A 52,105-nucleotide genomic window follows, 5' to 3' on the forward strand; every position below is an offset into this window, starting at 1 on the left:
GAGCGCCATGCGGCTACCGCCGTCCGTTCACGGCGAGGGCGATCACGGCTTTGTCCCCAGACTGATCAGCATCGCGCGCGAGAAGGGTGTGTCGGCCTACGTGGGCGACGGCATCAACCGCTGGCCCGCCGTGCATCGCTTCGATGCGGCCCGCGCCTACCGGCTCGCGCTTGAGCGCGGCGCCATCGATGGTCCCTATCATGCGGTCGCCGAGGAAGGCGTGCCGTTCAAGGCTATTGCCGAGGTGATCGGCCGCCGGCTCGGCATACCCGTTGTCGCCAAGTCCCACGACGACGCGGCGGCACATTTCGGATGGTTCGGCATGTTTATCGGCGCAGACCTGCCGACATCAAGCGCACGGACCCGCGCCATGCTGGACTGGGCGCCAACCGGCCCAGACCTTCTCACCGACATCGACCAGCCGGGCTACTACGCGCATCCCTGACGTTCGACGAAAGAGCGCCGCCAAGGATCAGCGTGGCGGCGGCTCTCCCGGCATTCGCAACAAAGACCTCAGCTGCATAGGAGAACCAGGATGACCGACACAGCGATGTCACTGGACGGAAAGCGCGTGGTTGTCATTGGCGGCGCGTCGGGAATCGGCTTCGCCGTTGCCGAACTCGCGCGCGCTCAGGGCGCCGCAGTTGTCATCGGATCGAGCGCCGAGGCGAACGTCAGTGCGGCCGTTGAGCGCCTGCCAGGTGCGACCGGTCGTACCGTCGATCTGCGCGACGAGGCCAGCGTTGCCGGCTTCTTCGGAGCGCTCGGCGCGTTCGATCATCTGGCAATAACGGCAGGTGACTGGGGCGGATCGATGTTCTTCGCTTCCTCGCGAGACCTCGATCTGGCGCAGGCGCGAGAGCTCCTGGACGTACGCTTCTGGGGCGTGCTCGCGGCGGTCAAGCGCGGCTGCCGGACGATCGCCCAGGACGGCTCGATCACGCTGACGAGCGGCATGCTCACGCATCGGCCGAGGAAAGGCGCGCCAATGCCGACCGCCCTTGGGGGAGCTCTCGAATACCTGACCCGCGGCCTGGCGATGGATCTCATCCCGGTGCGGGTCAACGCCGTGTGTCCGGGCATCGTCCTCACCGAGCATGTGAAGCAGATGCCGGAGGCAATGCTGCAGCCGATGGTAGCGCCCCTGCCCGTGCCCCGCGGCGCGGCGCCGGCGGAGGCCGCGAAGGCCTATGTGTACCTGATGCTCAACGGCTACGCGACGGGACAAATCCTGCCCGTCGACGGCGGCGGCTTGCTGGTCTGACAAGCCGCGTCAGAACGGCATCGGTATGGCGGAGGATCGGATCCCGGCGTGATTGCGGGCGGTTGCGATACCGGACCTTGAAGGCGTCACGTGGGACCCGACCGAGCAGCGCTCGGGGCGCCAAACACTCGACAGAAATCGTCTTCAACCTCGCGCCGATCTCCAGAATTTACTAACCTTGTTAAAACAGAACCCCCAACGGAGTCCTGCCTTCCCTAAAGCACCCGACCCACTGGTGCCGGGATCCTTAACAAGTGGAGCATATTCATCCGATGCCTAACGACATCCCAGAACCGCAAGCTGTTTGCAATTCCCTCACCCGCAGCGCCATTTTCATTGTCGCCACGCTCAATCCCGGCCTCGAAAATGCAAGCACGGTGCGCGCGTTGTGCGGCGACATCGACGCTCTGGTTCGCGCGGTCGGCACGCGCGCTCCCACGGGCGAACTATCGTGCGTGTGCGGTTTCGGCTCCGACAGTTGGGACACGCTTTTCGGCGCGCCGCGCCCCGCGAACCTTCATACGTTCCGGGAGTTTGGCGAAGGCAAACGTCGCGCCATTGGCACGCCGGGCGATCTCCTGCTGCACATTCGCGCAGACCATATGGATCTCTGCTTTGAACTCGCCGCCCAATTGATGGCGCGGTTAGGCGACGCGGTCTCAGTGGTCGATGAAGTACAAGGCTTTCGCTATTTCGACCTGCGCGACGTGTTGGGTTTCGTCGATGGCACGGAAAACCCGAGGGGCCGCGAGGCGGCCGACTTCACTGCGATTGGCGATCAGGATCCAGCATTTGGGGGTGGCAGTTATGTGATGGTGCAGAAATACCTGCATGACATGGCTGGCTGGGACTCACTTTCAGTCGAGGCACAGGAACGCATTATCGGCCGCAAGAAATTGTCCGATGTCGAACTCGCCGAAGGGGTCAAGCCTTCGTCTTCGCACAGCTCACTGACGACGATCGAAAAGGACGGCCAGGAAGTGAAAATTCTGCGTCACAACATGGCATTCGGCCGCCCGGGCGCGGGCGAGTTCGGAACCTACTTCATCGGCTATGCCAGTTCGCCCGAGCCAATCGAGCAGATGCTCGAGAACATGTTTGTCGGACGCCCCCCCGGCAACTACGACCGGCTTCTCGATTACAGCCGCGCGGTCACCGGGGGCCTGTTTTTTGTTCCATCGGCCTCCTTGCTTGAGGCGCTCGCGGATCGCAACCCGCAGCTTTCGAGTAATGAATCGGCGAGGTGAAACGGTCATTCGCGCGGGCAGCTATGTATTTGCTACCAGCAGTTCCTCTGCATTGTTGGGCGGGCGCAGATCATCTGTCCTGCCCGCGAAGTAGCGCCGGGTAAGATCGGCGGCCGAGACGTGCTGTGCTTCTCTAAAGCCGGCTTCGTGGGCCAGCGCCAGGATTTCCGGCGGGGTGAAGAAGCTGAGGAAAGGTGTCCCGCTGGCTCGCGCGCCCTTCTCCGCCATCTCAAGCCCGGGACGTACCTCGGGGTCCGCCAGTTCCAGCGGGAGTAGGAACGTCATGGCGAGCGTCGACCCCGGAGCGAGAGCCGCGACTTGGCGCAGCGTGGCCGCGTTCGCCTCCTTGGTGAGATACATGCTGACGCCCGTGGAGACCACGATTGCCGGCTTGCTGTCATCGAAGCCGGCAGTCACGAGCCCGTCTCGCCAGCTCCCCCCTGCCTCGAAATCCACCGGCACGAAGTGCAGCCAGTCCGGGACGCCGAAGCCGAGCTCGATCAGGCGCTGACGCTTCCATGCCTGAGGACCTGGCTGGTCGATCTCGAACACCCTGAGGCGGGACGCGATCTCCGGCCTGCGCTGTGCGAAGCTGTCAAGGCCGGCGCCGAGGATGACATACTGACCAAGCCCGCGGCCGGCCTGTTCCACGACCAGGTCCTCAATGAAGCGAGCACGAGCCACGATCGATGCGCGGAACGGACGCGTGAACTGCGGGTCCATGTCCCCGCGGCTACGCCAGCCCTCGTCCGGGGCCAGCAGCTTAAGGCCGATTTCGTCCTCCAGCACATGCGGCGGGGGGTCTGCCTCGACATGCAAAGCGCGCCACAAGGCGACTCGCGCTGCAGTGCTGTCTGGCGCTACATCTCGCTTGCCGTTCATGACTTTCAATCCTGTTTGTTCGTCTTCGCCTCGGCCTTGCCCGGGATCAGCTTTACACCGTTGACTGACTGGCTCATCTGTTTATATCCCTTCTACATCCCGTTTATGTCCGCGTTTTCGGGCCGGCGAAATGTGGGCCGTCGGCCCTTTCCGGTTGGCTTCAAAAATTGATCGATCTGCGCGGACGTCTCTTCATGGTGGCAGAGTTTGTCTTTCGCGATCGGCCGAAGGTGATCCTGAACAGACCTTCAGATTTACCCAAAGCGGGCGTTCGACGCTAGAGGTCTAAGTTTGATCGGATTATTTGCCACCGGCTTCGTCCGTTTCATTGATCATCGTCATTTCCATCATGTTGCCGGCCTCCTCTCGACCGGACCGCGATCCCGCCCTGGGTGACTGGACCGGAGGTGGAGTCCTCGATGACCTGAGACGGCGCCACATTGCCCCTTGCCCCCGGCGCGAACGCGAGAATGCGCAGGTTCGGCTCGGCAACAAGGAGCCGCCCGTCCGAGGAGATGGCGATCTTGTTTCCCGGCAAGTCAGAGCCAGTGATTCCCGTGGCTGGACCGCTGATTGTCCGTACCGGCGGCACGTCGCCGTTCGCCTCGGTGGCGAAAACGCTCACCTGGATCTGCGTCTGGTCCGAGGTCTGGTTGTAGACGAATAACTCGTCCGTACGCGGATCGACAGCGATCGTGATGTTGTTCCTTGCGAAAAGTCCGGCCCCCGGCAGCAGGCCGGTTTTGCTACCCGTGAGGCTGCGCAGAAGCGGCGGCGAGGTAATGCTCCGACTCGTGCCAAGCGAGTCGATGATCGTCGCCCCCCGTATGTCATAACCCGCAATCAGCAGATTGTCGTCGCTGTCAATCGCAATGCTCACGTACTGGACGATATTCGGATCGGTAATGTGAATCGGATTGGGTAAAGGCCCAGAGCTGTTGGCGGGAGCGACCAGCACCCCCGCCTCCGAGGGGCGAACGGTCAGGACGAAGTCGTTGAGGTGGGAATCCACCGCGATGCTGAGCAGGTCATTTGTCATCGTCAACATGAACGACCGACTGGGCGCCTCATTGCCCTCGGCCTTCCGCGGAAAGATGTCGACCGTGCTGCTGGTAAGAAACTGCGCGACGTGAAAGGAGTCCTTCTTGTCGATCACCGTCGCTCCAGCGGTCATGAGCGTGGTGAGCGGCCCTTGCAGCACCTGGCAGGGCTCGGTCGCTCCGTTGGCGCGCAAGGAGTAACCGCGAATCTGATCAACGAAAACGTGGAAGACGGCGTCGTTGGGGCAGGCGGCGTGCGCCAGTGGGACCCCGAACAGCATACTGACGACGGCGACACATAGCGCGGGTTTCATGACACGCCTCCTAGGTCATATTGTGCGAATGCGCCAATTAAGCATAGACCCCGGGCGGAGGCCGAACGGAGTTCCGGCAGTTGTAACCTGTGTTTTGGCGGGCGATGCGAGGGAACACCCATCGATATCGAACGGTAGTCCGGTGTGCTAACGTGTTATGGCCGTATGTCGCATATGAATGACCGGTTTTTTAACGCATGATTGGCTCGTTCAGGCCAGCAACGAACGGTCGGAACGCCTGTCTGAGCGGCTCGAATTGGCCGATTCCAGAAGTTCCTTTTCGCACGCAAGGAAGCTGGCGAGCAGGTCGCCCGCCCTGCAACTTGCAATGAGGCTGTCTGCGTTTTGCCGCCGCGACAAAGAAACTATTAATTCACAGCGGAAAAACGGTCCGGCAGCGCCCGTGGTGCGTGTCAAAACGATTCGCCAACCATCTCTTCACTCTTGCGCCAGAGCGCGTCGGCGGCTGCAGCGTCAAGCGCATAGCGTCGAACGCCTTCGCTGACGGGTGTAATGACAACATCGTCGGCAACGACTTCGCTCACATGGCAGTTCTCGCAATATCTACCTCCAATGTCTTCGGCCGACGCCACCACGGCGGCCCATACCGAAGTCGCGGCACCCTGCGGGACAGTCTTGAACTGGAAGGGCCCTTTCCCTTCTGACGCAAGCTGACTGTTGATCCTTTCCAGAAGCACCGTCATTTGGCCTTCGTCCATGTGACGGCCCAGTTCTGTTCGAATCCCGCCGGGATGAACTGCGGCTGTCCGAACGCCGCGCCCCCGATGTCGCTGATCGAATGCAACCGCAAAAAGGATATTCGCCGTCTTGGCGCGCCCATATGCAAGGAACGGGTCGTAAGGCGTACGCTCAAAGCCGGGGTCGTCGAGGTCCACGTTCGCGAAACGGTGCCCTGACGATGCCAGTACAATCACTCGACCGTCGGACGGGATCAGCGAGGCCAGGCGATTCACGAGCACAAAATGTCCCAGATGATTCGTACCGAACTGCGTTTCGAATCCGTCTGCTGTTTTGCCAAAGGGCGTCGCCATCACGCCCGCATTCGCAATAATGACGTCAAGGGGTTTGCCTTCCTCTTGCAACTTGTCGGCGCAAGCCCGGACGCTCCCAAGGCTGGCGAGATCCAATGACAGCAGGTCGATGCTACCTCCCGCCGTGGCCGCTTCGCGCCGCGCTTCAGCAATCGCCTGCTTTGCTTTTTCCAGATCTCTGGCTGCCCCGATAACATTCGCCCCGCGCGCTGCGAGTGCCCGCGCCGTCTCCACGCCCAGCCCCGCGGAAACACCCGATACAAGAATTCGCTTGCCATGAAGATCGACGCCTGAGAGCACGTCGTCTGTCGTCGAAGTTGCACTAAATTTCTCAGCCATGTTTGCCGCTCCATCACAATAAAATTGACGCCATTCCCGGCCCGGGATAAAACGGAGCTTCCCTCCGCTTTATCAGATACTAAACGGAGCCGACCTCCGCTTGCAAGCATTCAAGGTGTAAATGAACGATTCGACGCCAAAAGAACGGAAACCCAGAGCCGATGCGCTCCGCAATCGCGAGCGCATCCTCGAAGAAGCGAAAAGGGCGTTCACACGGGCGGGGGGCGACATCAGCCTCGAGGATGTCGCGCGCCAAGCGGGCGTCGGTCCCGGCACGCTCTACCGGCACTTTCCCACTCGCGAGGCGCTACTTGAGAGTGTCTATCGCGCCGAGGTGGCGAAGCTGGCGGAGGAAGAGCAAAGGCTGTCCGATTCGCTGTCCGCGCTTGATGCGTTGCGGTCCTGGATGTTGCTTTTCATCGACTACATCGCTACGAAGAAGATCATCGCGCCCGCATTGAATTCAATCGTCGGAGGTCCGACGAAACTCTTCGAATCGTCCGGCGCCCAGATCAAGGACGCGATCCAGTCGCTCGTTGCGCGCGCGATCGCCAGCGGCGACATCCGCTCCGATCTTGAACCACTGGATCTCCTTCGCGCTCTCGTAGGCGTTTCAAATGTCGCGTCGGCCCCCGACTGGCAGCAAAGTGCAAAAAGGCTAGTGGATATCCTGTTGCTCGGATCGCGCCCGCCGGAGTAATTTCCGTAGCCGACCCTTTATAGATAGTCCGTCCCGCTTTCATCGACACTGGTGGGACTGGCAGCGAGCTGCCAGTCCCATAGCGACCCGTTTAGGGCAGCGTGTCGAAGAAGAGATAAACGGCGGCTATACGGCCTTCCCGGGCAACGATGAAGTCAGTTCCAGCGTAAGCTGGAGCCTCACCTGGACGGCCGGATACCCATCGGATCCGCCCGCCATCGCCCGACACATCGGGCTCGGCGATTGGCTGGTACTGGAAGTCAGGGTGAGTTGCCTTGATCACGCCCGCGATCCGATCGATCTCGTCACGGCCGCGGTAGGTGCCCGTGTTGGGGTCATGGAACACGCAATCCTCGGTGAAAATTTCGTCGATGACCGCGCGCCGGCGCACGGGATCGTTCTCACCGAAGACGTCGAGATTGCGTCTCAGTAGGGTCGAAATACTGTTGGACATTGGCTGCCTCCTTAAGGCAAGTAGTTGTCTCTCAAGCGCCTACCACTTGAAATCGATGCTATGGATCACTCAGCAAGCGCCAAGGTCTTTGCGATGCCTCTGGCGACCGCAGGTCGAGCCGAGATCTCGGCGTACCACCGAGCGACGAATGGGAACTTGTCGAGGGTTGCACCGACCGCCTGATGGCGCCACGCCCACCCGAAATGGGCGATGTCCGCAATACTGTAGGCGTCACCTGCAACGTACCGTTGATGCTTAAGGCCGTGATTGAGCACGCCCAGCGCCCGGTCAACCTCCGATAGCGCGCGCGCTTGGGCCTCGGGTTGGGGCGGCAACTGAATCGCGATCAGAAACGCCTGGAGGAACGCCGGGCTGAGGCCGGACGCGTGGAAGAAGAGTTGCTCGAAGACCTTGCCCCGTTGGGGGCCATTCTTCGGAAGAAGTTGTCCGGTCTTCTCAGCAAGGTAGACCAAGATCGCGGCGGATTCGCTGAGGACCACATCGCCATCTCCGAGAACGGAACGGTCGATGAGAACGGGGACTTTCGCGTTGGGATTCATCGCCTTGAAGGCGTCGGTCTTCTGCTCGCCCTCGCGCAGGTTGACGGGAACGAGCCGATAGTCGAGCTCCATCTCTTCCAATGCAATCGGGACTTTGACGCTGTTGGGCGTGGAGAATGCGAGAACTTCAATCATTGTCGTATTTTTTCCTAGTGGCGGACTGGAGCGGCCCACGGCCCGATCACGGCAACGGCCGCATCGAGCTCGGCTTGACGGCAGCCGGTAACAAAGACCTGCGCGCCTTCAGTTGCGAAACGCCTGGCGGTGGCTAGGCCAATGCCGGTTGTGCCGGCGACGACGACGACGACGACGACGGCAATTTTTCCTTCGAGTCTGCGTACCACGATCTATCTCCTAAGTGGGGTGAGACAAATCTATGGCGGGATGCTATTTTTCGAAATAGAAATGAATGAAAACCATCGTTGCAGGATTGTCGATGTCAAAGCTCCCGGATTTCGAAGGGCTCGCGATGTTCGCGAAGGTCGCCGAAGAAGGTTCGTTCGCTGCGGCGGCCACGGCCATGGGCGTCTCGGTCGCCACGGTCTCTCGGGCCGTTACCCGCCTTGAAGAGCGGCTGGGAGGCCGACTGTTCAACCGTACCTCCCGACGACTTGCACTCACGGACTATGGCCACACACTCGCCGAACGAGCGGCCAAAATCTATGCCGACGCCGAAGAGGCCGAGGATGTCGCCCGTGAGACCTCAAGCCGACCGCGTGGTCTCGTCAAGCTCGCTGCGCCGCTCACTTTTGGCGCTCGGTGGGTTGCCCCGCAGCTGCCCGAATTTTTCCGGACCTACCCGGACATTTCCGTGGATCTTCATCTCACGGATGTCCATGCCGATCTGATTGGGGAAGGCTTCGATGCCGCCCTGCGCATCGCCATCATGGAAGACTCATCTCTCGTCGCGCGTCACATTGCACACGTGCGCCGGTTTGTCGTGGCATCCCCTGCCTACCTGGATCGCTATGGTCGTCCGCAGCACCCACAAGATCTAGGCACCCACCAGTGTCTTACCTACACGAACAGGAATAAGCGCGACGTTTGGCGCTTTACCCACAAAAGTGGCGAGGAATGCGCGGTTACACCAACCGGGGCGTTGCGAGGAACGAGCGTGGAAGCTTTGCTGCCCACGGTCCTCGCGGGACTTGCCATCACTGAACTTCCTGAATTTGTTGCGACGCAGTACTTTTCCGACAATCGGCTTGAACCGATTTTGACTGACTGGCGCTTGCCCGAAGGCGGCCTTTATTTCGTCACACCCACTGCCCGCGCACGACCAGCAAAGGTTAGCGCCCTGGCCGACTTCTTCATCACCAAGCTGACCACGGCAGATTGGAGCGCAAAGTGATGGCGTCCGCAGGGTACATCTCGAAATAGTGCAGGCTAGCAGAGCAGATAGCGTCGCAAGAACACGCTTAACCATCTGCATCATGGACGAAACGCACGATCAGGGCGTCCAGCGATAAACGGTGATGCTGGAGCCCTTGACGTTGTTCTTCGTGACCACGTACTCGCCGGTTGATCGAAGGTATGCCCTGATGCCGTACATCGAATCGATGGCGCTGCTGGCGTCCACGGTACCTTTACTGGTGTTGACCAGCGTGGCGTCGAGGTTGCCTGTAGCGAGATTGAAGGCGTCGATGTTCGGCAAAGCTTGCCCGGTGCCGAACCAGTAGCCAACGAATAGATAGCTGCCGGCCGCGTCAATCGACTTGGCGTTGGCGTGGGTGAGGTTGATCACCGGATTGGGTGCCGTGGTGTTGCCCGCGCTCCAGCCGTGATACACCTCGATCCGCGTGCCTATCGACGTCCAGTCCGTACTCTCGACAATGCCCTGTCCGAGAATCATGGTGTCGCTGTCCGCGAGGTAGACGACGCGCGTCAACGGCTTGATGCTCTCGGGAATGCGGATGGGGATACCGGGTCCCCATGTTGGCTTGCCGCTGGCGTCGAAGCCGGTCAGCGGGTAGTGGTAGATGTAACCGGTCTTGTCCAGGCCGGCCCACACGCCCCCCTTGCTGTCGATGCAGAATCCGTCCCTGACCGATGCGGTCGTCTTGAACGCCGTACCGGGAAGCGTGGCGTCCGGTATGGCGATGTAGCCATTCGCAGCATTGAAGTGGAAGAAGTAGTAGGTATCGGGATTCTGGCCGGACGCCACGAGGATCCGGTTGGCGCCGACGGCGGCGAGTTGACCGAAGTGCTCATCCCGTGAGCGATCGTTGATGTTGATGCGTGGATCGGATGGATAGTCGATCGGATCGACAGTGTTCGCGACGAAGGTTCCCCCCGCGGTGCCGGTGTAGATGTTGGTGCCTCCATAGAAGTAGGCGCCGTTGGTACCCGGGTCCGGAGCGGCGATCCCCTCAAAGTTGAGAGACTGAAGCTTCCATTGCAGGTGACCAGAACTGTTGTAGGAGTGAATGTCGGTGCCGCCGTCGCGGCCGAGGTCCCAGCTTCCGCCCCACGGGTTGTTAAGCACATAGAGGTTGCCTGCGGTGTCCTTGCCGATGCCAGCGACGCGAGTAAAGCGCTTGTCGCCAACCTGGCCTTTGATTCCCGTCGTGGTGTCTAGATAACCGCCCTGAATGCCGAATGTACCGGCCAGCGTCGGCGTGCCCGAGAGCTTGTAGCGCTTGATGTTCATGTCAGGGCCTTCGTCCCCGGCCATGAGCTGCCCCAACGACGCATCGAAATAGAGCGCCGATGGCTGCGACCCGCTGGGCATCCGGATGGTGTTCAACAGGGCGCCGGTTGGACTGAACCCGACGATCGAGCCCTCACTCTTCTGTGCGACCCAGACGTTGCCTGCTCCATCCAGTGCGAGAGCGCCCGGGCCCGAGACGTTGATGTCCCGCTTCCAGACACCGTCGGTAGTGAAGATCCGGACGCGATTGCCATAGAAGTCGCTCGCGTAGAGGAGCAAGCCCGCCGTGGCGAGTCCGGTGATGACGTCGACCCGAGGCTGGTTGTTCAACGCACTGACCTGAATCAAAAGATCGCGAATCCTGGTGGTGCGGTTGTATCGTCCCACCGCACCGCTTCCGTACGACCCACTGGGCTGCAGTGCCACGAAGATCGACGTCGCGTTGCCCGTGATCGCGCTGCCCTGAAACTCGCCGTGCGTGCCGATCGAGCCGAGGCTCTTGCCGGCCTGGTAGATAGCGACGCCACCCTCGTACTCGTCCCACATGGAGGCCGTATAGATGACGCCGTCGGGCGCGACCCACATGGAACGCGCGGTGTTACCCACGTGGGCGGCGAGGGTGCCATAGGTGTTCGCCAGCCACTCGGTGGTGTTTTGCGCCTGACAGGCCGGCGCAATCGTGGCGATCGCCGCGGCGAGGAGCGCAGCATGAATTCGTTTTTTTTCGACCATGACTGATGCTCTCCGGATTGTAGCGATCATTCACGTGAATGGTCGGCCAGCCAGATTTCTTGAAATCCGTGATCGGTAAAATCTTTCCCGAGACCATCTAGCGCAGTCTGTATTACATCCAGCGTACCGTCGACAAGTGGCAGGACGAAAATGACTTCTTTAACACGAGACGAATAGCGGGCAACTCGCGCCTCCTCATTTTTAGATCAAATTGCGGATGTACTCAAGAGCTTCGTGCAGTTCAATGTGTTCCTTACGGTCAAGTACCTTTTCCCAGAATACATCGCTTGGGTCACGAGAAATTTTGTCAGTTCGACACCAACCTCATTGCCAGTGAGACGCTCGCAAATAAAATCAGGGTTCTCGCAAGATGACACGACCGTAAGCGGCTCGCTCGCTACAAATTGATAAGCTTCCCAGAAATGGATCAAGTTCAATTCGTTCAACTTCGTTCTTGCCAAGAAAGAGCAATGCTCTCAACAATAACTGTTCGGTCTTCGACCCTTACCATACGGACTCAGAACACAAACGATGTATACGGACGAAGCAGCGAATCGTCCGGCAACATAATCCGAGCACGTCTTGCTGCTGGAGATGAAGCGATCCGCCACATTGACGACGCCACCGTGCATCCCGGCCTTGTACCCCAGCTGCCGCAGGAACTCGAAGAAGCTTATGTCGGCAACCTGATCAGGTGTTTTTGTCTCCGTTGGCGCCGTGTGGGATTCGCTACATACCGCCACGTGCTGCCGTCCTTCGCGCATTGGGCGTAAGAGGTCCAGCGGGTCGAGCGCTCAAACCCGAGCTATCGTTTAACCCACTATCGAGCAAAGGTAAGTCGTCGCAATTTTGCATTGTCATTAATCTGCCTCACTGTTTAATAAGTTGAAAAAAGCACTCCATAGACTAGACTGGTCAATAACTTCTATCTGTACACATTTCTAATTTCCAACACGGGAAGCGGATAATGGGCGATCTCGTCATTGACCACGCTGATCCATGGTGGATCAGCTCTAATGTCCAGGTTGTGCCGGCCAGCAATCCGAACTAGCCATGTGCGCTTTCTGATGCAAGCCAGCGCAATCTATCCCGATACAGATGCGAGAACGGCATATATACCGGATTTTATTATTTACAAAAAACTCGACTTTCTATCGCCCTTCGCCTAGATCGAGACGCAAGGTGTACCCCGTTGTGCCTCACATAAATCGAAGTCGTGCCGACGTCCATGTCGATGTTGGTGCATATGCCCCTGACTGTCCGGTAGTGAGTTGTCGGAAGTTCAGCTAGCTTTAGCAGGCATCTGGCGCCTGCCTGCCCTTGGTCTCTCTTTGCTTGTGAGAGCCCGCTTTGGTTGAAACGGCAATAGGCCATGCTCCAGGATGGTTAAGATCGCTTTGCGTGGTCATCCAGCAATGTATGCCGCAATGCTCTCTGTCCAAGATTCATATGGAGTCCGAAATGGCACTGCAAATCCGCAGAACGCACTTGGAGCTGAACAAACGCTTGCCGACCCTCGGCTTCACCGACACCCAATAGTCTTTCAGCTAAATGGAGCCGTGAACATGATTACACGCCCACTCTTGGCTTCTCGCCGTTGCTTGCCCAAGGTCGTAGGTGGGACCGTGAGGACTGCCTCCCTCTTATTGGCCGCATCTTTGTCAAAAAGCATTCGGCGCGCTTACGGCCAGGTGGCCGGTCGCGATCCAGGTTATGTCCCAGGAAAGGGGATTAGCAGTGTGCACTATGTCCGCCGCGCCCTGATTGCTTTCACCCTGCTCGCGGTCGCCGCATTCCAGCCTGCCGCAGGCCAAAGTTTCATCATCAAGGATCTCGGCGCGCTCCCCGGTAGCTTTAACTACAGCAACGCTCTCGGGATCAACGAGCGCGGCCAGGTGGTCGGTTACTCACTCACTGCGAGCGGGAACACGCACGCTACCCTGTTTGAAAACGGGGTGGTGACCGACCTGGGCACGCTCCCCGGTGGCAACTACAGCGGAGCTCCCGCGGTCAACAATCGCGGCCAGGTGGTCGGTTACTCGACCACCGCGCGCGGGAACACGCACGCCTTTCTGTTCAAACACGGGGTGATGACCGACCTGGGTACGCTCCCCGGTGGCAACTTCAGCGTAGCTGCCGGGATCAACGAGCGCGGCCAGGTGGTCGGTTACTCGTCCAACCTGCGCGGGTACGTGCACGCTTCTCTGTTTGAAAACGGGGTGGTGACCGACCTGGGCACGCTCCCCGGTGGCGACGAGAGCGAAGCTTTTGGGATCAACAATCGCGGCCAGGTGGTTGGTTACTCGACCACCGCAAGCGGGTACGCGCACGCCTTTCTGTTTGAAAACGGGGTGATGACCGACCTGGGCACGCTTTCCGGTGGCGGCCTCAGCCATGCTCAGGCGATCAACAATCGCGGCCAGGTGGTCGGCGTGTCGTCTACCGCAAGCGGGTACGTGCACGCCTTTCTGTTTGAAAACGGGGTGATGACTGACCTGGGCACGCTCCCCGGTCGCAACTACAGTAACGCTTTTGGGATCAACAATCGCGGCCAGGTGGTCGGCGAGTCGGATACCGGAACCAACCCGTACTCCCCGCACGCCTTTCTGTTTGAACACGGGGTGATGACCGACCTAGGCACGCTCCCCGGGGACAACTTCAGCGAAGCTGTCGGGATCACCGAGAGCGGCCAGATCGCGGGTAACTCCACGTCGCACGCTATCCTTTGGACACGAGAAAGATGACTGCCGATCTCTAGTGGTTCACAAAAATTGTTGAAACTGCGGGACCAGCATAGCGCGTGGTCTCGCGGCCCTTTTCGTCCTGACGTGCCGTGTACGGTGCGGTTACTGGCCGCCACTTACTTTCCGCGCCCGGGCGGCTTGCTTTGGCCGACGACGTGGCAGCTGCCGTGGAAGTGCGACGGTCCGTTTTCCGGGGCGAAGCCACTGTTCGCATGTCCACGCGGACGTTCGTGCCAGCGACCGTAGTGGCTGGGCCCGGTCCGATGCCAAACAGCCGAAGACCCATCGCGGACAATTGACTGTCTCGTTAGCGGACGCTTGGCGGGCACATGTCAACCCTACAAAGTGGACTCTGCTTGTAGCTGAAAGGGAAACTTTCGCCTACGGCTCGCCTCGGTCGACCTTCCAAACATAGACTTTGCCGCTCAAACCAATCGTGTAGTCGACTTTCACCGGCTGGCCCGGTTCAGCATGAAATGGTGCAGGATATTCGACCTCCTGCCCCTGAACCCGGAAGACGAATTCCTCCACCGCGCGGAATCCCTGCTTCGGTCCAGGCCGATACATGTCAATGCGCTCAATGGTGGAATAAGCGTGATGCATCGAACGATCCGCAAATTCTGTCTCGAAGTGATGAGCCATATAAAGATAGCCAGCAATGCCAAGCGCAATCAAGCCAATGACGATTGCAAACGGCACGCCCCACTCGCGCAGATAGATACGCGCATCGATTAAAAAATGTCTTCCTTTCATTCTTTTGGTCAGCGCCCCGAACTTAATACTTGATCTACCCGCCCCCCATCGCGTGCAGCTATGCGGAAGATCTAAAGTGGATGCCTTGCTGATTGTCGACGATTCGAGCGTACCTGTCCAAAGGCCGTTCCTGGCCGGACCCGGAAATACGAGGTCAGCGCTGCCAAGCGCGGCTGCCAGCCTAGGCCGAGAGCGAAATCAGAGAGCCAGCTTTCACTAACTGCGGCACTGGACAACACCTCGGCTGTCTGAACTCTCGACGATGGTCAAATGTGGCGTATGAATCAGCGCTCGATTCAGCGTTCGTGGTAGATCGCAAGCCAGACGGTTTGCTCTTTGGCATGCGTCCACGCAACGCGATGCCGGCAATGCGGCTCGATCAGCACATAGTCGCCGGGACGCATGTCGTGCAGCGTCGAGTCCTCTTCGAACTCGAGCACGGCCGCGCCCGACAGCAGTACAACCCATTCGGCGCGCGAGTCGTCGTACCAGAACCCTTCGGGACTCGTGTGTCCCATGGATACGATCCGCTCCACGTTCAGGCGCTGCCCCGTGATGAGCATGTCGATGCGCTCTTCGCCGCCGCGCTTCGCTTCGAAGCTGAACAGGTTACCCGATTGAAGTTGCATGGCTCGACCTCACGTCAACTTTCACTTCACACGCGCAAGACCGTCGAGCAGCGTCGGGAGCCGCTCGCTGATCGCCGGATGGATACGCATTGCAACTGTAGCGCATAAGAATCAGTAAAGGCGACTGGCCGATGTTAGAAGCAAATGAGCGATCGCCAAAATGCCAAGCGAGTTCAGTTCGCTCGCCTCGCCCGAGGATAATATCGGCGATCTGCATGAGGGTAAGCTGCTTGAACTACATCTTGTTGTCCTCTTCTGGCTGGCTGCGCCGCTATTTGTTTGTGTCCGGGATGGAAGAATTATCGGGCAAGTGGCGTCTCGCACCCCGGGGGCCCGTCCGCCGGCGCTGGGTCCTGCATTCGCCAGAATATGACAATATCGCGTTGGCCTCATCGCGAGTGTCCGCAGGTGGACCTCTGCCTAAAGGGGATCGGAAACACGCGACCCTGAGCGGCCTGACTAAATGCTCCGAAGCTGACGTTCAACGTTCGCAGTGAGATGCGCATGGCTTTATGCCTCAACCTTTCGCACACGTGCCTGGTTGCACGCCGCAACGCACCCGGCTCGACTACCACACGAATGGGACAAGGCGATGCCGGACCCGTTTCTGGTATGCGGTATAACCGGGTAGGTTCCTGGCAAGGAAACGTTCTTCGTCAATGAGCCGCCATATCAGACATGGCATCATCGCGGCGATTGGCACAAATCCCCAACACGAGGCTAGCGCTAGCGGTGTGCCGAGAAGGTACAGGGATGCACTCGCGTACATCGGGTGGCGAACGACTGCATATGGCCCGGTCGAAATAACCTCCTGATTCTCAGCGACCTCGATGATTGCCGACGTGAACGGGTTTTCTCGATACACGAGGAAAATGAGATAAAAACCAATCGCAACGAGCGCATCCCCGGCCAGAACACCTTCGAGTGGCATGGTGGACCAACCAAAGCGGTGGTCAAACGCTGGCACGACAAGAAGGGCTATGAAGGCGATTGAAGTGCACAGCATGATGAACTTCTGAGCGGGTTGCTTCTCCGCCGTCGGACCGCCCCTCATCCGACGCTCAAGAAGCGCCGGGTCCTTTCGCATGAGATAGAGCGTAATGAGGACCGACGTGCCTGTGAAGATCGACAAGTACGCCCATGCTTCCCAATAATGAACGGTCCCGGCGGGGACGAACAGCAGAAGACCCATCACACCAGCGAGGACGGCAAGTGCGAGCCATGCTCTTGCATTGAGATTCTTCATAGCACAATTTTCCGGTACTCGGTAGTCGTCGCCATGGCTTCGACAAGCTTCACCTTTTCGTCTTCAATGATGTCAGCGTTCGTACGCCTCCAAAAAAACTAGATAAGACGTCCTGCCACTATGCGCATGGGAAGGCGGCGCGGAATGGTCGCACCTGTAAGGCTACTGTCGTCGATCGGCGGTACACGACCCGTGTGGTGCCCTACAAGCATGCACAAAGTCAACGGCAGCTAACGAATGGGCAACGGCCGTTCGACGAGGCACGCGATACGACAAGTCGTCGGCCATCGGCTCACGCTTGAGCTTCGGGGCATAATGCTCCTGCAGAAAACCAATATGAATCCAGCGAGGAGGGTCCATGCAATCACGGGCTAACCAAGCGATCCAGAGAGTATTTGGGGAATGAAGCGAATTCATTTTTTTGCGTCAAAAAACGACATTCAATCGATAACTGATCTCGTGGAGAGCACCGATGCGGTGAAGTACATTCTTGCGCACCATCACTTTCATCCTATGTCGGGACCTGACGCGCCAATTTACGAGACGGCACGGGATATCCCCGATCTTGGGGTCGCGGCTGCAAACCAAACGGTGAATTGCGCAAGGTATCTCGTAGTAGAGCACTCAACCGGGGTAACGCCGATGACCAGACATATCGGCAAGAATTTGCCTGATGGTGGCAAATGGTATACCGCATATGAGGCGGGTAACTGCCGCGAGTGCGTTGAATTCAATGCTGGCGGCTTCTGGTCGGACGGCACACTTATCAATGGCCTCGTTCAAACTTGGTCGGACGATCCTGCCGCTCAAAGATTGATGAGAAGGTTTGCGGCGGGCCTAAAGAAAAATTTTGTGGCAAAAATCAACGTCTACTGGATCGGCCGGGAAGCAAACGAGTTCTTGAAGAATGGTGGGCGTCTGACGTTTAATTCGAGTGCGCCTCCCGAGTTCAACATAAAGATCCCCGAATAACAGGTCCGTTGCTTGTGACGGAGCAGACGTACGAATGGCCTGACGACGGCACGAACCAGCGGCCGAGACTGGCCGAACCCGGGCCGACGCGGGCCTCGATCAATCGCCGATCTCAGCGAACATGCGAAACGCATAAGTCGACCCACTATAGATGGTCGCAATTCCCGACAGCGGACATTTACAACGTCGCAATCGATGGAAACCGTTTGTGCACGTTTAGCAGTCGGAGGCGTAAGGCAGCAACGCAAATGGCTTCCCGATGGCCCTTGCTATCGTCGCAGTGAGTTCACTCAGATCGTCAGGCCCTTCCGCCTCGCAGATCGTGAGATTTTTTAGTTCATTCTGCGACGTTTTACTTCGGCACTGCACCTGCAGCCATGAACCACCAGGTCCCTTTGCGGGGCGTACTCGCACAACTTCAAATTGAATTACATCTTCCATCGGCACCACGTAGAGTTCCGAACCGAAAGAAATCAGCGCAGAACAGTCGTCTGAGCGACCGATCCATCCATACTTGGTGCCGACATCCCCATCAAGTAACCTGATGAACTCCAGTTCACTCTGCGATGCGGGGCGGCACTGGGCGCGCCTCATCGTTGACAAGTCACCAGGGATAGGGGCCACCGGCACAAAGCTTTCGATCGCGACTTTATCCTTCGCACTGCACGGACGACGATAGCCGGTTTTGACGCCTATATGGCACGCTACCTTTAGCCTCGGTTCCCTTAAGTGGGCCGGATTAGTAGCGGGAAACTGCTGCATCTCGGGCGGCCAGACATACAGTTCCACCGAAGCGGGACCAAACCTCCACTCATGTCCGACGGTGTTCGATGTCCGTGTTTTTTTGCCTTCTCCAAGGATTGGCACCAGTTGTTCTACGGTACGTTGGAGGTTGTCACGAGCATCGTTCACGAAATAGGCATTGCCTGAAAACTCGGTCGCAGGCATCGCCGCAGAAAACTGAGGAAAAACCTGGGCTGAAAGTGGCCAAAGCAAGCCACGCACAAACGGGAGGTGCGTGACAATCTCAATTACCTCCCAACTGTAAGCGGCGTGTTGTCGTGTTCCGAATTTCTCCTCCAGCGAACCACGTGAGCAATTCCAAGGAAGGCCTATCGCAGTTAGATAGCCATGCAACGCAGTTTGAATCGGAAATGCGCAATCAGCTTGCATGTTCTCCTCGGTATACATCTATGGCGATAGTGGACCGGCCCATTCGGTTGTCGGCGATCTGACCCTCTCCGTCGAACGCCCCGTATGGCTGTCCGGCGCTCTGGTTAATAACAGGGATTTGCCGCAGTTTGGCCCATGTTGATCTTCGATTGTCGACTATCTACACCATGATGTCGACTGACCGCTCCTGGCCGAACAGCGACGGATGGCGATCGGTCCATCGACCCGTTGCGGCCCGACGATTTCCCGAAAAGTAGCCATTCGCTGGCACGATAGTTCGTCCGGTTTCCGGTCGTTAGAATATGTTCGTCACGAAAATGCGAGGCGACCCATGCTGCGGGGAAAGCGAATTTCAATGGTGGCCGCCATGGCCACGAATCGGGTGATCGGGTCGGCCAACGACATTCCATGGAGGGTGCCCGGGGAGCAGCAGCGCTTTCGTCTGCTGACCGAGAGGCATCTGGTAGTGATGGGCCGGCGCACCTACGAGTCGATAGGCCGTCCGTTGCCGAATCGGGACGTGCTCGTCTTGGGGAGTCAAGTGCCCGTCGCCGAACGAGTGTCGACGTGCCGAACTTTGCAGGACGCGATGGAGGTCATCGCTCACGATTCACGGGAAGAAATCTTCATCGCTGGCGGCGCACAGATTTACCGCCTGTTTTTGCCGTACGCGGACGCGATCTATCTCACGGAGGTCGATCTGGAACCGGCAGGGGACACAAGGTTCCCTGAACTGCCCAGCGACTTCCACTGCGTAGAAAAGGTCGACGTAAGTGCCCCTATTCGCTACACGTTCTTTACCTATCACCGAGTGCTCAACCCGGAGACAAGCGGCATTGAGCGGTAGCTGCCACGTATTTTCAACCAGGTGCCGAAGGCCTCTTCCTGGCCGAACCCGGAAGTACACGGTCAGTCCGAACATCACGGGTCTCGCCGGATGACGAACTTCCGTACCCGACCGACCTCTGCTGCTAGCAGTCGACTGCGCTAGAAGAATCCACTGAGAAACGCCGCCGCTTCTTCCGAGATACCAACGATCTTGTTCGTTGCCTGACGATAGAATTTGAAATTGAGTTCAGTCCCGGGACGGCCGTCATTCCAGTCGGTGAATTGCTTGAGGTCGCTTCGTCCCAACGTTCGCTCCGCGAGCGCAGTACGTCTGACGGAAATACTCACACGAGGCGTTTGCCGGGTTACGCCATGCTTCTTCGCGATCGCTTCGACGGAAGTAACGATGCCACGCGCGATAAGACCTTGCCCGCCTTCATTTTCGCTCGCAAACACGAAAACCGTGTCTCCTTTGGCAATATGCTTACCTCCGTACATTGTTTTCTGCGCGGTAAACGTGAACGCGTTCACACGTGGATCGGAAATCTCTGCCTTGATCGCAAACACCGTGCTTCTCCTCTAGTGCTCCTAAGTGTCCTGGTCACATCCATTTCAATCAAATTTCGCGATGGCCGCTATCGGCTCGTGTCGCCGGGTGATTGTCGACGATCTGGATGGCGACGTCGCATGTCGTTTGTTGGCCGAAGGAGCCTGCGATACGGAGCCGTCTCGACTCTCCCAGGCAAGAAGAGCCATGTCTTGTCGGCTCAATGGGTGACTAGCTTCGGATCCTCCTAAGTCGAGACTCAGTGCGCATTAGAGGAACGGCGAAATGTTCGCCATCGCGCGCGTCACGTAGACCTCCTTCTCCCCAACTGGCGCCACATAGTGAATCGCGCTACGTGCAGCCTCGACGCCTTCCAGTCGTGCGATGAACCAGGCCGCCAGATACTGCGACGACAGGCACCCGCCGGCGGTCGCGACGTTTCCCTTGGCCACGAACGGCTGATTGAGTACAGCCACACCTGCCTCCTCGACCCACGGCCTGGTGGTCAGATCAGTGCAGGCCGGAACGTCGTCCAGCAGGCCCAGCTTCGCAAGTATGAGCGTTCCCGAGCACTGCGCGCCCAGCAACTGGCGCGCCGGGTCGAACCTCAGTTGCGACATCAACGCAGCATCGGCGACGACGTCCCGGGTCCGTATCCCACTACCCACCAGCACGGCGTCCGCGTCGCATGCGTCCTTTAGCGACGCTTGCGCCTCCATCACCACGCCGTTCATTGAGCGCACCTTCTCCGCCGGACTGGCGATCGAAACCCGCCAGCCGGGCCGCTTGACCCGGTTGAGAATGCCGAGCGCGATCAGCGAGTCGAGTTCGTTGAAACCTTCAAAGGTCAGGATGGCGATGTGCATGGGGGGCCTCGTGCGAGTGGAGACGTTGTATTGCGCCATCGTAAAACCGATAATCAATACATTCAAATAATTGTCATGGATACGTTCAGGCATGCCTCAGCCTCGTTACAAGCAACTGGTCGACCGTCTCGCGGCCGATATCCGTGAGGGGCGGCTGCGTTCCGGGACGCGGCTGCCAACGCACCGCGATCTCGCGGCTCGCGAAGGACTGGCGCTGGTCACGGCCACGCGCGTCTACGCGGAGCTGCAAGCGATGGGCCTGGTGAGCGGAGAAACCGGTCGCGGCACGTTCGTCAAGGAGGCGCTCCCTCGCGGTCAAGGCATTGATCTGCATGCCTGGAGCGCTGACACGGTGGACCTGAGCTTCAACTATCCCTCGTTGCCGGATCAGGCAGACCTTTTCCGGGCAGCACTGCGCCAGCTCGCAGCCGCAGGCGACCTGGAGGCCCTGCTTCGATACCAGCCCCACGGCGGGCGCGAGCACGAGCGGGCGACCGTGGCGCGCCACCTGACCAGCCGAGGACTGGCGGCATCGGCTGAAACCGTATTGCTCGTGAGCGGTGCGCAGCACGGGCTGACGACAACCGCCATGGCCTTGCTCGAGCCCGGCGACGTGGTGGCCGTGGATGCCCTGACGTACCCGGGATTCAAGCTTGCCGCCGAGGCCAATCGGCTGGAACTCGCCCCAATTCCGGCCGCTGGGCACGGCCCGGATCTGGACGCATTGGCGGCGCTGTGCAGGCGACGGCGAGTACGCGCCGTGTACGCGATGCCAACGCTCCATAACCCGCTCGGCTGGGTGATGAGCGCAAGGCGACGTCGGGAGCTGGTCGCCATCGCCCGGCAGCATGGACTGATGCTCATCGAGGACGCAGCCTACGCGTTCCTGGCGGAAGGCGCCCCACCTCCTTTGGCATCGCTTGCTCCGGAGACGACGGTCTATGTGTCGAGCTTGTCGAAGAGTGTCGCGACCGGACTGCGCGTCGGCTTCGTCTGCGCCCCGCGCGAATGGGCTCCCAGGCTTGAACGGGCCATCCGGGCAACTACCTGGAACACCCCGGCGACCATGACGGCTATCGCCTGCGGCTGGATCGAGGACGGCACCGTGGCCAGGCTTGAAGCCGACAAACGGCGGGATGCCACGCTGCGCCAGTGCCTTGCCGCTGAAGTGCTGGGCGGGCTGAAACGGATCAGTCATCCCGCGTCGTACTTTGTCTGGCTTCCTCTGCCACAGGAGGTTCGGGCAGACGCGATTGCGATGGCGTTGATACGCGAGCACATTTCCGTGTCGACGGCCCATCCATTCGCAACGTCAGCGCATGTGCCTCATGCCATCCGGTTGGCGCTCGGCTCCGTCAGCCTGCCCACGCTAAAACAGTCCCTGGAAACGGTGGCCCGCGTTGTTGCCGACCAGACCTACTGACCCATGGATACGGCGGCGCAATCCGACAGGCAGGATTCGCTGGCCAAATCTTTTCCGGGGGCTGCTTGGCAGGTTCCGTTCCAGGCGGCCGGGAGCGGACGGGGTGTGAGGATTGGCCGAGGACGGCACGCGACCCTCAAGCAACAGTCGGAATTCTACATAGCAGCCATTCACAGATGTCTAAAGAATTGATCCAACGCGCGTTCAAACGGCATATCGCGGGACTAGCGGTTCGGCTCGGCGGTGAAATAAGAAGGCGACTTGCGGATTGCCGCGATAAAGGCGCCCAACACCGGTGGCACTTGTTTTCTAGATGGGTAGTAGAGATAGTAGCCAGGGAAAGCAGGCGTCCAGTCTTGAAGCAGATGGACAAGCTGGCCGGACGCAATATAAGGCCTTGCCTGCGCTTCAAAAATATAAGCGATGCCGAGTCCGTCCAGCGCAGCATCGCGCATCAGCTCGGGCTCATTGAAGGCCAGCGGGCCATTCACTTTTATTTCGAGCGCGCGCCCGTCCTTTTCGAACTCCCAAGCGTAGATGCCGCCTGAACTCATCATCCGATAGTTAATGCAGCGATGCTGCATCAGGTCCCGCGGCGTTTCCGGCGATGGGTGCCGTGCCAGGTAGGAAGGCGCCGCGACGACCACCATCCGCAATTCGGGGCCGACCGGCACGCCAATCATGTCCTGCTCGACTTTCTCGCCGATGCGAATGCCCGCGTCGAACCGTTCTGCAATGATGTCGCGCAACCCATAGTCGATGATGACTTCAACGGTGGCCTCCGGGTAGTCGGTGCAAAAGCCGGTCAATACCGGGCGGATTACGCTTTCATACGCATGGCGAGTCGCGGTGAGGCGAACCGTGCCTGACACGATATGCCGTGCCCGCCCGAGGTCCTCCAGCGCTGCGCCGATCTCGGCAAGCGCCGGCGCAAGCGTGCTCAGCAGTTGCTCCCCCGCTTCGGTCGGACGGACGCTGCGGCTGTTGCGCTCGAGCAGGCGTACGCCAAGGCGAGCCTCGAGTTGTTTGATCGCATAGCTGAGCGCCGAGGTCGACAGCCTCAGTCCGGCAGCGGCGCGCGTAAAGCTGCGCTCGCGTGCAACGGCCGCGAAAGCCGCGAGGTCGTCCAGTTCGCCTCTTTTCATCATCCTATGGCATTCAACGCCGCGTCAAATGCTTGCTACTTTATCTCATGATCGCGCGTCGGTACATTGGCGCCGTGGATCACGGATTCGGCGGCACGCGGTGGTGGCGCGCCGTTCCTCATCGCATACCAACGGAGGTTGTAAATGGCATCACTGGCAAACAAGGTTGTGCTGATCACCGGCGCATCGAGTGGCATCGGCGAGAGCACGGCCCGGGTACTGGCCGCAAGCGGCGCGCGTGTAGTCATCGGCGCACGCCGTACGGATCGACTGGAAACCCTCGCGGAAGAAATTGAAAGCGCCGGTGGCAGCGTGCGTTATCGCAAGCTCGATGTCGTCGATCCGGATGATATGGAAGCGTTCGTTGCATTCGCCTGTGCCGAGTTCGGGCAAGTTGACGTGCTTGTCAACAATGCGGGCGTCATGCCGCTTTCTCCGCTGTCAGCGCTGAAGATCGACGAATGGAACTGGATGATCGACGTCAACATTCGTGGGACGCTGCACGGCATTGCTGCGGCACTCCCGCGAATGGAGGCGCAAGGTCATGGGCACATCATCAATGTGTCTTCGGTGGGCGGGTTCGTGGTGCAACCCACTGCGGCGGTCTATGCGGCGACCAAGTTCGCGGTGCGCGCGATCTCGGAAGGCTTGCGCAAAGAGTCCGACAAGATTCGCTGCACCTGCGTGTATCCCGGCGTAGTGGAATCGGAACTCGCCGACACCATCAGCGACGAGACGGCGCGGGAAAGGATGAAGGCATACCGCAAACTTTCGATCCAGCCGGACGCCATCGGCCGCGCGATCCAGTTCGCGATCGAGCAGCCGAATGATGTAGACGTCAACGAGATCGTCGTGCGTCCTCTTATGACGCAGGTCTGAGTGCGAACGAAAACTCCCTGCCTAGTCGTTCTCAGCCCGCTTTGGCTGCCCAGCGGCGCCTACCGCCCGGCGAACCTTCGCAACCTGTTCGGCGCTCACCGCCGGAGCGTGATTACCCCAGCTCGAACGCACGAAGGTCAGCACGTCGGCCACGTCCCGATCGGTCAGACGATCGTCGAAGCCAGGCATGCCGTAGTGCGTCGGCGCCGTCCGGGTCGATGGCATCTGCCCGCCAAGCAGGACGAGGTGGATCAACGACGTAGGGTCTGCCGTATTGATCGTCGTGCTTTGCGCAAGCTTCGGGAACGTTCCGCCATACCCATTGCCGGTTGTGCGATGACAGGCGGCACAATTGTCGAGGAAGGTCAGTGCACCGTTACCCCTGCCGGAACCGGTACGCAGCGCCTTGGCGGCCGAATCGTCGTAGACCATTGCCTTCTGGCCCGCGGCGACCGGCGCCAGCGTCTTCAGATAGCGCGCAATAGCGGTGAGGTCGGCATCGCTCATGTGCTGCGTGCTGTCCTCGACCACCTCCGCCATACCCCCGAACGCGGCCGAATGAGCGGTGCGCCCGCTCTTCAGGAGCTCAACAATCTCCGCCTCGCTCCAGCTTCCCAGACCGTCGTTTGCATCGCCACGCAGGCTCTTCGCGAGGTATCCGTCAATCACGCCGCCCGACAAAAACCATTTGCCGTCGTCCGTCAGCGACCTCTCCTGCAGCGTGACAGCACGAGGCGTGTGGCAGGCGCTGCAGTGCGCGAGACCTTCCACCAGATACTTGCCGCGCAGGACCGGATCGTTCGAAGCGGACAACTCGTCCGTCACGACAGGTGGCGCGTACATCATGCGCCAGAACGACAGCGGCCAGCGCGTCGACAGCGGCCACGGAATGTCCGCCGCCTTGTTCGCCTGCGGGGCCGGTTGCACGCCGTACATGAAATAGGCGTACAGCGCCTTCACGTCGGACGGCTTGACCTTGGCGTACGACACGTAGGGCATGGCCGGATACAGCGTCACGCCGTTCTTCGCGATGCCGCGGCGCAGCGCCTTGTCGAAGTCCTCGAGCGTGTAGTTGCCGATACCCGTGTCCTTGTCTGGCGTGATGTTCGTCGAATAGATCTTGCCGATTGGCGAAGCGATTCCCAGACCGCCGGCAAAGGGCTTGCCACCTTTGGCCGTGTGACAGGCGATACAGTCGCCTGCGCTCGCGAGATACTGGCCTTGCTGAACCAGTTGCCGCTGGTCTGCCGGAATGCCGGCGACGACAGTGACCGCAGCACCGGCGACCGGGGTCGAAGCGAGGTTGTCCGCGAACGCATAACCCGCCCATGCGGCGCCGGCGATCATCGACGACACCAACGCCACCTGGAGATGTTTTTTCGTTGTCATGGTCGTCCCCTTACGCCTGCACCAGCGGACCCGCGTTCTTCAGGTATTGCTCGCGGATTGCCTTGGCGGAGTGGTAAGCAAGAGCGGCGACCAGCCCGGTCGGGTTGTAACCCATGTTCTGCGGGAAGGCGGAGGCCCCCATCACGAAGACATTCGAAACGTCCCAGCTCTGCAGATACTTGTTGACCACGCTGTTTTGCGGCGACGAGCCCATGACCGCGCCGCCCGTCGTGTGAGTGGATTGGTAGAGGCGCGTGTCGTAATGCTGGCCCTTCTTGCGAACGCCCACGAAATACTTTTCCGGATTCATTGCCTTCGCGACTTCTTCCATTCGCTTGCCCATGTATCCGAGCATGTCGTATTCGTTGTCGTGCCAGTCGAAGGTCATGCGCAGCAGCGGCAGGCCGTAGGCGTCCCGGTAGGTCGGATCGAGGTCCAGGCAAGCGTCCCGATACGACATCACGGAACCTGCAATACCGATGGTCATATAACGCTGATAGGCATCCGTCACGCCCTCTTTCCACTTGCTGCCCCAGTTCGGCGTGCCCGGAACGGTCGGCGTGGTCTTGATGGGGCGGCCGCCGTAGCGTATGTGGCGGATGCTCGCGCCACCCACGAAGCCCAGCGGACCGTGGTCGAACTGGTCGCCATTGAGGTCGTCCATGCCCACACCGCCCGCGCCCGTACCGATGAACGGATTGAGCTGCGTACCCTTGGGCAGCAGCACGTTGACCCCGCCGTTCATCTGATACGCGTAGTTCCTGCCGACCACACCCTCCCCGGTCTTCGGGTCATACGGCTTGCCGATGCCCGAGAGCAGCAGCAGGCGAACGTTATGCATCTGGAACGCGGCGATGATCACCAGATCGGCCGGTTGTTCGACTTCGCGGCCTTGCGCATCGATATACGTCACGCCGGTCGCCTTCTTCTTGTCGGCGTCGAGCAGGACCTTCGTCACATACGAATGGGGACGCAGTTCGAAATTCGGCTTCTTGAGCAGGACCGGCAAAATGGTGGTCTGCGGAGAAGCCTTTGAATACATGTAGCAGCCATAGCCTTCGCAGAAGCCGCAGAAGTTGCACGGGCCGAGACGCACGCCATAGGGGTTCGTATAAGGCGCCGAGGTGTTTGCCGCCGGCGCCGGATACGGATGGAAACCGGCTTCCTTCGCTGCCTTCCCGAATAGCTGGGCGCCGTATGAATTCTGCAGCGCGGGAGTCGGGAATTCGCTCGTGCGTTTGCCCTCGAGCGGGTTGCCGCCCGGCTGGATCGCGCCGTTCAGGTTGCCGGCTGTGCCCGAGGTGCCGAACACCTTTTCGGCGAAGTCGAAGTGCGGCTCGAGTTCGTCATAGGTGACGCCGAAGTCCTGGATATTCATGCCTTCCGGGATGAACTTCTTGCCATAACGCTCTTCATAGCGGGTACGCAACTGCAGTTCCTCGGGCAGAACGCGGTAGTGCATGCCGTTCCAGTGAAAGCCCGCGCCGCCCACGCCATTCCCCAGCAAGAAAGAGCCTTGTTGACGGTACGGCACGGCCAGGTCGTCGACGCCGTGACGGATCGTGACCGTCTCGCGCGCGAGGTCCTGGAATAGTTTTCCGCGCACCGAATACGTGAGTTCGTCGATCACTTTCGGGTACTCGGCGTCCGTCGGCGTATCGCGCATCGCACCCCGTTCAAGCGCGACGACGTTCAGGCCCGCCTCGGTCAACTCTTGCCCGAGGATGGCCCCGGTCCAGCCGAAGCCTACGATGACACAGTCGACCTTGTTCTTCTTGATTGCCATTCATCAACCCCGCTTACCATCGATCGAAACCGGCCCATACGGGTACTTGACGCCTGGCTGATCGATCCAGTCCATGAAGTCCGCGCGTGCACCCGGGAAGCCGACCATCTTCCAACCCACCATGCCTTTGTTGCCGCCATGAATCGGGTCAGCGAAAAAACCTTCCTTGGTGTTGGAAAGTAGATAGCCGAAGAAGGTGCGGGCCGGGACGGTATCGAATTCGATCTTCGCGTGCTCCAGGTCACCGAGCACCTTCTCCTGGGCGGACTTGTCTAGCTGAGCGAAGGTCTTGCCGGCGTAGTTCTTCGTGCACCAGTCGTCGCAGGCCTTGATGCCGTGACGATAGATATCGCGCGGCGCAAGGCTCAACTGGTAGCCCAGCTCGGGCGGCTGGTCTGGATGGAAAGGCCCCTGCATGTACCAGAGCTTGCCATGACCGAACGGGGTTTCCATCTGACGGTCGATGAACTCGGGCACGCCGGCCTTGATCGCGCCGGGACCGAATGCATCTTCCGGAATGAGCAGGTCGACCGCGGCGTTGATAAAGGTCCACTCGGAGCCAGTGAAGTAAGTGGGCTGATAGGCTGCGTCGGCCGTTCCGGCTGCGCCTGCGGCCGGCCCAGACTGGCTGCTGCATGCGGATTGCGTAAGCGTCGCCCCGGACGCGACAGTTGCGGCGGGCACGATGGCGAGCACCTGCCTCAAAAAACGACGACGCGGCACCTTGTCATCGGACATGAAGGCTTTCTCCTTGGTTGAGGTAATCGGGCCGCGCGAACGGGAGGGCTCGTGATGCTCACGCGCAGGGGTGCGGTCTGGAATAGCGTGCGGGACGGGAAGCCGTGAGCAGGCGTCCGGCTATGACGCGATGAAAGCGTCACGGCCGGATCGACCCGGTGCTCCGGCGCGACAACTCGTCAAGCGCGCAACTTGAACGAGCCGGCGGTTTCCGCCAACGCTTGTGCCTGGTCCTCCAGCGAGCGCGCAGCGGCCGCAGCCTGCTCGACAAGGGCGGCATTCTGCTGGGTGGCTTGGTCCATGTTGTTGACCGCGACGCTGACCTGGCTCAGGCCGTGACTTTGCTCCTTCGACGCTGCCGTGATCTCGGCCATGATGACGTTCACATGACCCACGGCCTCGATGATTTCGTTCATGGTGTCGCCGGCCTGGTTCACCAGCGTCGCACCTGCATCGATGCGCGAAGTCGAGTTGACGATCAGCTCCTTGATCTCCTTGGCCGCAGCGGAAGAGCGTTGCGCGAGTGTGCGGACCTCGCCCGCCACGACGGCGAAGCCGCGTCCCTGCTCACCCGCTCGTGCAGCTTCGACCGCCGCGTTGAGCGCAAGAATATTGGTCTGGAAGGCGATGCCTTCGATCATCGCCGTGATCTCGGAAATAGCTGACGAGCTCTGGCTGATCTCGGTCATCGTCGTCACGGCACTCGATACGACCTGGTGCCCCTTGCGCGCGATTTCCGAAGCTGACGACGACAACGCGCTGGCACGTTCAGCGTTCTCGGCATTCTGGCTCACCGTGCTCGACAATTGCTCGGCGCTCGAAGCCGTTTCTTCGAGCGAGGCGGCCTGCGCCTCGGTGCGGGCCGAAAGATCCGCGTTGCCCGCCGCGATCTCGCGCGTTGCCGTAGCAATCGCACCGCTGCCCTCACGCAGCGAGACCACGATGCGGGTAAGACTCTGTTGCATGCTCACCAGCCCTTGCAGCATGCGCCCCATCTCATCATGCGAACGGACCTCGATTTGACCGCTGAGGTCGCCTTCCGCGATCTGCTCGAAATGCGCCACCGCTTCGTTCACCGGGCCAAGAATCGCGCGGCGCAGCATGTACCAGCTTCCAAGCGCTGCGAGCATGCCGACCACGATCGCAAGGATACTGCCCGTGAGAAACAGGCGGTATGCGGACTCGGATGCCTCATACGCGGCTTTGGTCTGGTTGAACTGGTAGGTCTTGAGCGCATTGGCCGCGACCTGCATGCTCGTATAGACCTTCCCGACGTTGAACAAGCGCTTCAGGATCTCATCCCGATCGCCACGCACGGTGGCCTCGCGCAATTGGTCCAGTTCCTGTTCGGTCGTGTCATATTCCTTGGCGACAGTGGCTACGAGCTGGTCCTCGCCGGCATCGCGCGGCAATGCGAGGTATTGCTTCCACGCTTGATCCGCAGCAGCCTTGACCTCCTTTTCCTTCCCGTACATGTTGATTGCGTCTTCCGAGCCGGGATTGATTGCAGCCCTATCCAACGAAGTACGCTGCCGGCCGACCATGATCGTCATTTCGCCTACCGCGATCGACTTGGGCAGTTGTTCCGAGTAGGTCCGGCGGTTCGCGTCATTGCTCGCAGTCATACCGGCGATGCCAAATCCTCCGGTACCAAGCAGTAGAACGCCAAGAAAAGCCATCGCAAGGCCAATGCGGCCGTTAATGGACAAACGGTGAGAGAGCATCGTGATTTCCTGGAATGAAGCGGGGACCCTGAGGCGCCCCATTGACGGAGGCAGCGCGTCGCGCGCACGTAAGCACTTACGGCAGTTCGCGGGGATTCTTGAGTTTTTCGAAACAATTCGAGCGATTCTGGTTGGACAGTCCGTTACACGGCATTACGGAAACTACCGGCAGCAGCCGTCACCTGTCGTCTCAGATCGGAATCCCAATGGCATGCGCAAACTGCGCTTCGCCCCGCACACGGCTTGACGCACAGCCAATCCCGTTCAGGCACATTTCGATGATCCACGGAGCGCTTCCACGTACCGGGCGCACCGGGTTTTGTGACAAAAATATTAACGCCGCAACATCCTGGATCGTGGCGATCGGCAAGATCAGTTGCGGCGCGAAACCGAATACCTCCCAGGCTGAAGGGGACGCTTCACTCGCCCCCGCAGTGTTGCGACCTTACACTCGCTTCCTCCTGGTCTTATTCGGGGGCTGGAGCACGACCGTGTCTTCGGGTCCCAACGCGCGCCCGTCTTGGGAGCGAAGCTCCAGCTTTCGGACTGGAAGGCCCTTCTTCCTGTCCACAAGAAGCACGTGGGCCTCGTCCGGTTCGAAAAAGAAATCCTCTCCCCATTGCCTGAGCGCAACGAGCAGCGGGAACAGACCGCGTCCCTTCGCCGTGAGCACGTACTCCTGATAGGCGCTACCGTCGGAAGCAGGAACGGTGTCCATGATGCCGTGAGCCACAAGGTTGCGCAGGCGGACTGACAAGATGTTTTTCGCAAGCCCCAGATTCTTCTGAAACTCCCCGAACCGGCTCAGGCCGTCGAAGGCGTCGCGGACAATCAGCAATGACCACCAGTCGCCGATCGCGTCCAGCGGTCTGGCAACACCGCAAAGAGAGTCTTGGTGGGTAGTTCGTTTGACCATCGCTATTTCCTGTTTGCTCTTTGCTCGCCTGTTAGTCGCACCGGGGCATGCGTCGTAGTCACCGTTTCGGCGTGTGGTTGCAATATAAAACCTGCTCTGCTATAAATCAACTGGTTGCAAGTTGCAACAAGTCGCTATGGCTAAGCGCTGCTTCTTCTTTAAAAGGAGACATTTCATGACCCAATCCACCGACACGTTTGACGAAACTTTCCCCTACGCGCCGCGGTTCACCGACGCTCCAGGTTTTCGCATGCATTACGTCGATGAAGGGCCATCAGACGGGCAAGTCGTACTGTGTCTTCACGGCGAGCCGACATGGGGTTATCTGTTCAGGAATTTGATTGCCGCGCTAGGCGAAACATATCGAGTCGTCGCTCCCGACCATATGGGTTTTGGCAAGAGCGACACACCGCAAGACCGCAGTTACTGGTTGCAAGACCACATCGATAATCTCGAGCGCTTCGTGCTGGCGCTGGACCTGCGGGGTATCACGCTTGTTATGCACGATTTCGGCGGACCGGTTGGCATGGGCCTGGCGTCGCGACATCCGGACCGTATCCGGCGAGTCATCACCACCAACGGACCCACGCCATTTGGGCAGCCCACGCTAATCGACCGGGTGACCGAGAATGCCCGGATTTCGCCTTGGTTTCAGTGGATACAGAAAGCTGAGTCCGACGGGCGTCTCGATGCCGTGCTTGGCGAACTCGGCTTCAACATTCTGAGCACATTGAAGCTCAACGGTTTCCAGGATCACGCGCTGATCAGCGACACCTGGTTGCGTGCCTATGGATCGCGTTTCGCGAGACCGGCCGACTGCGCCGGTGCAATAGGCTGGGCGAGGGGCTTCGCCATTGACGCGCACCGTTTTGAAGTGCCTGACGCGGCAGCCATGCGCGCGATTCGGTCCAGGCCTGCTCTGGCGATCTGGGGGATGGCCGATCGCACCCTGCATGCCGAGCATTTCCTGCCGCTCTTCAGCGAGTTGTTTCCTCAGGCCCCGATACACAGGTTGGCCGGGGTTGGCCACTACAGCCTCGAAGACGCGCCTAAAACAATCGCCGCACAGATCACGCCATTCCTGCAGCAAACCTGACACGAGGATCTTGCGTCCAGCGCCCGGTCAGCTTTCGAGGTATCGCTCCACCAGGGTCAGGATTGCCTTCGACTGGTACCCCTTGGCCAGCAAGCGTAGTTGGTCGGCGAACGGACGATAGCGTTCATCGAGCTCAGCTACCCTTCCCGCCCACTGCACGATGTCGCGCATGTTTCCCGATCGAGCCAGGTGACGCAGGCGTTCCATATCTTGCTGCGGCGGCACAACCAGTGGCCTGACCTCCTTGTCTTCCTCAGAGAGCGCTGCTTGCGGCTCATAAGTCCAACTGAGTTTCAAGAGAGCTGCGATCTGAGTCAGGAGCTGGTCCAAATCGATCGGTTTAGGGACGAAGGCATTCGCTCCGGCTGCCAGACTCTTCTGTTCGTCGCTGCCGGACACGCTGGCGGACATCACAATGATCGGCACTTCACCGAGGCCCGGTAGTTGCCGCAGGCGGCGCGTAGCTTCGAGCCCGTCCAACCCGGGCATCACGAGGTCCATCAAAATCCAGTCGGGCCGCGTGGTCCGGGCCTTAACCAGCGCGTCAAAGCCGTTGACCGCCTCGACGACGGCAAAGCCGAGCTGGCTCACCATGTCGACCGCCATGGCGCGATTCTCCGCGACATCGTCGACCACCAGGACCTTCTTGCGCGGACCCGCGTAGCCGGTCACGAACCGTTCGGGCAGCGCCGTCATCCCGGTCTCGATCACCGGTACCTCCAGCTCGAACCAGAAGGTGCTGCCCACGCCGATCTGGCTCGTGACGTGGATGTCGCTGCTCATCAGCCGCACGAACTGCCGGCTGATGGCAAGGCCCAAGCCGGCTCCGCCCAGCCGCCGCTGCGGGTCGTTCACCTGTTCGAAGGGCTGGAAGATCGTTTCCAGCTGGTCAGCACCGACACCGATCCCCGTGTCGTGCACCTCGAAGCGCAACCGCCCGGGTGGCGAAAAGCACACGCGCAGGCTCACCCAGCCCTGATCGGTGAACTTGACCGCATTGGCTAGCAGGTTCAAAAGGACCTGGCGCAACCGGCTCTCGTCGGCGCGGATTCCCTGGGGCAGTGTCGGCGCGAAGTCACAGACGAAATCAAGGCCCTTCTGCCGCGCTCTAACGTCGATGATCTCCGCAATGATGCGCAGGAATTTGGCCAGCGCGATGTCGGTAAGGCTGAGCTCCAGCTTGCCCGCTTCGATCTTGGCGAAATCAAGGATATCGTCGATCAGCGTCAACAACTGCTCGCCGCTATGCTGGATCACGTTCAGACCTTCGCTTCGGCGTTGGTCCAGCGTCGCATCCCGCCGCAGTATTTGCGCGTAGCCGAGGATACCGTTTAGCGGCGTGCGCAACTCGTGACTGATGTTGGCCAGGAACACATTCTTGGCCTGATTGGCCGCTTCGGCTACCCGTCGCGCGGCGCGTTCCGCCTCGGCCTCCCTGCGTTCAGTCAGGTCGAGCACGAAGGCGACGCCATTTTCCTGCGAGCCTTCCAATAAGGCGCCGCCGACCAGAACCGGGATGCGACGGCCATCCTTGCGGATATATTCCTTCTCATAGGGCTGGCAAGTCCCGGCCCGCCTAAGTACTTCCATCGCCCGGGCATCCGCGGCACGATATTCCGGTGGCGTCATGCGCGGCCATTGGATCAGGCCGGACAACAGATCCTGGCGGGAGTAACCGACGATCTGCAGAAATGCGTCGTTCGCCTCGGTGGCGGTACCGGCAAAGTCCCAGAAGAACAGCCCGATGATGTTGGAGTCGACGATCCGCCGGATGCGTGCATCCCGCTCACGCAGCGCCTCCTCGGCCCGCTTGCGCTCGCTATTCTCCTGCTGCAGATCGGCATAGAGCAGTGCGTTCTCCAGCGAGATCGCCGCCTGGGACGCCAACAGTTCCAGCACGGTCACGCGCTCCGGCGTGAACGCGTGAGTGGCCAGATTGTTCTCCAGATACAACAGGCCGATCAACGCGGAACGTCGCATGAGCGGCAGGCACAACACCGACTTCGGCTGTCGGCGGGCCACATAGTCGTCTGCCGAAAAGGGGTTCGCCTGCGTCGCATCGGCCAACAGCACCCGCTCCTGGCAGCGCCGCACGTAATTGACGATCGAGGTCGGCCACGCCGGCCCGGGCAACGCCGGTCCGGGCAACACCGGTTCGCGTAAAACCGGTTCCGGTAGCGTCGGTTCGGCCAGCGCCCGATCCAGGTGCCGGCGCACGCGAATCGTCTGTTGCTCCACGCTCGCTTCGGCCGCGAGGACCAGGCTCCCATTGCGTGCGAGCAGCAGCTGGCCGGTCTGCGCGCCGGCATTTTCGAGCAGAATGTGCATCAGCGTGTCGACCAGGTCCTCCAGCACGATTTGGCCCGAGATTGCCTGCGAGGCCTTGGCCACTGACAGCAGATCCAGTTGCTCCACGTTGCCGGGCGACGTGGCGGATCGTGAAGCCGACGATGAAGCCGATGGTGCGCGCAGTGGCGGCGTGCGCTCATCGATCTGCCGGACCTTGCCGTGCGCGCCCCAGCGTGCAAAGCAACCGCGCGCTTCGTCAAGATGGGCACGGGCGGCAGTCGTGGACCCGCGGGCGACATAAAATCCCGCGGCCAACTCATGCGCGATGCCTTCGTTCTGGACGAAGCCATGCTCGCGGGCCGCTTGAATCGCCTCTTCGTACAGACGCATGGCGTCGGCGTCTCGACCTTCGACGCGCGCGATCTCAGCCGACACCAGGGCGTGCTTGTCGCCGAACGTCGGCGGATAGTTTTCAGCCCACTCGCGCAGTTGTTCGCAGTGCACTGTCAGCAGATCGCGCCATCCGGCTTGTTCGTCGACGGACGCGTTCTCATAGAGCGCGGCCACCGTCAGCGCGGTGTAGTAAAAATAGTCGAGGCACGGAATGTGGCCAACTAAGGACGGCAGCATCGGTTCCGCTTGTTGGAAGGCAGCAAACGCTGCTGTGTAGTCGCCCGCCAGGAACCGCGCTTGCAGTTTGAGGATCCAGTACCCGCAGACCACCGCCCTTATTCGCTCTCCCGTCCATTGCGCCTCGAACGCCGCCTCGTCGAACTGCGCATCGCTGAAGGTGGAGAAGGTCGCGGTCCGGCCTTGCATCGTCGCGATGAAGCGTTGCTGGGTCACGATAAGGTCCGCGACATCGCGGTACCGGGCCTTGCGCACAAAGTCCAGGCCCTGCTCCGACTCGCCCCACACCCTGTCGAGCGGATCATTGCGCACCAGGCTTTCTGCAATGATGTGCAGCATGCTGTAGCAAGCGAAGGTCAGATCCCCCGTCTCGATCGCGCTGCGAAAGGCCGCCCGATTGCAATCGATGGCGTTCGCGATCGGCTGCGTCCAGACGGCAACTTGTCCCATTGCATAGTGAACCTTGGCCTGATAGGCAAGGAAGCCATGCTTCTCGACCAGGTCGCATCCGAGCTTGGCAAAAAGATACCCCTCGCTGTAACGGTGAAACACCGGACCGAGGACGAAACCGAGAAAGCCACAGGCGTGCGCGGACGCGCCGGTCATGCCGTGCTGCAGGCTGACGTTCACCATTCTGCACAGGTGCAGGCAAAACAAATGGAAATCGGTAAAGTAGGCGGCGTCGAACAGGGCCGAGAGCAGACGCATCGCGGCCTGCAGTTCCGGATCGCTCATCAGCGGCAGGTCGATCAGACTCTCGATCGGGCGCCCCGCCAGGTTGCGCCAGACCGTTTCGTATTCGGCCTGAACCTGCTCCCGGGTCGGGTGTGCCGGGAAGTCGATGCCGAACAGCCGAAGGCACGCAAGCACGCTGTCGACGGCCTGCGGGTTCTCGGACCTCACGATATGTAACTGGACCTTCAGGTGGTAGACGGCCGCCTGGTCGACTTTCGACGCAGCGCGCCGCAATAGCTCCTCGATCAGTGACTCGGCCAGGTCGATGCGCCCGTTGAGGAACTCGCACTCCGCGCGTTCGAGCCACAGGCTGAACACGAGTCCATACTGGCCGCTCCAGTCGCTGTCATCGAGCAAGGCCATGCCCGCCGCCAGATACACGCACGCCGACGCATAGGCCGCCGAGGCCTTGGCCCGGTGCCCGGCACGCAGGTTGAGCGCCGCCACTTGCGCTTTCTCGTCGCGCTCGATGAGCAGTGCCGCGCCCCGATTGAACTGGTTCGCGAGATCGAACACATGCTCGGCGAGTTCGTCCGCCGTCATACTCGCCAACAGCGCACGGCCGATGCGCAGGTGGACTTCGACACGCGACGCTTGCGGAATCAGGGAATAAGCGGCCTGCTGAATCCGGTCGTGCAGGAACTTGCCGCGGCCGTCGGTGTGCACGATCAAACGTTCGCGCACCGCCGCCGCGAGCCCTTGCTCAACCTCAGCCTCGCTGAGGCGCTGCCGCGCCGGGGCCTCTGAATGCGCGCTGACCAGCCCGAGATGGCGCAGGTCGAATGTGTTGCCCAGGCAAGCGGCCAACTGCAGCGCGTGCTGCGCCGGCACCGGCAGTTGACGTAACTTTCCCACCATCAGGTCGACGACGTTGTCGGCGAAGTCCTTCGCCTTGATCTGATCCAGGTCCCACTGCCAGGCCCGGTGTTGCGCGTCATGCCGCAACAAGCCCTCCTTGTGCAGCGCATCCAGGAATTGGATAAAGAAGAACGGGTTACCCTCGGTGCGCTCACAGACCAGTTGCGAAAGCGACTCGCAGGATGCGGGTGGTGCATGGAGCGCGTCGGCCACGAGCTGGTTCAGATGCACGGCCGATGGCGGCATGAGCGGGAGGTCCATCACCGGTGCGCCACTGCGGCGGATCGTCTGGAGGCTGGTTATCAGCGGATGCGCCGCGCTCACTTCGTTATCGCGGTAAGCACCGATCAGCAGCAGATAGCGCGTCTCCGGGTGAGTGAGCAGATGCTCGATCAGCGCGAGGCTGGCCGCATCTATCCACTGCAGGTCGTCCAGGAAAAGGACTAGCGGATGGTCCTCGCTCGTGAACGCCGTCACGAATTGGCGGAAGACCATGCGGAACCGATTTTGCGTCTCCGTCGGCGGCAGCGCCGGGACGAGCGATTGCGGGCCGATGATGATCTCGACCTGGGGCAGCACATCGACAATGAGCTGACCATTGATGCCGACCGCGGCCTGGATCTGTTGCCGCCAGCCGGCGATGCGCGCCTCGCTTTCGGCCAGCAGTTGCCGCACCAGTTCGCGAAACGCTTGCGTCATGGTGGCGTACGGAATATCGCGCTGGTACTGATCGAACTTGCCGGCCGCGAAATAGCCATGCTTCACGACAATCGGCTTGCGCAACGCGTCGACCAGTGACGACTTGCCGATGCCCGAGTACCCGGAGACGGTCGCCAGCGCCGCCTGGCCGGTTGCCGCCGTGCGCTCGAAGGCGTCGAGCAGCTGCTCTACTTCAGGGCCGCGCCCGTAAAGTTTGTGCGGGACATGAAAGCGTTCCGGGACATCTTCCGTACCGAGCGGGAACGGCTCGATCCGGCCCAAGGCCTGCCATTGCGCCAGACACCGGTCGAGATCGGCCTGCAGCCCACACGCACTTTGGTAGCGGTCTTCCGGCAGCTTGGCCAATAACTTCATCACGATATCCGACACCGGTTGCGGCACTTCGGGCGCGAACTCACCCGGCGGTGCCGGCGTGCGGGCAATATGGCAATGCGTCCATTCCAGCGGATCGTTCGCCTGAAAAGGCAGTTGGCCAGTCAGCATCCGATAGAGCAACACGCCCATCGAATAGCAATCGGTCCGGTAATCCACCGGACGATTCATGCGGCCCGTTTGCTCGGGGGACACATAAGCCCAATCGCCCACGGGTACGGCGGTGCCCTCCGGCGAGAAGGTGCTGGATTGCTGGGCCGTCGCCATACTGAAGTCCACCAGCAGAACCTCCCCGGTCGCTGGCGCGACCAGGATATTGGCAGGCCGGATATCCCGATGGATGACCTGCGCGGCATCGATACCCGCCAACGCATCGGCCAGGTGGCGGCCAATGCGCAGGAAGACCACCAGGTCCATGCGCAGGTCACGACCCAAAACGGCTTCGAGGGACTCGCCTGAGAAGGCTTCCAGAACCAGCGCCAGGTCTCCGCGTTCATCGACCAGCGCGAGCGGTTTGGCAATGCCTGCGACATTCAACGATTGCAGCAGCAGGTGCTCGCGTCTTAAACGAGCTAATTGGGCTGCGTCGGCCGGTTGCGCAGGGAGCTTCAACAGCACCGGCATCCCATCCGTCAAGCGGCGGCCACGGTAGAGGTCCGAGCCCGCTGTCGCGCAGATCCGCTCAAGGATCTGACAGTTCGCGATGGTCATTGCCTCCCCTTTGTCCCGCCAGCGACTTGCCTGACACGTGTACGTTGTAATTCCGTTATTGCTTAAAACACAGGCCCGGATGCGTGTGGGTGCGTGTTAACTTCAGTCATTACTTCGTGATCCGCAACGCCTAGCCGACTAGTTTACCCGGTCACAATAAGACGCAGGTCTTGCTGCGGTCGCTGGTTTGCAAGGCCATCGGCGATACGCCGATGCAGTGGCACTACCTGACGCGTCCGACGGCCGCTCCCGCATCGTGGCCGCGGCGCTTCACGCTTTCGCCACTTCAGGCTTCGCGGGATCGAGCCCGCGACAGATCGGCGAGCATGCTGCTACTCCATCAGTGGTTCCGTCGCATCAAGAATGGTGAATCGAGCAAAGGCCATATGCAAAGGATTACTTATGAAGATAACGAATAAAACGGCTGGATGATCGCCCATGGGGGAACGCTGTCTATCAAGGACGGCGCTGGACACCAAAAACGATCATTCGCCCAGTCTGACATTTTCGAGTCGTTTGCCCTTCAACTCCGACTAACCCGGCGCGCGACCTCGTCGCGTTTTTCCCGAAGCGGCTAAAGCATTGACTCAGCGGCGCCGACTCCAGCGCATTCGCTTTGCCTGAAAATCGCCGATTGCCCCTCACTTTTTCGATGTAAAATACTGTACATCCATACAGCTCTTCACATCATGTCCGATTCCAGCACCGGCACAGTCAGTTCTGACAGGTCGGTTGTCCCGTGTCCGGGAGCGCGCCAGTGACAGCTACGCGGCGCATTGCGCATCTGGACATGGACGCGTTCTACGCTTCTGTCGAACTCCTCCGCTACCCCGAGCTGCGCGGTCAGCCAGTGGTGATCGGCGGCGGCAGGAACGCCACGCCCGACACGCTCGCCGACGGCACCCGGCGCTTCAAACGGCTGCGCGATTACGCGGGTCGTGGGGTTGTCACGACCTCGACCTACGAAGCCCGTGCGCTTGGTGTGTTTTCCGCAATGGGCATGATGAAAGCCGCGCAACTCGCGCCGGACGCAATCCTCCTTCCCACCGACTTCGATTCGTACCGGCACTATTCGCGCCTCTTCAAGGAGGCGGTGGCCACCTTCACCACGCAGATCGAGAACCGCGGCATCGATGAAATCTACATCGACCTGAGCGACTTGCCGGGCGACCCCGCCGAAACCGCCGCGCGTATCAAGCAGGCCGTGCGCGATGCCACCGCGCTGTCGTGTTCGATCAGCGTCGCGCCGAACAAGCTGCTGGCGAAGATCGGATCTGAACTCGATAAACCCGACGGCCTGACGATCCTAACCGCCGCCGACGTGCCGCCGCGAATCTGGCCACTGCCTGTGCGCAAGGTGAATGGCATCGGGCCGAAGGCGACTGAAAAACTGGCGGCGATCGGCATCGAAACAGTCGGCGATCTGGCGCGCGCCGACCTCGAGCTACTGCAGGCGAATTTTGGCCGGACGTATTCGGCGTGGCTTGTGGAAGTGGCCCAGGGTGTCGATGAACGGCCCGTCGTGGTCAGTTCCGAGCCGAAGTCGATGAGCCGCGAAACCACCTTCGAGCGCGACCTGCATCCGCGGCAGGATCGCGGAGAACTCTCGGCCGCGTTTACCGACCTGTGCACGCGAGTCGCGGATGACCTGCGGCGCAAGGGCTACGAAGGCCGCACGGTCGGCATCAAGCTGCGTTACAACGACTTCAGCACGGTCACGCGCGACCTGACGGTCCCGCTGCCGACTGCCGATGCAGCAGAGATACGCCGTGCCGCAACCGAATGCCTGAAGCGTGTACCGCTGGACCGGCGGCTGCGTTTGCTCGGCGTGCGCGTGACTGCCTTGCTGCCGGCGGGGTCGTATATCGCTGAGCCGCAGTCGGTTCAGGGCGAACTGCCGTTCGCGCCGGACTAGCCGGCGGGCTCTCCAAAGAAAGGAATCGTCGTGTTTCAAAGCGATTTGTTCGAAGCCACGCCGCTGGCTCTTGTCGACGATGCCGAGAGCGGGATTCGTTACCTGCCCGACATGGTGCCGCAAGCCACTGCACAAGCCTGGTTCGAGCTGGCGCTGGCTAACGTGACGTGGGGCAATCAGCGTCGTTTGATGTACGAACGCGAGGTCGATGTGCCGCGCCTGATGGCGCATTTTTCGCTGGACGCTCCTGACCTGCCGGAGCCTTTGATGGAAGCCGCCGAGCAAGTGCGCTCGATTGCGGGTGCCCCTTTCAACAGCGTCGGCTTGAATCTATATCGCGATGGCAACGACAGCGTCGCGCCCCATAACGACAAGACACAAGGACTCGTGCAGAAAGCGCCCATCGCAATCCTGTCGCTGGGTGCAACCCGTCGAATGACAATCCGCGCAAAGTCGGGCAAGGGCCGCACGCTCAATGTGGATCTGCATCCGGGCAGCGTGATCGTGATGAGCTACGCATCGCAATTTACGCACAACCACGGGATACCGAAGATGTGCGGCGTCGAGGGGCCGCGCCTCAGCCTGGCGTTTCGATGCGTCGATCTGCAACGCCTGCACACCCGCGTCAAGAACGCGACAAAGCCCCTCGTTTCAGCTTCGAATCCATAGCGGCTATTTTGTGGGCCGAATACCTCGGCTTCCTGATGATATTGCGGGATGACACAGGGTCAGCGCACCCTCGCTAGCCCCTCCTTCCTATGAAAGCAATTTGTCAGCTTAAACACGCCCATCGATCACGCCGATAACGCGATCGCACGCAACAAAACCCCCATGACTTGTTTACTTAACTTGACCTTCGAGTTTAATTTCAATATAAATGCGAACGCGAATCGATCTCATTAAATATTACTTATTGAAAGGTCACACCAGTCGCCAGCGCGCCGTTGAGCCTTCCGATTCGCGTTCGCGCTTGTCGTTTTCTTAATCGGGGTTTGTTCATGAGTTGCAGTAAACGTGCGCGCAAGATTTCATTGCTCCACAGAAAGACCTTGCTCGCTAACGCAGTGTTGGCCATCGGCATGGCGGGGGCGTCGGTATCGCCGGCAAGAGCAGACGACACAAACGACGCGGCAGCCGCCACGACCTCGACTAACGCAACCGCCTCAACCACGCCCGACGCGCCACAACTTGCGCCCGTCAAGGTCTCGGGAAAGAAGGAACAGGGTTTTGCGCCCGTATCGATCGAAACGGGGCCGTATCGAGGACTCGACGCGCTTGATGTGCCCGCAACGGTGAACGTGGTGACGCGCGAGGTCATGGACGCGCAGGGCGACACCGGCCTGTACGACGCGTTGCGCAACGTGGCGGGCGTCACGCGCCAGCAGTTGAGCGGCCTCGCCTACGACAATCTCTCGGTCCGCGGCATTCCCCTCGACAATCGCGCGAGCTATTACTTCAACGGCGTATTGCCCATCGACAACAACATCTGGATGCCGATGGAAGACAAGGAGCGCGTTGAAGTGCTGAAGGGTGCGTCCGCGCTGTACTACGGCTTCGCAGTCCCGGCCGGCATCGTGAATATGGTGACCAAACGCGCCGGTTCGGAACCGGTGACCAGCGTCTCGGTACTCGGCGACTCCAACGGTTCCTACGGCACTCATGTCGACATCGCCCGGCGTTTTGGCGCCAACGATCAGTTCGGCGTTCGCGTCAACGCGATGGATGAACACGTCGAAACACCGATCGACGGCGACCGCGGTTATCGCAAGTTCATCAGCGCCGCGCTCGACTGGCGCGTGAACAGCAAGCTCAAACTCCAGTACGACTTCGAACACATTGAAAGCAGCATCGTCGAACAGGCCGGCATTGTCCCGTTGACAGCGAAGAACGGTGTCATCTCGCTGCCGGGTCTGCCTGATCCGACCAAGTTGCTGGTCAGCGCCAGCAAACCCACGAGCGCAAGCGCGAACACGCAGTTGCTGCGTGCGGATTACGCGCTTTCAGAGAACTGGACCGCCACGTTCAGCGCCGGTCAGTCGATCACCCGGCGTGACAGATGGGCGTGGGTCTTCCAGAAATATAACGTCGCGACCGGTGCCGGAACCCTGCAGGCGAGCGAACAGAATGGTCAGATGTACGAGAATAAAATCGTCCGCCTGGAAGTGAATGGCCAGTTCAAGACGGGGTCGATCGGCCACGACATCACGGCCGGTGTCTCACAAGGCTGGCTGTTCCAGCCGGACTTCACGACGTACTACTTCACCGCGAGCCAGAACCTCTACAACCCGATCGACATCTCCAAGCTGACATCCAGCGGCACACCTAAGCAATTCTATGCGCAACACGTGCGCAATAGCGGCGCTTACTTGTACGACCGGATCGACCTGACGTCGAAGTGGCAATTCGTGGCCGGTGTGCGCAGGTCCGAGTACATGAGTTCGCAAGCCGGCACGCCCAGCTCCGACATCAGTCACACGTCGCCATCGGGTAGCCTGATCTATCGCCTGGCACCGAATACCAGCGTCTACGCGAGCTATGTGGAAGCGCTTGAATCTGCCGGAAGCGCGCCCACCACCGCAGACAACGCGAACCAGATATTGCCCGCGGCCGTCAGCAAGCAGGAAGAAATCGGCATTCGCACGCGCCTTGCCAACAACACGCTGGTCTCGCTCGCCCTGTTCAATATCCGGCAGCCTTCCGCCAATACCAACAGCGACAACGTCTATGTGATGGACGGCAACGCGCGGTATCGCGGTGTCGAGTTTTCTGTGCAGGGCGACCTCACCAGGGATATTTCACTGACCGGTTCGACGGTCTATCTGGACGCGAAACAACTCGACTCCTCTGACTCGACGCTGCTCGGCAAGACCCCCGAAAACACGCCGCACCTGACCGCGAGTCTTTTCGCTGAATACCGTGTGCCGGTGGTGGCAGGACTGTCGTTCAACGCCGGGATGTATTACATCGGCCCACGTCCGGTCAATAGCGCAGACCAGGCTTATATCGGCGGTTACACGCTGTTCTCGGCGGGCGCGCGTTACACCACGCGCGTGTACGGCAAACGCGTGTCGGTCCAGGCAAATCTCGAGAACGCGGCTAACAAGCGTTACTGGAGTGCAGCCGGTTCGAATCAGCTCGGCGTGGGTCTTGCCCGCACGCTCGAACTGAGTTCGACCCTGGAGTTTTGACCCCCTCCTTCTCACCCGGCTCATCGCCAGCCGCTAAACCATCACTCGACGGACCGACCCCATGACGATGCAAGCAACTCAACTCGAAGCGACACCGGGTCGATTGGCACAACCCCGGGAAGTGAGCACGAAATCGCGCTCTCGTCGCGCGACGTTCCTCAAGTGGCTGCGCAAGATACACAGTTGGGTCGGATTGTGGGGGGCGGTGCTGGGTTTATTGTTCGGCGTGACCGGCATCCTCCAGAACCATCGCGCGACCATGAAGATTCGCGTCGGCGGTCCGGTCGTATCGACTGTGCATGTTGCGCTTCCCGACCCCGCCCCCAAGTCGCCGAAGGAGCTTGCGGCCTATCTGCGGACCGAGCTGAAACTGGATCGCGCCGCAGAGCGGACCACGCGTGAACCTGCCAAGCCGGTGACGTGGGGAGATCAGTCGGTGATTCAGCCGGAACATTGGGAAATCCGTTTTATCGCGCCGGACTATCTCGTCAGCGCCGACTTCTGGAAAGGCGGGAATTCCGTGAGCGTCGAACGCCGCGATCAAGGTTTGATGAACACGCTCGAAGGTTTGCATCGCGCTAGCGGCGCGCGCGTGGGGTGGATCTTGCTCGCGGATTCGTTCGCGGGAAGCATGATCCTGCTGTCTCTCACTGGCGTGGTGTTATGGACGGGATTGAATCGCCGCAGGACCGTGGGTGCTTCCATTCTTATCGTTTCGCTGATGGCTGCCGTCGTGCTCGCGGCACAGTCGCTCTGAAGCGTGCAACGCTTGAGAGACTTGAAAGACTTGAGGCGTGTCGCGGTATTTTCGTTTGTCCTGCACCGGCAAGAAGGTTTGCCGGTGCAGGACAGGTCTCTAGCTAGTTAAAACGCTTCCCAATCTGCGGCCCCGGCCAATGCAACCGGCTTCGACTTCTCGCCGGTCAGCGCCGGCCTTTTGAGCTGTGCGGGCACAACAGCGACGCTCGCCGCGACAGCCCGTTTCTTCGGCACGGCCAACACATGATGCACCGCTGCGCGCGCCGGTTTCACGCTCAACGGCGCCTTGACTGTTTCCAAACCGCCGTCATTCAATTGGAACACCGACACCGCCGCCTTCAACGCACCCGCCTGGTTCTCGAGCGATTGCGCTGCGGCCGCGGCTTCCTCCACGAGCGCCGCGTTTTGCTGGGTCACTTCATCCATTTGCGTGATTGCTCGCGCGACTTGATCAATGCCGCTGCTCTGCTCTTCGGAGGCCGCCGCGATCTCGCCCATGATGTCGGTCACGCGCTGCACCGCGCCGATGATCTCCGACATCGTGCGGCCCGCGTCGCCCACCAGCGTCGTGCCGGTCTGGACGCGTGCGACTGAAGTATTGATCAGGTCCTTGATCTCCTTCGCTGCCGCCGACGAGCGTTGCGCAAGGCTGCGAACCTCTGCGGCCACGACCGCAAAACCACGCCCTTGTTCGCCGGCACGCGCCGCTTCAACCGCTGCGTTCAGCGCGAGAATATTGGTCTGGAACGCAATGCCTTCGATGATCGTGATGATGTCGGCGATCTTCGTCGAACTCTGGTTGATATCGCCCATGGTAACGACCACTTGCGAGACGACCGAGCTGCCCTTGTTCGCGATGTCCGATGCGTTGGCAGCCAGCGAGCTTGCCTGACGCGCGTTCTCCGCGTTCTGTTTCACGGTACCGGTCAGTTCGTCCATGCTCGACGCCGTTTCCTGCAGCGCTGAAGCTTGTTCTTCCGTGCGCGATGACAAATCGATATTGCCCGCCGCGATCTGCTTGGTCGCCGATGCAATGGATTCGCTGCCCGAACGCACCGTGCGCACCGTGCTGACAAGGCTTGCCTGCATCTTCGCCAGGCCTGCGAGCAGCTGGCCCATCTCGTCGCGCGACGTGACGATCAACTCGCGGCGAAGATCGCCGGCGGCGATTGCATCGAACTGCGCGAGCGCTTCATCGAGCGGACGTCCGATCGAACGACGCAGCGAGAACCACGAGAAAATAGCGGCCACGAGGCCGACCAGAATAGAAGCAATGCTGATAATGCGGAACTGGCCGAAGGTTTCCTGCGAGCTGTCATAGTCGCTCTTGGCAGAATCGAATTGATACTTGCGAAGCGCTTCGCCAAACCCGGCCAACTCGTTGAATGCAACCTGCATGGCTTCCGCGGAAGCGACGATTTTATCCGCGTCGTTCGCCCTGATATTGGCATAACCGTCGTCCATCAGCTTCTGGAGTTCGAGACGCTTGGCTTGAAAGGACTCAGCCAGCCTGTGTTCGTCCGGACCCTGGGGCAACGCGGCGTAGGTCGCCCACTCCTTGTCGGCGCGAGTACGCATCAAGGCGCCCCGTCCAATAGCGGTTTCCGCACCGGGTTTGCCGACGAGCAAGGCCGCACGATCGAAGCTGAGCCGCTCCCGGGCGGTGAACATTTCCGCGTTGCCAGCCGCGACCGCGCCAGGCATCTGGTCCGTGAAGAGGCCCCGAGTCGTGTCGTTGCCGCGGCTCATTCCCCAGAGCCCCAGTCCGCCGACCACGATGAGCAATAGACCCAGAAGTGCCATGGCGACGCCAAGGCGGCCTTTAATCGTCGAAAACATGTCGTCTCTCTCTAGTCTCTTGTCTCGCATCGAATCCCAAGCGGTGGCGTGCGTCGATACTTGCGAACGCGACCGGAGCCGACAGCATTCTTCGACCCATACCCTTTAACGGCAAACGCTGGCGCCACTTGAGCAAATGCTTTAAATCGATTCAGCTATCATTTCAACAATCTGTGACGCGTGGCAACCTCCCTTTTAACAGCCATGGAGACTAGAAAGCATGGACATCACGATTTACCATAACCCCGCTTGCGGCACGTCACGCAATACCCTGGCGCTGATTCGCAATGCGGGCATTGAACCGGAAGTGATCGAATACCTCAAGACGCCGCCGAGCCGCACAACGCTCTCCAGGCTGATCAAGGACGCTGGACTGAGCGTCCGGGAAGCGCTTCGCGAGAAAGAGAAACTGTTCGCGGAACTCGGTCTCGCCGATGCTTCGCTGACGGACGAACAGTTACTGGACGCCATGCTGGCGCACCCCATTCTCATCAATCGCCCGTTCGTGGTGACTCCGGCAGGCACGCGTTTGTGCCGGCCGTCCGAACTGCTACTGGAAATCCTTCCTGCGCCGCAAGCTCGTGCGTGATCGTTCGTCCTACCTGACTGACCGTTATAGCGAACGCAAGGAAGTGTCGCCGGTGGCGGCCGCATAGCTCGCATGAGCCGCGGTTCGAGAATATTGAAAATACATGGCGGCCGCGCCGGCCGCCCATAAAAACCGATGGAGACAGGAATGAACAAGATACTCGCCCGGCGCTCCGCGTGCGGCCTCGTTGCGGCAGCGATTCTGAGCTTCACCGCGAGCGCGGTGCATGCGGCGGCCGACTCGGTCAAGCTCGGCTTCATTACAGACCTTTCGGGGCTCTATTCCGACTCGGATGGGCAAGGAGGTCTCGAAGCCATTCGCATGGCGATCGACGACTTCCAGGGCAAGGTGAACGGCAAGCCCATCGAACTGTTGTATGGCGATCACCAGAACAAGGCGGACATTGCGGCATCGAAGGCGCGCGAGTGGATCGACCGTGGTGGCGTCGACGCGATCATCGGCGGCACGAATTCAGCCACGGCTCTCGCGACCAACCAGATCGCCGCTGAAAAGAAGATTCCGTACATCAACGTTGGGGCGGGCGTCGATGCGCTGACCAACGAGCAATGCACGCCCTACACGGTCCATTACGCTTACGATACCGTCGCGCTCGCCAATGGCACCGGGCTGACCGTGACGAAGCAAGGCGGCAAGACGTGGTACTTCCTCACAGCCGACTACGCGTTCGGCAAGGCGCTGGAAAAGAACACGTCGGATGTGGTGAAGGCGAATGGCGGGCAAGTGCTCGGCGCAGTGCGGCACCCGTTATCGGCGTCGGATTTTTCGTCGTTCCTGTTGCAGGCGCAAGCCTCGAAGGCACAGGTTTTGGGTCTTGCAAACGCGGGCGGCGACACCATCAACTCGATCAAGGCCGCGAGGGAGTTCGGCCTGACCAAGTCGATGAAAATTGCCGCGCTGCTGATTTTTCTCACTGACATCCATAGCATCGGACTCGAAACCGCGCAGGGTCTTCTGGCCACGGATAGCTGGTACTGGAACAAGAACGCCGAGACGCGCAAATGGGCCGAGCGTTACTTCGCCAAGATGAAGAAGATGCCGACCAGTTTGCAGGCTGCGGACTATTCTGCCGCGACCACGTATCTGAAGGCGGTGCAGGCGGCTGGATCGACCGACAGCACGAAGGTGATGGAGCAACTGCACAAGATGAAGATCGACGATATGTACGCCAAGGGATATATCCGGCCCGACGGCACCATGATCCACGACATGTATCTGATGCAGGTGAAGAAACCGTCGGAGTCGAAGGAGCCGTGGGACTTCTACACGATCACAGCGACCATTCCCGGCGAGCAGGCGTTCGGGTCAAAGGCTGTGTCGCGGTGCGCGTTGTGGAAGTGAACATCGCTTCGAGGCAAAACTCCTAAAGCTGTGGCCGTTGCGTGCGGATTCGAGCGGGCTCTCGCCATGTTGCCGTGCTAATGCTGGCCTACATCGACTTGATTGTTAAGCGGCTCGCCACGCAGCAAACGCCGTACATTCTGGGCGACCTGCAAGCCAATGGTTTCGAGGCTTGAAATTGCCGCCATATGCGGCGTGACGATGAGCTTGGGGTGGCGCCAAAGCGGATCATCGGCCGGTAGCGGTTCGTTGGGAAAAACATCGATGATCGCACCGCCCATGTGCCCGCCGGACAACGCCGCGAGCAAGGCATCCATCACCAGATGTTCGCCCCGGCCAACGTGAATCAGTTTCGCGCCCGGCCGCAATTGCCCGAGCACATCCGCGTTCAACAAGCCGCGTGTTTCAGTGGTCAGCGGCAACAGACACACGAGGATATCAACGCCCGAGAGGAACGCAGGCAATGCGTCCCGACCGCTGAAGGTATGTATACCCGCCAGCACCTTGACACTGCGCGCCCAGCCCCTCACCGTGAAACCTGCGTGCAGCAGATCGTCGGCAACCCGCGCGCCGATTTCACCCAAACCCATCACGCCGATCGCGCAATCGCTTGCCCGCTTTTGATCCGGCACCTGCCACAGTCCATTGCGCTGGTTCGCCAGCACCTGATCGAATTGTCGATGAAAATGCAACGCGCCCCACATGACAAACTCGCTCATGGCACGCGCTTGATACGGGTCGACTACACGGCACAACGGCACAGCAGGGAAATGAGGATCGCGCAAGATGTTGTCGACGCCGGCAGCAATGCCATGGACCAGCCGGAGATTGGGCAACGTGCGCAACGCACCCGCCGGTGGATTCCAGCATACGGCGACTTGGGCATCGTCGGCCTCGGGCGCACCGAAATGATGGACCTGCAGTTCAGGCGCCGCAGCGAGAATCGCCGGCCCTAGCGGAGACATGTCGTAGTCGCTGCTTATAAGAACGAGCTTGGTCATCGGTGGATTGAGATCGATGGGACATGTCAGGGCACAACGCCACGCAGCAGGTCACAACCGGTAGTCGGGACGGTTGTCGGCTATCAGGCGCAGTGCTGCTTGCCATGCCAGTTCTATGATGGCGTCCGCGCCCTCGGATTCGAACTGCCGCGCGGTAAGTTCGCGGACATGAGCCGGCGGTATCCGCAGTTGCGCGCCTCCGGCCAGCGCCTGCACCTGCGCCTGGCAAGCACGCTCGAGAAAGTAGATCTCGTGAAACGCATGCGCGGCGGTCGCACCGCCCGCGAGCAGACCGTGGTTGCGCAGGATCATCGCCTTGTGCGGGCCTAGATCGGCGACCAGGCGCTCACGCTCGCCCAGGTCGAGCGCAATGCCTTCATAGTCGTGGTAACCGAGCTTGCCGTAGAACTTCAGCGCATGCTGGCTGATAGGCAGCAGCCCTTGTTCTTGCGCCGACACACCGGTGCCAGCGGCCGTATGCGTATGCACGACAAACCCGAGGTCCTCGCGCGCCATGTGAACCGCCGAGTGGATGGTGAAACCAGCGGCGTTGACGGTGAAAAGCTCGGGCGTATCGCGTGCACGCTCGTCGATCACGTTGCCTTCGTAGTCGATCTTCACGAGGTCCGAGGCGCGCATCTCATGGAACAGCACGCCGTACCGGTTGATCAGGAACGCCGGTTTGGGGCCGGGCAAACGCGCGGTAATGTGCGTGTCGATCATGTCCGTCATGCGGAAATGCGCGATCAGCCGATACAGCGCCGCCAGATCCTCGCGGACCTTTTGCTCAGCGGCCGGGCTGGGCGTAATGGTGGTTTCCATAATGTGCTCCTTCCTCCTGATGACCCAGCTTGAGGCTGCCTTGGCGCACGCTCAGCGACACTTAGCGACGCATCACACCCGGCAGCACGCACAGCATTTCATAAAGCAGGTTCGCACCCAGTAGCGAGGTGTTCCCGCTCGTGTCGTAGGGTGGCGATACTTCGACCAGATCGCATCCGATCAGATCCAGCCCATGACAACCGCGGATGATCTCGATACCTTGGATTGTCGTCAGGCCGCCGATTTCCGGCGTGCCGGTACCCGGCGCCCATGCCGGATCAATGCCGTCGATATCGAAGCTCAAATACACCGGGCCGCCCTCCACCTTGGCGCGAACTTCGGCCATCAGGGGATCGAGCGACTTGTGCCAGCACTCCTCCGCCTGCACGACGCGAAAGCCTTGCCGGCGGCTCCAGTTGAAGTCGTCGGCGGTATAACCCTGCGCGCGCAATCCGATTTGTACCACACGCTCGCAATCGAGCAGGCCCTCTTCCACCGCGCGCCTGAAGGTCGTACCGTGGGCGATCTTCTCGCCGAACATGTGGTCGTTGACGTCGGCGTGAGCATCGACATGCACGAGGCCGATCTTGCCATGCTTGCGATGCAGCGCGCGCAGGATCGGCAGCGTGATGGTGTGATCGCCGCCGAGAGTCAGCGGCACGACGTCGTGCTCGAGGACCCGGTCATACGACTCTTCAATAATGCGGACCGCGTCCAGCAGATTGAAGGTATTGATGGCGACGTCGCCAATATCGGCTACTGAAAGCGAGTCGAACGGAGCGGCGCCGGTCGCCATGTTGTATGGCCGGATCATCACCGACTCGGCGCGGATCCCGCGCGGTCCGAAGCGCGTGCCCGCACGCAGCGACGCGCCAATATCCAGTGGTACGCCGATAAACGCGGCGTCCAGCCCGGCAGCGGAGGTGAGATGCGGCAAGCGCATCATTGTGGCGATGCCGCCGAAGCGCGGCATTTCATTACCGCCGAGCGGCTGATGAAAGATCTTTTCCATGGCACTTCCTCACATTCATTCGTCGAACTGTCTGCATTGAATTCTGGCGGTCATCGACATACCGACAAAGTGCTGGTGCGAAATATTTAGTTCAGTTATTTCTAAAGTATCGGCACGTCCGGGCCACGGAGCAACGCTTGGGCTCCGCCCTGCACCGGACGGTTTGCTTGCCGGCACTTACCGTATTCGATGGAGTTTGATGTGGCTACTGTTTTGCCTGAAGCACGCTTGCTGCGCATTTTTACCTGCGTGATACGACACCAGGGTTTTGCCGCGGCGCAGCAGGAACTCAACCTGTCCACGTCGGCCATCAGCACTTACATGAGCCAGCTCGAATCGCTGGTGGGCGTTGTGCTGTGTCATCGCGGGCGCGGCGGCTTTAGTCTGACGCCAAAGGGCGAGGAGTTCCATCAGGAAGCGTTGCGGCTGCTTGGCGAGGTGGACGGTTTCGAGCGTTACGCTGCAGGGCTGCGCGGTGAATTGCGCGGCAGCATCAAGCTTGGCGTGCTGGACTCGACCGTCAGCGATAAGGCGTTGCCGCTCTCGGAAATTATCGGCGCGTTTACTCGCGAGCATCCGGCGCTGCATCTGCATTTGCATGTGCAAAGCCCGTATGAATTGCAGCTTAGCGTGCTGGGAAATCGCCTTGATCTGGCGATCGGTGCGTTTCAATTGCGCATGAACGGGCTGATCTACCATTCGCTTTATCGTGAGCAGCACTGGTTGTATTGCAGCGATAGCCACCCGCTCTTTAACGAGCGCCACATCCCGCAGGAAACGATCAGTCAGCAGCGGATGGTTGGGCGGGCGTACTGGAGTCAGACTGAGCTCGCGCGCCATGGGTTCAAGCGTAGCGAGGCGACGGTGGACAGCATGGAGGGGCAACTGATCCTGATCTTGTCCGGTGCCTTTATAGGCTTTTTGCCTGAGCATTACGCGCAGTCCTGGGTCGACAAGGGGCGGTTGCGTGTACTCGCGCCGGCAGGGTTCGGCTATCAGGCGCCGTTTGCCTTGATCGTCAGGCGGGGGCGTTCGAAGGAACCTTTGATCCAGAAATTTCGTGACACGTTGAAGGCGCATCTTGGGCGGTAAGGGTTTTCGTTCGCACTCGGGGTTGGTTGGGGTCTGTCGGTGCTCGTGGGACTGGGTCAAGGCCGGGTTGCTGCTGCTTAGGCCTGCGGTCGGTTTAAGTTAGCTGTTCTCTTTATCACTATTAGC

40 protein-coding genes and 2 pseudogenes are annotated in these 52,105 nt (G+C 60.3%); 18 read left to right on the plus strand and 24 right to left on the minus strand.

Features of this window, described 5'->3' with window-relative positions; genetic code table 11:
* The 3 genes and pseudogenes from EOS_RS11865 to EOS_RS11875 all read left to right on the plus strand — a co-directional run.
* Positions 1-445: pseudogene (locus EOS_RS11865) on the plus strand (3-beta hydroxysteroid dehydrogenase); the annotation flags it as partial.
* A gap of 90 nt (positions 446-535) precedes the next feature.
* Entirely contained in the window at positions 536-1,264 is a 729-nt protein-coding gene (locus tag EOS_RS11870; protein ID WP_200908635.1) for an SDR family oxidoreductase, read from the plus strand.
* A gap of 272 nt (positions 1,265-1,536) precedes the next feature.
* Positions 1,537-2,511 (plus strand): Dyp-type peroxidase, encoded by a 975-nt coding sequence (locus EOS_RS11875; protein ID WP_047846841.1) that lies wholly within the window; start codon positions 1,537-1,539, stop codon positions 2,509-2,511.
* A 21-nt stretch (positions 2,512-2,532) separates the two neighbouring features.
* Here EOS_RS11875 and EOS_RS11880 read toward each other — a convergent pair whose 3' ends face one another.
* The 3 genes from EOS_RS11880 to EOS_RS11890 form a co-directional block, all read right to left on the minus strand.
* Positions 2,533-3,393: a class I SAM-dependent methyltransferase gene (locus EOS_RS11880; protein ID WP_047846842.1), complete on the minus strand. Its 861-nt coding sequence runs from the start codon at positions 3,391-3,393 to the stop codon at positions 2,533-2,535.
* Between the two features lie 325 nt (positions 3,394-3,718).
* A complete protein-coding gene (locus EOS_RS11885; RefSeq protein WP_047846843.1) occupies positions 3,719-4,747 on the minus strand; it encodes a hypothetical protein in 1,029 nt (342 codons plus the stop codon).
* 413 nt (positions 4,748-5,160) lie between these two features.
* Positions 5,161-6,138 carry an SDR family NAD(P)-dependent oxidoreductase gene (locus tag EOS_RS11890; RefSeq protein ID WP_047846844.1) on the minus strand — a complete coding sequence of 326 codons (978 nt, stop codon included), beginning with the start codon at positions 6,136-6,138 and terminating at the stop codon, positions 5,161-5,163.
* 121 nt (positions 6,139-6,259) lie between these two features.
* Between EOS_RS11890 and EOS_RS11895 the strand changes: the two genes are divergently transcribed.
* Complete coding sequence (locus EOS_RS11895) at positions 6,260-6,838, plus strand: TetR/AcrR family transcriptional regulator (protein WP_047846845.1); 579 nt, start codon at positions 6,260-6,262, stop codon at positions 6,836-6,838.
* Positions 6,839-6,929: 91 nt separating this feature from the next.
* Here EOS_RS11895 and EOS_RS11900 read toward each other — a convergent pair whose 3' ends face one another.
* The 3 genes and pseudogenes from EOS_RS11900 to EOS_RS11910 form a co-directional block, all read right to left on the minus strand.
* Complete coding sequence (locus EOS_RS11900; protein ID WP_047846846.1) at positions 6,930-7,292, minus strand: nuclear transport factor 2 family protein; 363 nt, start codon at positions 7,290-7,292, stop codon at positions 6,930-6,932.
* Between the two features lie 65 nt (positions 7,293-7,357).
* Positions 7,358-7,987, minus strand: coding sequence for a glutathione S-transferase family protein (locus EOS_RS11905; protein WP_047846847.1), 630 nt, complete (start codon positions 7,985-7,987; stop codon positions 7,358-7,360).
* A 20-nt stretch (positions 7,988-8,007) separates the two neighbouring features.
* Positions 8,008-8,196 (minus strand): annotated as a pseudogene (locus tag EOS_RS11910) (SDR family NAD(P)-dependent oxidoreductase); the annotation flags it as partial.
* A 92-nt stretch (positions 8,197-8,288) separates the two neighbouring features.
* Here EOS_RS11910 and EOS_RS11915 point away from each other — a divergent pair.
* Positions 8,289-9,203, plus strand: a complete 915-nt coding sequence (locus EOS_RS11915; protein WP_047846876.1) for a LysR family transcriptional regulator — start codon at positions 8,289-8,291, stop codon at positions 9,201-9,203.
* Positions 9,204-9,302: 99 nt separating this feature from the next.
* Here EOS_RS11915 and EOS_RS11920 read toward each other — a convergent pair whose 3' ends face one another.
* Entirely contained in the window at positions 9,303-11,234 is a 1,932-nt protein-coding gene (locus EOS_RS11920; protein ID WP_047846849.1) for an SMP-30/gluconolactonase/LRE family protein, read from the minus strand.
* A gap of 1,739 nt (positions 11,235-12,973) precedes the next feature.
* Between EOS_RS11920 and EOS_RS11925 the strand changes: the two genes are divergently transcribed.
* Positions 12,974-13,978 carry an HAF repeat-containing protein gene (locus EOS_RS11925; RefSeq protein ID WP_053063846.1) on the plus strand — a complete coding sequence of 335 codons (1,005 nt, stop codon included), beginning with the start codon at positions 12,974-12,976 and terminating at the stop codon, positions 13,976-13,978.
* A 381-nt stretch (positions 13,979-14,359) separates the two neighbouring features.
* Here the strand turns inward: EOS_RS11925 and EOS_RS11930 are convergent, their stop codons facing one another.
* The 3 genes from EOS_RS11930 to EOS_RS11940 all read right to left on the minus strand — a co-directional run bounded on the left by EOS_RS11930 (position 14,360) and on the right by EOS_RS11940 (position 16,606).
* Positions 14,360-14,731: a hypothetical protein gene (locus EOS_RS11930; protein WP_047846850.1), complete on the minus strand. Its 372-nt coding sequence runs from the start codon at positions 14,729-14,731 to the stop codon at positions 14,360-14,362.
* 296 nt (positions 14,732-15,027) lie between these two features.
* Positions 15,028-15,360 carry a cupin domain-containing protein gene (locus EOS_RS11935; protein ID WP_047846851.1) on the minus strand — a complete coding sequence of 111 codons (333 nt, stop codon included), beginning with the start codon at positions 15,358-15,360 and terminating at the stop codon, positions 15,028-15,030.
* Positions 15,361-15,928: 568 nt separating this feature from the next.
* Entirely contained in the window at positions 15,929-16,606 is a 678-nt protein-coding gene (locus tag EOS_RS11940; protein ID WP_047846852.1) for a methyltransferase family protein, read from the minus strand.
* A 402-nt stretch (positions 16,607-17,008) separates the two neighbouring features.
* On the opposite strand from EOS_RS11940, the gene EOS_RS11945 reads away from it, so the two are divergent.
* Positions 17,009-17,578 (plus strand): hypothetical protein, encoded by a 570-nt coding sequence (locus EOS_RS11945; RefSeq protein ID WP_047846853.1) that lies wholly within the window; start codon positions 17,009-17,011, stop codon positions 17,576-17,578.
* A gap of 216 nt (positions 17,579-17,794) precedes the next feature.
* Here the strand turns inward: EOS_RS11945 and EOS_RS11950 are convergent, their stop codons facing one another.
* On the minus strand, positions 17,795-18,751 hold the full coding sequence (locus tag EOS_RS11950; RefSeq protein WP_047846854.1) for a hypothetical protein: 957 nt from the start codon (positions 18,749-18,751) through the stop codon (positions 17,795-17,797).
* Positions 18,752-19,118: 367 nt separating this feature from the next.
* On the opposite strand from EOS_RS11950, the gene EOS_RS11955 reads away from it, so the two are divergent.
* Positions 19,119-19,598, plus strand: coding sequence for a dihydrofolate reductase (locus EOS_RS11955; RefSeq protein WP_235442789.1), 480 nt, complete (start codon positions 19,119-19,121; stop codon positions 19,596-19,598).
* Positions 19,599-19,738: 140 nt separating this feature from the next.
* Here EOS_RS11955 and EOS_RS11960 read toward each other — a convergent pair whose 3' ends face one another.
* Positions 19,739-20,146, minus strand: a complete 408-nt coding sequence (locus tag EOS_RS11960; RefSeq protein ID WP_047846856.1) for a hypothetical protein — start codon at positions 20,144-20,146, stop codon at positions 19,739-19,741.
* A gap of 249 nt (positions 20,147-20,395) precedes the next feature.
* Entirely contained in the window at positions 20,396-20,992 is a 597-nt protein-coding gene (locus EOS_RS11965) for a DJ-1/PfpI family protein (protein WP_047846878.1), read from the minus strand.
* A gap of 91 nt (positions 20,993-21,083) precedes the next feature.
* Between EOS_RS11965 and EOS_RS11970 the strand changes: the two genes are divergently transcribed.
* Entirely contained in the window at positions 21,084-22,415 is a 1,332-nt protein-coding gene (locus tag EOS_RS11970; protein WP_047846857.1) for an aminotransferase-like domain-containing protein, read from the plus strand.
* Between the two features lie 224 nt (positions 22,416-22,639).
* On the opposite strand, the gene EOS_RS11975 is transcribed toward EOS_RS11970, so the two are convergent.
* The gene (locus EOS_RS11975; RefSeq protein WP_326972919.1) at positions 22,640-23,563 is read right to left on the minus strand and encodes a LysR family transcriptional regulator; all 924 of its coding nucleotides are present in this window, start codon (positions 23,561-23,563) and stop codon (positions 22,640-22,642) included.
* Between the two features lie 141 nt (positions 23,564-23,704).
* Here EOS_RS11975 and EOS_RS11980 point away from each other — a divergent pair, with 141 nt between their 5' ends.
* Positions 23,705-24,439: an SDR family oxidoreductase gene (locus tag EOS_RS11980; RefSeq protein WP_047846858.1), complete on the plus strand. Its 735-nt coding sequence runs from the start codon at positions 23,705-23,707 to the stop codon at positions 24,437-24,439.
* Between the two features lie 21 nt (positions 24,440-24,460).
* Here the strand turns inward: EOS_RS11980 and EOS_RS11985 are convergent, their stop codons facing one another.
* From EOS_RS11985 to EOS_RS12010, 5 genes are all read right to left on the minus strand, one after another.
* Positions 24,461-25,828, minus strand: coding sequence for a c-type cytochrome (locus EOS_RS11985; RefSeq protein WP_047846859.1), 1,368 nt, complete (start codon positions 25,826-25,828; stop codon positions 24,461-24,463).
* A 10-nt stretch (positions 25,829-25,838) separates the two neighbouring features.
* Positions 25,839-27,614, minus strand: coding sequence for a GMC family oxidoreductase (locus EOS_RS11990; protein ID WP_047846860.1), 1,776 nt, complete (start codon positions 27,612-27,614; stop codon positions 25,839-25,841).
* A gap of 3 nt (positions 27,615-27,617) precedes the next feature.
* Positions 27,618-28,352 carry a gluconate 2-dehydrogenase subunit 3 family protein gene (locus tag EOS_RS11995; protein ID WP_047846861.1) on the minus strand — a complete coding sequence of 245 codons (735 nt, stop codon included), beginning with the start codon at positions 28,350-28,352 and terminating at the stop codon, positions 27,618-27,620.
* Positions 28,353-28,531: 179 nt separating this feature from the next.
* A complete protein-coding gene (locus EOS_RS12000; RefSeq protein ID WP_047846862.1) occupies positions 28,532-30,076 on the minus strand; it encodes a methyl-accepting chemotaxis protein in 1,545 nt (514 codons plus the stop codon).
* A 445-nt stretch (positions 30,077-30,521) separates the two neighbouring features.
* Positions 30,522-30,992: a winged helix-turn-helix transcriptional regulator gene (locus EOS_RS12010; RefSeq protein ID WP_047846864.1), complete on the minus strand. Its 471-nt coding sequence runs from the start codon at positions 30,990-30,992 to the stop codon at positions 30,522-30,524.
* A 175-nt stretch (positions 30,993-31,167) separates the two neighbouring features.
* Here EOS_RS12010 and EOS_RS12015 point away from each other — a divergent pair, with 175 nt between their 5' ends.
* Complete coding sequence (locus tag EOS_RS12015; RefSeq protein ID WP_047846865.1) at positions 31,168-32,088, plus strand: alpha/beta fold hydrolase; 921 nt, start codon at positions 31,168-31,170, stop codon at positions 32,086-32,088.
* 27 nt (positions 32,089-32,115) lie between these two features.
* Here the strand turns inward: EOS_RS12015 and EOS_RS12020 are convergent, their stop codons facing one another.
* Entirely contained in the window at positions 32,116-38,403 is a 6,288-nt protein-coding gene (locus EOS_RS12020) for an AAA family ATPase (RefSeq protein ID WP_063779074.1), read from the minus strand.
* A 757-nt stretch (positions 38,404-39,160) separates the two neighbouring features.
* On the opposite strand from EOS_RS12020, the gene dinB reads away from it, so the two are divergent.
* The 4 genes from dinB (at position 39,161) to EOS_RS12045 (ending at position 44,263) form a co-directional block, all read left to right on the plus strand.
* Positions 39,161-40,318 (plus strand): DNA polymerase IV, encoded by a 1,158-nt coding sequence (gene dinB / locus EOS_RS12030; RefSeq protein ID WP_075645315.1) that lies wholly within the window; start codon positions 39,161-39,163, stop codon positions 40,316-40,318.
* 30 nt (positions 40,319-40,348) lie between these two features.
* Positions 40,349-40,987: an alpha-ketoglutarate-dependent dioxygenase AlkB family protein gene (locus tag EOS_RS12035; protein ID WP_063779075.1), complete on the plus strand. Its 639-nt coding sequence runs from the start codon at positions 40,349-40,351 to the stop codon at positions 40,985-40,987.
* Positions 40,988-41,316: 329 nt separating this feature from the next.
* Positions 41,317-43,506 (plus strand): TonB-dependent siderophore receptor, encoded by a 2,190-nt coding sequence (locus EOS_RS12040; RefSeq protein ID WP_053063847.1) that lies wholly within the window; start codon positions 41,317-41,319, stop codon positions 43,504-43,506.
* A 61-nt stretch (positions 43,507-43,567) separates the two neighbouring features.
* Positions 43,568-44,263 (plus strand): PepSY-associated TM helix domain-containing protein, encoded by a 696-nt coding sequence (locus EOS_RS12045; RefSeq protein ID WP_200908636.1) that lies wholly within the window; start codon positions 43,568-43,570, stop codon positions 44,261-44,263.
* A gap of 107 nt (positions 44,264-44,370) precedes the next feature.
* Here EOS_RS12045 and EOS_RS12050 read toward each other — a convergent pair whose 3' ends face one another.
* Complete coding sequence (locus EOS_RS12050) at positions 44,371-46,104, minus strand: methyl-accepting chemotaxis protein (protein ID WP_075645316.1); 1,734 nt, start codon at positions 46,102-46,104, stop codon at positions 44,371-44,373.
* Positions 46,105-46,324: 220 nt separating this feature from the next.
* Between EOS_RS12050 and arsC the strand changes: the two genes are divergently transcribed.
* Positions 46,325-46,693, plus strand: a complete 369-nt coding sequence (gene arsC / locus EOS_RS12055; RefSeq protein ID WP_047846869.1) for an arsenate reductase (glutaredoxin) — start codon at positions 46,325-46,327, stop codon at positions 46,691-46,693.
* Between the two features lie 147 nt (positions 46,694-46,840).
* Complete coding sequence (locus tag EOS_RS12060; protein ID WP_047846870.1) at positions 46,841-48,052, plus strand: ABC transporter substrate-binding protein; 1,212 nt, start codon at positions 46,841-46,843, stop codon at positions 48,050-48,052.
* A gap of 77 nt (positions 48,053-48,129) precedes the next feature.
* Here EOS_RS12060 and EOS_RS12065 read toward each other — a convergent pair whose 3' ends face one another.
* From EOS_RS12065 to speB, 3 genes are all read right to left on the minus strand, one after another.
* The gene (locus EOS_RS12065) at positions 48,130-49,053 is read right to left on the minus strand and encodes a 2-hydroxyacid dehydrogenase (protein ID WP_047846871.1); all 924 of its coding nucleotides are present in this window, start codon (positions 49,051-49,053) and stop codon (positions 48,130-48,132) included.
* 51 nt (positions 49,054-49,104) lie between these two features.
* Positions 49,105-49,875 carry a class II aldolase/adducin family protein gene (locus tag EOS_RS12070; RefSeq protein ID WP_047846872.1) on the minus strand — a complete coding sequence of 257 codons (771 nt, stop codon included), beginning with the start codon at positions 49,873-49,875 and terminating at the stop codon, positions 49,105-49,107.
* Between the two features lie 61 nt (positions 49,876-49,936).
* The gene (speB, locus tag EOS_RS12075) at positions 49,937-50,887 is read right to left on the minus strand and encodes an agmatinase (RefSeq protein WP_047846873.1); all 951 of its coding nucleotides are present in this window, start codon (positions 50,885-50,887) and stop codon (positions 49,937-49,939) included.
* A 201-nt stretch (positions 50,888-51,088) separates the two neighbouring features.
* Between speB and EOS_RS12080 the strand changes: the two genes are divergently transcribed.
* Positions 51,089-51,979, plus strand: a complete 891-nt coding sequence (locus tag EOS_RS12080; protein ID WP_047846874.1) for a LysR family transcriptional regulator — start codon at positions 51,089-51,091, stop codon at positions 51,977-51,979.
* The last annotated feature ends 126 nt before the right edge of the window (positions 51,980-52,105 follow it).

Origin of the sequence: Caballeronia mineralivorans PML1(12), from assembly GCF_001028175.1 — a bacterium.
In the GTDB taxonomy this organism is placed as follows: domain Bacteria; phylum Pseudomonadota; class Gammaproteobacteria; order Burkholderiales; family Burkholderiaceae; genus Caballeronia; species Caballeronia mineralivorans.

Bases quoted from the DNA above. Each gene is read 5' to 3' on its own strand.
- EOS_RS12040 (WP_053063847.1), top strand. From the start codon at position 41,317: ATGAGTTGCAGTAAACGTGCGCGCAAGATTTCATTGCTCCACAGAAAG.
- EOS_RS11870 (WP_200908635.1), top strand. From the start codon at position 536: ATGACCGACACAGCGATGTCACTGGACGGAAAGCGCGTGGTTGTCATT.
- EOS_RS12015 (WP_047846865.1), top strand. From the start codon at position 31,168: ATGACCCAATCCACCGACACGTTTGACGAAACTTTCCCCTACGCGCCG.
- EOS_RS11980 (WP_047846858.1), top strand. From the start codon at position 23,705: ATGGCATCACTGGCAAACAAGGTTGTGCTGATCACCGGCGCATCGAGT.
- EOS_RS12060 (WP_047846870.1), top strand. From the start codon at position 46,841: ATGAACAAGATACTCGCCCGGCGCTCCGCGTGCGGCCTCGTTGCGGCA.
- EOS_RS11945 (WP_047846853.1), top strand. From the start codon at position 17,009: ATGAAGCGAATTCATTTTTTTGCGTCAAAAAACGACATTCAATCGATA.
- speB (WP_047846873.1), bottom strand. From the start codon at position 50,887: ATGGAAAAGATCTTTCATCAGCCGCTCGGCGGTAATGAAATGCCGCGC.
- EOS_RS11905 (WP_047846847.1), bottom strand. From the start codon at position 7,987: ATGATTGAAGTTCTCGCATTCTCCACGCCCAACAGCGTCAAAGTCCCG.
- EOS_RS11920 (WP_047846849.1), bottom strand. From the start codon at position 11,234: ATGGTCGAAAAAAAACGAATTCATGCTGCGCTCCTCGCCGCGGCGATC.
- EOS_RS11895 (WP_047846845.1), top strand. From the start codon at position 6,260: ATGAACGATTCGACGCCAAAAGAACGGAAACCCAGAGCCGATGCGCTC.
- EOS_RS12010 (WP_047846864.1), bottom strand. From the start codon at position 30,992: ATGGTCAAACGAACTACCCACCAAGACTCTCTTTGCGGTGTTGCCAGA.
- EOS_RS11935 (WP_047846851.1), bottom strand. From the start codon at position 15,360: ATGCAACTTCAATCGGGTAACCTGTTCAGCTTCGAAGCGAAGCGCGGC.
- EOS_RS12070 (WP_047846872.1), bottom strand. From the start codon at position 49,875: ATGGAAACCACCATTACGCCCAGCCCGGCCGCTGAGCAAAAGGTCCGC.
- EOS_RS12065 (WP_047846871.1), bottom strand. From the start codon at position 49,053: ATGACCAAGCTCGTTCTTATAAGCAGCGACTACGACATGTCTCCGCTA.
- EOS_RS11940 (WP_047846852.1), bottom strand. From the start codon at position 16,606: ATGAAGAATCTCAATGCAAGAGCATGGCTCGCACTTGCCGTCCTCGCT.
- EOS_RS11950 (WP_047846854.1), bottom strand. From the start codon at position 18,751: ATGCAAGCTGATTGCGCATTTCCGATTCAAACTGCGTTGCATGGCTAT.
- arsC (WP_047846869.1), top strand. From the start codon at position 46,325: ATGGACATCACGATTTACCATAACCCCGCTTGCGGCACGTCACGCAAT.
- EOS_RS11970 (WP_047846857.1), top strand. From the start codon at position 21,084: ATGCCTCAGCCTCGTTACAAGCAACTGGTCGACCGTCTCGCGGCCGAT.
- EOS_RS12050 (WP_075645316.1), bottom strand. From the start codon at position 46,104: ATGTTTTCGACGATTAAAGGCCGCCTTGGCGTCGCCATGGCACTTCTG.
- EOS_RS11915 (WP_047846876.1), top strand. From the start codon at position 8,289: ATGTCAAAGCTCCCGGATTTCGAAGGGCTCGCGATGTTCGCGAAGGTC.
- EOS_RS11885 (WP_047846843.1), bottom strand. From the start codon at position 4,747: ATGAAACCCGCGCTATGTGTCGCCGTCGTCAGTATGCTGTTCGGGGTC.
- EOS_RS11955 (WP_235442789.1), top strand. From the start codon at position 19,119: ATGGCCACGAATCGGGTGATCGGGTCGGCCAACGACATTCCATGGAGG.
- EOS_RS11930 (WP_047846850.1), bottom strand. From the start codon at position 14,731: ATGAAAGGAAGACATTTTTTAATCGATGCGCGTATCTATCTGCGCGAG.
- EOS_RS11890 (WP_047846844.1), bottom strand. From the start codon at position 6,138: ATGGCTGAGAAATTTAGTGCAACTTCGACGACAGACGACGTGCTCTCA.
- EOS_RS11975 (WP_326972919.1), bottom strand. From the start codon at position 23,563: ATGATGAAAAGAGGCGAACTGGACGACCTCGCGGCTTTCGCGGCCGTT.
- EOS_RS11985 (WP_047846859.1), bottom strand. From the start codon at position 25,828: ATGACAACGAAAAAACATCTCCAGGTGGCGTTGGTGTCGTCGATGATC.
- EOS_RS11965 (WP_047846878.1), bottom strand. From the start codon at position 20,992: ATGCACATCGCCATCCTGACCTTTGAAGGTTTCAACGAACTCGACTCG.
- EOS_RS11900 (WP_047846846.1), bottom strand. From the start codon at position 7,292: ATGTCCAACAGTATTTCGACCCTACTGAGACGCAATCTCGACGTCTTC.
- EOS_RS11880 (WP_047846842.1), bottom strand. From the start codon at position 3,393: ATGAACGGCAAGCGAGATGTAGCGCCAGACAGCACTGCAGCGCGAGTC.
- EOS_RS11995 (WP_047846861.1), bottom strand. From the start codon at position 28,352: ATGTCCGATGACAAGGTGCCGCGTCGTCGTTTTTTGAGGCAGGTGCTC.
- EOS_RS12000 (WP_047846862.1), bottom strand. From the start codon at position 30,076: ATGCTCTCTCACCGTTTGTCCATTAACGGCCGCATTGGCCTTGCGATG.
- EOS_RS12020 (WP_063779074.1), bottom strand. From the start codon at position 38,403: ATGACCATCGCGAACTGTCAGATCCTTGAGCGGATCTGCGCGACAGCG.
- EOS_RS12045 (WP_200908636.1), top strand. From the start codon at position 43,568: ATGACGATGCAAGCAACTCAACTCGAAGCGACACCGGGTCGATTGGCA.
- EOS_RS11990 (WP_047846860.1), bottom strand. From the start codon at position 27,614: ATGGCAATCAAGAAGAACAAGGTCGACTGTGTCATCGTAGGCTTCGGC.
- EOS_RS11875 (WP_047846841.1), top strand. From the start codon at position 1,537: ATGCCTAACGACATCCCAGAACCGCAAGCTGTTTGCAATTCCCTCACC.